45 protein-coding genes, 2 pseudogenes and 1 riboswitch (1 of these 48 only partly in view) are annotated in these 57671 nt (G+C 52.1%); of the genes and pseudogenes, 44 read left to right on the forward strand and 3 right to left on the reverse strand.

What is annotated here, in order from left to right; all coding sequences use genetic code 11:
- The first annotated feature begins 31 nt into the window (after positions 1–31).
- The 9 genes from FE782_RS09005 (at position 32) to FE782_RS09045 (ending at position 13230) form a co-directional block, all read left to right on the forward strand.
- The gene (locus tag FE782_RS09005; protein WP_202914500.1) at positions 32–2518 is read left to right on the forward strand and encodes a glycosyl hydrolase family 28-related protein; all 2487 of its coding nucleotides are present in this window, start codon (positions 32–34) and stop codon (positions 2516–2518) included.
- 215 nt (positions 2519–2733) lie between these two features.
- A complete protein-coding gene (locus FE782_RS09010; protein ID WP_238392395.1) occupies positions 2734–3639 on the forward strand; it encodes an ABC transporter permease in 906 nt (301 codons plus the stop codon).
- A 16-nt stretch (positions 3640–3655) separates the two neighbouring features.
- The gene (locus FE782_RS09015) at positions 3656–4546 is read left to right on the forward strand and encodes a carbohydrate ABC transporter permease (RefSeq protein WP_138193745.1); all 891 of its coding nucleotides are present in this window, start codon (positions 3656–3658) and stop codon (positions 4544–4546) included.
- Positions 4547–4637: 91 nt separating this feature from the next.
- Positions 4638–6311 (forward strand): extracellular solute-binding protein, encoded by a 1674-nt coding sequence (locus tag FE782_RS09020; RefSeq protein ID WP_138193746.1) that lies wholly within the window; start codon positions 4638–4640, stop codon positions 6309–6311.
- A gap of 70 nt (positions 6312–6381) precedes the next feature.
- Entirely contained in the window at positions 6382–7245 is an 864-nt protein-coding gene (locus FE782_RS09025; protein WP_138193747.1) for a zinc-dependent alcohol dehydrogenase, read from the forward strand.
- A 115-nt stretch (positions 7246–7360) separates the two neighbouring features.
- On the forward strand, positions 7361–8836 hold the full coding sequence (locus FE782_RS09030; protein ID WP_138193748.1) for a hypothetical protein: 1476 nt from the start codon (positions 7361–7363) through the stop codon (positions 8834–8836).
- 165 nt (positions 8837–9001) lie between these two features.
- Entirely contained in the window at positions 9002–10357 is a 1356-nt protein-coding gene (locus FE782_RS09035) for a DJ-1/PfpI family protein (RefSeq protein ID WP_138193749.1), read from the forward strand.
- 550 nt (positions 10358–10907) lie between these two features.
- Positions 10908–11615, forward strand: a complete 708-nt coding sequence (locus tag FE782_RS09040) for a DNA alkylation repair protein (RefSeq protein WP_138193750.1) — start codon at positions 10908–10910, stop codon at positions 11613–11615.
- A 148-nt stretch (positions 11616–11763) separates the two neighbouring features.
- Positions 11764–13230, forward strand: a complete 1467-nt coding sequence (locus FE782_RS09045) for a glycoside hydrolase family 32 protein (protein WP_138193751.1) — start codon at positions 11764–11766, stop codon at positions 13228–13230.
- A gap of 340 nt (positions 13231–13570) precedes the next feature.
- Here FE782_RS09045 and FE782_RS09050 read toward each other — a convergent pair whose 3' ends face one another.
- On the reverse strand, positions 13571–14026 hold the full coding sequence (locus tag FE782_RS09050) for a hypothetical protein (RefSeq protein WP_138193752.1): 456 nt from the start codon (positions 14024–14026) through the stop codon (positions 13571–13573).
- A 252-nt stretch (positions 14027–14278) separates the two neighbouring features.
- On the opposite strand from FE782_RS09050, the gene FE782_RS09055 reads away from it, so the two are divergent.
- From FE782_RS09055 to FE782_RS32255, 22 genes and pseudogenes are all read left to right on the forward strand, one after another.
- A complete protein-coding gene (locus tag FE782_RS09055; protein WP_138193753.1) occupies positions 14279–14662 on the forward strand; it encodes a DoxX family protein in 384 nt (127 codons plus the stop codon).
- Positions 14663–14785: 123 nt separating this feature from the next.
- On the forward strand, positions 14786–15973 hold the full coding sequence (locus FE782_RS09060; RefSeq protein WP_138193754.1) for an NAD(P)/FAD-dependent oxidoreductase: 1188 nt from the start codon (positions 14786–14788) through the stop codon (positions 15971–15973).
- A gap of 57 nt (positions 15974–16030) precedes the next feature.
- The gene (locus FE782_RS09065) at positions 16031–16894 is read left to right on the forward strand and encodes a sigma-70 family RNA polymerase sigma factor (RefSeq protein ID WP_138193755.1); all 864 of its coding nucleotides are present in this window, start codon (positions 16031–16033) and stop codon (positions 16892–16894) included.
- A 400-nt stretch (positions 16895–17294) separates the two neighbouring features.
- Positions 17295–19040 (forward strand): cache domain-containing sensor histidine kinase, encoded by a 1746-nt coding sequence (locus FE782_RS09070; protein ID WP_158299313.1) that lies wholly within the window; start codon positions 17295–17297, stop codon positions 19038–19040.
- 15 nt (positions 19041–19055) lie between these two features.
- A complete protein-coding gene (locus FE782_RS09075; RefSeq protein WP_138193757.1) occupies positions 19056–19799 on the forward strand; it encodes a response regulator transcription factor in 744 nt (247 codons plus the stop codon).
- Between the two features lie 117 nt (positions 19800–19916).
- Complete coding sequence (locus tag FE782_RS09080) at positions 19917–21260, forward strand: ABC transporter substrate-binding protein (protein WP_158299314.1); 1344 nt, start codon at positions 19917–19919, stop codon at positions 21258–21260.
- 70 nt (positions 21261–21330) lie between these two features.
- Positions 21331–22275, forward strand: a complete 945-nt coding sequence (locus FE782_RS09085) for a carbohydrate ABC transporter permease (RefSeq protein ID WP_238392396.1) — start codon at positions 21331–21333, stop codon at positions 22273–22275.
- Positions 22265–23107, forward strand: a complete 843-nt coding sequence (locus tag FE782_RS09090; protein WP_238392397.1) for a carbohydrate ABC transporter permease — start codon at positions 22265–22267, stop codon at positions 23105–23107. The genes FE782_RS09085 and FE782_RS09090 overlap by 11 nt, the downstream gene beginning before the upstream one ends.
- A gap of 24 nt (positions 23108–23131) precedes the next feature.
- Positions 23132–24208: an amidohydrolase family protein gene (locus tag FE782_RS09095; RefSeq protein WP_138193760.1), complete on the forward strand. Its 1077-nt coding sequence runs from the start codon at positions 23132–23134 to the stop codon at positions 24206–24208.
- Between the two features lie 5 nt (positions 24209–24213).
- Positions 24214–24588 carry a Rieske (2Fe-2S) protein gene (locus FE782_RS09100; protein ID WP_138193761.1) on the forward strand — a complete coding sequence of 125 codons (375 nt, stop codon included), beginning with the start codon at positions 24214–24216 and terminating at the stop codon, positions 24586–24588.
- Between the two features lie 385 nt (positions 24589–24973).
- Positions 24974–25078, forward strand: a pseudogene (locus FE782_RS32760) (carbohydrate ABC transporter permease); the annotation flags it as partial.
- Positions 25079–25096: 18 nt separating this feature from the next.
- The gene (locus FE782_RS09110) at positions 25097–25681 is read left to right on the forward strand and encodes a hypothetical protein (protein WP_138193762.1); all 585 of its coding nucleotides are present in this window, start codon (positions 25097–25099) and stop codon (positions 25679–25681) included.
- Positions 25682–26037: 356 nt separating this feature from the next.
- Complete coding sequence (locus FE782_RS09115; RefSeq protein WP_158299315.1) at positions 26038–27192, forward strand: phosphodiester glycosidase family protein; 1155 nt, start codon at positions 26038–26040, stop codon at positions 27190–27192.
- A gap of 187 nt (positions 27193–27379) precedes the next feature.
- Entirely contained in the window at positions 27380–28495 is a 1116-nt protein-coding gene (locus FE782_RS09120) for a hypothetical protein (RefSeq protein WP_138193764.1), read from the forward strand.
- 263 nt (positions 28496–28758) lie between these two features.
- Positions 28759–28914, forward strand: coding sequence for a hypothetical protein (locus FE782_RS32250; RefSeq protein WP_158299316.1), 156 nt, complete (start codon positions 28759–28761; stop codon positions 28912–28914).
- Positions 28915–29287: 373 nt separating this feature from the next.
- Entirely contained in the window at positions 29288–31105 is a 1818-nt protein-coding gene (locus FE782_RS09125) for a sensor histidine kinase (RefSeq protein WP_158299317.1), read from the forward strand.
- Positions 31098–32657: a response regulator transcription factor gene (locus FE782_RS09130; RefSeq protein ID WP_158299318.1), complete on the forward strand. Its 1560-nt coding sequence runs from the start codon at positions 31098–31100 to the stop codon at positions 32655–32657. The genes FE782_RS09125 and FE782_RS09130 overlap by 8 nt, the downstream gene beginning before the upstream one ends.
- 109 nt (positions 32658–32766) lie before the next feature.
- Positions 32767–34077: an ABC transporter substrate-binding protein gene (locus FE782_RS09135; RefSeq protein WP_138193767.1), complete on the forward strand. Its 1311-nt coding sequence runs from the start codon at positions 32767–32769 to the stop codon at positions 34075–34077.
- Positions 34078–34162: 85 nt separating this feature from the next.
- Positions 34163–35050 (forward strand): carbohydrate ABC transporter permease, encoded by an 888-nt coding sequence (locus FE782_RS09140; protein WP_138193768.1) that lies wholly within the window; start codon positions 34163–34165, stop codon positions 35048–35050.
- Positions 35047–35895 carry a carbohydrate ABC transporter permease gene (locus tag FE782_RS09145; protein ID WP_138193769.1) on the forward strand — a complete coding sequence of 283 codons (849 nt, stop codon included), beginning with the start codon at positions 35047–35049 and terminating at the stop codon, positions 35893–35895. The genes FE782_RS09140 and FE782_RS09145 overlap by 4 nt, the downstream gene beginning before the upstream one ends.
- 30 nt (positions 35896–35925) lie before the next feature.
- A complete protein-coding gene (locus FE782_RS09150; protein ID WP_138193770.1) occupies positions 35926–36711 on the forward strand; it encodes a creatininase family protein in 786 nt (261 codons plus the stop codon).
- 35 nt (positions 36712–36746) lie between these two features.
- Positions 36747–36884, forward strand: a complete 138-nt coding sequence (locus FE782_RS32255; protein ID WP_158299319.1) for a hypothetical protein — start codon at positions 36747–36749, stop codon at positions 36882–36884.
- A gap of 88 nt (positions 36885–36972) precedes the next feature.
- Here FE782_RS32255 and FE782_RS09155 read toward each other — a convergent pair whose 3' ends face one another.
- On the reverse strand, positions 36973–37698 hold the full coding sequence (locus FE782_RS09155) for an alpha/beta fold hydrolase (RefSeq protein WP_138193771.1): 726 nt from the start codon (positions 37696–37698) through the stop codon (positions 36973–36975).
- A gap of 124 nt (positions 37699–37822) precedes the next feature.
- Between FE782_RS09155 and FE782_RS09160 the strand changes: the two genes are divergently transcribed.
- The 10 genes and pseudogenes from FE782_RS09160 (at position 37823) to FE782_RS09205 (ending at position 55153) form a co-directional block, all read left to right on the forward strand.
- Positions 37823–38767, forward strand: a complete 945-nt coding sequence (locus FE782_RS09160) for a helix-turn-helix transcriptional regulator (protein WP_138193772.1) — start codon at positions 37823–37825, stop codon at positions 38765–38767.
- A gap of 164 nt (positions 38768–38931) precedes the next feature.
- Positions 38932–39096 (forward strand): annotated as a pseudogene (locus FE782_RS09165) (winged helix-turn-helix transcriptional regulator); the annotation flags it as partial.
- Between the two features lie 596 nt (positions 39097–39692).
- The gene (locus FE782_RS09170) at positions 39693–41927 is read left to right on the forward strand and encodes a helix-turn-helix transcriptional regulator (RefSeq protein WP_138193773.1); all 2235 of its coding nucleotides are present in this window, start codon (positions 39693–39695) and stop codon (positions 41925–41927) included.
- 265 nt (positions 41928–42192) lie between these two features.
- Positions 42193–43140 (forward strand): ABC transporter permease, encoded by a 948-nt coding sequence (locus tag FE782_RS09175; protein WP_138193774.1) that lies wholly within the window; start codon positions 42193–42195, stop codon positions 43138–43140.
- Between the two features lie 13 nt (positions 43141–43153).
- Complete coding sequence (locus FE782_RS09180) at positions 43154–44029, forward strand: carbohydrate ABC transporter permease (protein WP_138193775.1); 876 nt, start codon at positions 43154–43156, stop codon at positions 44027–44029.
- A 114-nt stretch (positions 44030–44143) separates the two neighbouring features.
- Complete coding sequence (locus tag FE782_RS09185; RefSeq protein ID WP_138193776.1) at positions 44144–45778, forward strand: extracellular solute-binding protein; 1635 nt, start codon at positions 44144–44146, stop codon at positions 45776–45778.
- Between the two features lie 83 nt (positions 45779–45861).
- The gene (locus FE782_RS09190; protein ID WP_138193777.1) at positions 45862–50811 is read left to right on the forward strand and encodes a right-handed parallel beta-helix repeat-containing protein; all 4950 of its coding nucleotides are present in this window, start codon (positions 45862–45864) and stop codon (positions 50809–50811) included.
- Between the two features lie 229 nt (positions 50812–51040).
- Positions 51041–53287 carry a heparinase II/III domain-containing protein gene (locus FE782_RS09195; protein ID WP_138193778.1) on the forward strand — a complete coding sequence of 749 codons (2247 nt, stop codon included), beginning with the start codon at positions 51041–51043 and terminating at the stop codon, positions 53285–53287.
- Positions 53288–53326: 39 nt separating this feature from the next.
- Positions 53327–54463: a glycoside hydrolase family 88 protein gene (locus FE782_RS09200; protein WP_138193779.1), complete on the forward strand. Its 1137-nt coding sequence runs from the start codon at positions 53327–53329 to the stop codon at positions 54461–54463.
- Between the two features lie 444 nt (positions 54464–54907).
- Complete coding sequence (locus FE782_RS09205) at positions 54908–55153, forward strand: alpha/beta hydrolase (protein ID WP_138193780.1); 246 nt, start codon at positions 54908–54910, stop codon at positions 55151–55153.
- 255 nt (positions 55154–55408) lie between these two features.
- On the opposite strand, the gene FE782_RS09210 is transcribed toward FE782_RS09205, so the two are convergent.
- Positions 55409–56080: a GDSL-type esterase/lipase family protein gene (locus FE782_RS09210; protein ID WP_138193781.1), complete on the reverse strand. Its 672-nt coding sequence runs from the start codon at positions 56078–56080 to the stop codon at positions 55409–55411.
- A 599-nt stretch (positions 56081–56679) separates the two neighbouring features.
- A riboswitch (cyclic di-GMP riboswitch) is annotated at positions 56680–56773 on the forward strand.
- A gap of 138 nt (positions 56774–56911) precedes the next feature.
- Here FE782_RS09210 and FE782_RS32765 point away from each other — a divergent pair.
- The 3 genes in view from FE782_RS32765 to FE782_RS09220 are tightly spaced (at most 24 nt apart) and all read left to right on the forward strand, a layout consistent with a single transcriptional unit that may run on beyond the window.
- Positions 56912–57412, forward strand: a complete 501-nt coding sequence (locus FE782_RS32765) for a hypothetical protein (RefSeq protein WP_238392398.1) — start codon at positions 56912–56914, stop codon at positions 57410–57412.
- Positions 57316–57546, forward strand: coding sequence for an SDR family oxidoreductase (locus FE782_RS33270; protein ID WP_369127156.1), 231 nt, complete (start codon positions 57316–57318; stop codon positions 57544–57546). The genes FE782_RS32765 and FE782_RS33270 overlap by 97 nt, the downstream gene beginning before the upstream one ends.
- Positions 57547–57570: 24 nt before the next feature.
- On the forward strand, positions 57571–57671 hold the 5' portion of the coding sequence (locus FE782_RS09220) for an NAD(P)/FAD-dependent oxidoreductase (protein WP_138193782.1). Its footprint extends 1141 nt past the window's final position; the window shows 101 of its 1242 coding nt (coding positions 1–101); the start codon lies at positions 57571–57573; its stop codon lies beyond the right edge, outside the window.

Below are 57671 nucleotides of genomic sequence, written 5' to 3' on the forward strand. Positions count from 1 at the left end.
ACTACTCTATCCGAATGGGAGGCAAGCTTACATGAACAATCGGGTTTGGAGAAAAATCGTTACCTTCAGTATCGCGGGATGTATGTTGTCGGTTACCGGAATCAGTACGCTATTATCCCACGGGACAACCGTCGCCCAGGCCGAAACCGCCTTTGTCATCGACGAGGATTTCAGCGCGGACGCAACGAATTTCACAGTCGTCCGCGGAGGCGATTGGTCCGTCGCTGACGGTCGATATGTGTTGTCTTCGGCGGCCAACGCTACCCCTCTCGGGAATATCAGCGTGCACAACGTCGCGGTGGACGGAGATTTTACCCTAACCGCGCTCGGAAGCGTGAAGGATCGATCCGCTTACGACGACTTTGCGTTCGTATTCGACTATCAGGATGAGAGCAATTATTATTATGCTTCGTTCAATGAATACAATGACGCCTCTACGCACGGGATCTTCAAGGTGGAGAACGGAACGAAGACGGAGCTTGCGGACTTCGGCACCTTAATCCATGGAAACACGGATTACAACATCGTAATTACGCGTTCCGCAGGCACGATCTCCGTCGTCGTTGATGCCGCGGTATGGGCTTCCGTACCGGACGAAAGCGTCTTGCCGCCGGGCAAGGTCGGGTTCGGTTCGATCAATAACGACAGCGCTTTCGATACCTTGCAAGTCGCGGCATTGACCTCTTCGAATGGGAATGGGAATAGCCCGAACAAGCCGGATCCGGAAGACCGATACCCCGGGTTTGCGACTCCGGAAGGCCATTTCCTACACTATCAGTCCTATCCGGGGTATCCGCATCGATGCCTGGGCCATACGCCGATGAAGACGAACTCGAGCCCCGACAGCGAATCCGAACCTGCACAGCCTCATGAAGAAGCAGCGTCGACCGGAGAAACCTGGAGAAGCTCGCTGTATCCGGAGAACTGGTACCCCGGCTACAAGAATGCCGACGGGCACTTCGTCCACGACTGGTCCTACGCGGGTTATCGGCAGGGGGAGCAGGACATCCCCGACACCGTGCCCGGCTGCGTATTCGATGTAACCCATCCGCATTACGGCGCGGATCCCGCCGGCGAGAACGACAGCACCGCATCCATTCAACGAGCCATCTCCGATGCGGGCCACGCCGGCGGCGGCACCGTGTATCTTCCTGCCGGCACGTATAAGATCTCACTGGAACGATCGAAAGACCCTTCGGACGCGGTGCTGTTCATCGAGCATAGCGGGGTTGTGCTGCGCGGCGCGGGCGTAGGGGAAACCCGCCTGCTTAATACGACGAGCGCGGGCATGAGGTTTAAAGATGTCATTCAAGTCGCCCCCGAGAGCGGACCTCATTGGGCCGTTACGGACCGCAACCAGCGAAATAACGCGATCTATTGGGAAACCAAGAGGCTCTTGACGCAAGACGTGCCCGAGATGTCGACCGTGATTCACGTCGACGACGTTAGCGGGTATCAGGTAGGCGATGATATCTTTATCGGGTTCGAGTTGACCGACGCTTGGATCGCCGAGCACGGTCTGACGGGCGTATGGGATTCCGCGAACATGACGACTTACGGCGTGGCTGACGAGACGGGCGGCATGTTCAGCAGAACGATTACGGCGATCGATCCCGCGAATGATACGATCGCGATCGATATTCCGACCCGTTACTGGCTGAAGTCGAGAGACAAGGCGATGGTATGGAAGCATCAGCTTCCGTTCATTCGCGAGGTGGGCATCGAAGACATCAGCATGGGGAGCGCGATCGAGGGCGGAACGACGACCTCGATCGGATCGGGCACGTACGGTTACAATATCATGAATGCTCACAATATTACCTTCCAATATGTAAAGGACGGCTGGGTCAGGAGAGTGGAATCCTACAACGCCGGCAACCCGCATGGGCTCGAGCTGCTGTCTAACGGCATAAAACTCAACATGAGCCGGAACGTTACGGTTCAGGACACGACCTTCCGAAACGCACAGCATCTAGGCGATGGCGGGAACGGCTATTTGTATACTCTCTCGGGCAACGATAATTTGCTGGAACGAGCGACCGCGATCGGCGGAAGACATAATTATACGTTCGGGCGATTCTTTAGCACCGGCAACGTCATCTTTAACAGCGTCGGCCAGGATAGCGCGCACGGCCCTTCGGATTTCCACATGTTCTTAAGCGCCGCGAACTTGATCGACAGTATGAGGTTCGACGGCGATTATTTCGAAGCCATGTACAGACCTTGGGGAGACCCGATACACGGACATACTTCGAGCCAGACCACCTTCTGGAATACGTATGGGGAATCGTATTTCCGGGATCGGCCATTCATTATCGACTCTAGACAGTACGGGTACGGTTATGTCGTTGGAACCAGCGGTCCCGCCAGCGCGATTCAGACGACGCCGACGGTCGGATGGTGGGAGTGGCATACGGATACGGCGCCGGAAGACATCGCCGAAGGGGAAGGCTTGGGCGAGACGCTCGCCCCGCAATCCCTGTACCTGGATCAGAAAGCAAGAAGACTAGGAAATTAATGGGGTGAAAATGGCTGAGCGGAGGGGGACGCTCAGCCATTTTCCGTCTCCGACGCCTCGTCTATGATCCGAATATCGATTCACCGGCCGAATCGCCTCCCTATCTATGATCGAAATTCATGCATATTGCCGCTCCGAGGAGGGCGGGATTATACTCGGCTCAAACGGAAGGAGAGATCAACGTGCAGACGGTCGCCAAAGCGGCAAAGTTTCCATTGTCAAAGGAGAAGAGAAAGCGGATTCGAAGAAACATCCCTCTCTATTTGATGTTCATTCCCGTATTGCTCTTCTTCGCGGTGTTCAAATACGGACCCATGGGCGGATTGATCATCGCCTTCAAAGATTTTAATTTATTCGACGGCGTCTTCGGCAGTCCATGGGTAGGGTTCGCGAATTTCGAGACGGTCTTTAGTAATCCGCAGACGAGTCAAATTATCCGCAACACGCTGGTGCTCAGCTTGCTTAAGATCGTTGCGGGCTTCCCGTTCCCGATCTTGATTGCGCTCATGCTGAACGAGGTTCGACGGCTAACCGTTAAGAAAATTGTACAAACGGCCGTCTTTCTGCCGTATTTCTTGAATTGGGTCATCGTCGGCGGCATCGTCGTCACGATGTTCGCGACCGACACCGGAATGGTGAACCGCTTGCTTGAAATGACGTTCGGCGTATCGTATTCCTTCTTATACGAACAGAACACTTGGGTATCCATCTTTCTGCTTTCGGATGTGTGGAAGAATGCCGGCTTCGGCGCCATTATCTACCTTGCGGCGTTAGCCGCGATCGATCCCGCCTTGTACGAAGCAGCCGCCATGGACGGGGCCGGGAAATTCAGGCAAGCGTGGCATATCTCGCTGCCGGGTATTCGCTCCATCATGATTTTGATTTTCATCTTGTCGATGGGGAGCGTCATGGAAGTCGGGTTCGATCATGTCTGGGTGCTGCGAAATCCTGTGGTGTCCGATATCGCCCAGGTCATTAGTACGTACGTCTACGAATTCGGACTGCGCGGCGGATATTTGGGACTATCGACGGCGATCGGATTATTCGAATCGCTTGTCGGCTTCATGCTGGTGCTTATGGCGAATTGGATCGCCAAGCGATTCGGAGAAGAAATTTGGTAGGGAGGAGAGGCGTCGCATGAGAACTTCCATGCAAGACAAGGCATTCTATTTTTTGAATTACTCGCTCTTATTCGTGGCGGCCTTGACCAGCGTCCTTCCGGTCATTCACATTGCCGCAATATCCCTAAGCGGCGAAAGCGCGATCATGTCCGGCTTCGTCGGGTTATGGCCCGTAGATATCAATTGGCAATCCTATGCCTACTTGATGAAAGGCACCAAGATTATGTCTTCCTTCTGGAACAGCGTACAAATAACGTTGATCGGGACGGGGTTAAGCCTGATTTTCACGATCTTGGGCGCTTATCCGTTAACACGCGCCTATATGATCGGACGCCGATTCTTTATGCTGGCGATCATGTTTACGATGATCTTCGGGGGAGGACTCATCCCTACGTATCTTGTGGTTAAGAGCGTTGGTTTAATAGACTCCTACTGGGCGTTGTGGGCGCTGTCGTTAATCAGTCCATGGAATCTGTTGATCATGGTCGGATTCCTGCGTCAGATCCCTACGGAGCTTGAGGACGCCGCCCACATTGACGGCTGCGGCGATATGCGATTGCTCTTCTCGGTCATTCTGCCGCTCTCCTTGCCGGTCATGGCGACCTTGGCCGTATTTTACGGCGTGTCCTACTGGAACAGCTTCATGAGCGTGCTGATTTATATTAACGACCCGGCCAAATTCAATCTCTCCGTATTCGTCAATGAAATCGTACGTCAGTTGGACGTATCCGTAGCGTCTTCCACGGATGCCATCCTGCAGTTGAATTCCATGCAATCTACATTGCTTACCGCCGAATCGGTGAAAGCGGCCAGCATCTTCATTATGATCGTACCGATGCTCGTCGTATATCCTTTCCTGCAGAAGTATTTCGTGAAGGGCGCATTGGTCGGTTCGATTAAAGGGTAATCGGAAAGCTTGAGAGGGGGAATGCGGAGCTCGAAGGATTGTCAACTTCAGCCAGTCGGTTCATCGTATAATAAATCCATGGAGGGATTACATGAACACGTTACGCAGGATCAAATTTTCGCTTGCATTCTTGTCGGCTCTATTGACCTTCTCTGTCGTATTGGCCGCTTGCAGCCAGGGAACCGGCGGGAGCGGCACGGAGCCGCAGAACGAATCGGAACCCTCGGGCAACGACACGAAAAATGAAAGCGCATCCGAGGAGAAGCGGGGCAGCATCTCCATCCTGACGCGGGACATCCCGGACCTCGATCCTTCGGTCGGCACGATCACGTCGAATCAATGGACGAAATGGATCGACGAAAACAGCCCCGTAGACGTGAAATACGTGCCTGTCGTCGGAAGCGAGCAGGAAGATAAGCTGAATGTCATGCTGGCTTCGGGAAGCGCCCCGGATTTACTCAGCAACTTGTTTAATCCGGCGCATCGGAACGATCTCTACGCTCAAAAACAGCTGCTTCCGATCGGTTCGCTCATCGAAGAGCATAGCACGACCTACAAGAAGATGCTGGAGGAATACCCTGTCCTTCGCAAGCTGGGAACCAAGGACGACGGAGATCTGTACGAAGTGGGTCGGATTCAACAATTGTTCCCGGAGCTGTATTTGTTGGTTCGCGAGGACTGGTTGACGAAGCTGAATCTCCAAGTTCCGAAGACGACGGACGAACTGCTCGACGCGATGAGAGCTTTCGTCCGGCAGGATCCCGACGGGAACAATACGGACGACACACTCGGCATCAATATCGGCGGGATCGCGAACATCAATATCGAGCATATGTTCGAAAGCAAGCCCGACGATTTCAATTTCATTATCGAGAACGGTAAGATGGTTCACGGTTGGGACCGCAGGAAGGCGGCGCTCGAATTCAAGAAGACGCTGTTCGACGAGGGACTGGTGGATCGAGACTACTTGTTGGATAAAGGCGGGAATAAAGCGAAGGAAGCTTGGGTTACCGGTAAAATGGGCTTCTACGGAACCTGGCAAGGAAATCTGAACAAGGAAATCGAATCGCTGCTGCAGAATGTGCCGGAGGCCAAAGTGATCGCCATCCCGCTTCCCGGCTCTCAGTTCGGCAATTTCGCTCCCGCGCTTAGCGCGCCGGCGCAGATGGTCGCCGCCGTAAACCGCGGTGCCAAGGACCCGGAAGCCGTTATCAAGTTTATCGACTTCGTCAGCGAGGAGAGCACGCAGGCCGTGTTGAGCTCGGGATTCGAGGGCGTCCACTACAACCTTGAGAACGGTTGCCCGATTCCGACCGACGCGGAGAAAAATAACAAAGAAATCGTAGGCAAAGTATTCAGTACGTTCGTAAGCTCCGGCATCCTGTTCGGCGGCGAATGCGCGGCCGAAGACAAGCTCGATCTTACGGTGCCCGCCAATAAGATGATCTACGATATTCGGAAGACAGCGAAATCGATCTATGTGAATCCGGATATTCATCCGGCCGAATTCACGCACAACGAGTGGAGACCGCAGGTTCCCGCGGATATTAACTTGATCATTAACAATACCAAGCAACAAATCAACGACATGCTCTCCAAGGCGGTCGTGAGCGGAAGCGACTACACCGCCGACCAAGCGATGAAGGACGCCATGGCGCTGTGGGAGAGCTCCGGCGGCAAGAAGGTTGACGAGTGGTATCGAAACTGGTACGAGGCCAACAAAGACTCTTGGCCGTTTAACAAGGATCTCTATACAGGGTTGTGACCGAAGGAAAGAGTCACCTGGCGTTGTCGGGTGACTCTTCTGCCGAATCGAATCAAGGAGGACACGCATTATGACGAAAATGAAAGCGCTCGCCGTAACGAAACTCGGCCAAAAGGCAGAGCTCATGGAGATTGAGCGTCCCAAGATCGATGAAAACTCGGTCATCATTAAGACTGCTTATTCCGGAGTGAGCATCGGTACGGAAATGTGGATCGCCGAGGGAAGAAGATCGGACTACGGGCAGCCCCCTTTCGTAAATGGCTATCAAGCGAGCGGGACGATCGTAGAAGTAGGGGAGAAAGGAGAGGGACAATTCGAGGAGGGGGATCTCGTCACAGTTTTCTGCAGAGGGGCTCATTCCGAGTATGTGAAGGCAGAGGTTGGGCTGGTTCATAAAGTCGCGAAGAAAGAATCTTTGAAAGCTTGCGCGATGTTCGTGCAGCCGTCCGTAGCAGCCAATGCCTGGAACATGGCGGGCGTCAAGACGGGCGATGTCGTCTACATCGCAGGGCAAGGCTTGACCGGACAATGCGCGGCGCAGCTTGCAAGGCTTCGCGGCGCTTATGTGGCGGCGAGCGATATTTCTGCGGATCGGATCGAACGTTCCCGCGCCTACTGCGCGGATTGGACGATCGATGCCTCGAAAGAACAAGCCGTGGCGGCCTTCAAGGAACGGTTCCCGGACGGAGCGGACGTCTCCGCGGAGTCGACCGGTTTCGAGAAGCTGTTGGACGATGCCATGACCGCTTGTAAGAATAGAGGCACCTTCGTCTTCTTGGGCTGGTATCCGGACCGAACGAGCTTCTACTTCAACACGCCGCATATGAAGCAGCTGAATGCGCTGTTTCCCTGCTTTATCGGGGAGCGTCCGGGAAGGCGTGATCCGACTCGTCGAGTCGGGTTCGCTGAACATCCTGCCGCTGATCTCTCATGAAGTGCATTGGAGCGATTCGGAAGCCGTGTACAATTCGTTGTTTACCAAGCAGCGGAACGATTACAACGGCATTGTTTTCCATTGGGAAGCGTGAGCGAGAAGGAGGACTACCAGGATGAAATCATATGTTCAATATGAGGATTTCGGCGCTGTCGGCGATGGCGTTACAGACGATATGGCGGCGATTCGCGAAGCTCATCAGTATGCGAACGCCCGTCGTCTTCCGGTCAGAAGCCGACCGAATGCGGAGTACTATATCGGCGCGAAAGCGATAACGGCAATCATAGAAACCGATACGGACTGGAGTACGAGCCGATTCGTCGTCGACGACAGAACCGTGGAAAACTGTAAGACCCCATGCTTCGAAGTCAGGTCTGCTCTGCAGCCATTTTCGCTCCCGATTCAGCAATTGAACAGAGACCAGAAAAAACTGGACTTCTACCCGGAACGGGAATGTTATGTGAAAGTGACCGACGCGAACCGGAAGAAGTTCATTCGGTTCGGATTAAATCAAAACAAGGGAACCGACCAGACGGATTGCTTTATCTTAGGAAAGGACGGCCGGATCGCATCGCCGATCGACTGGAACTATGAGCAGATTACCGAAGCCGTCGCCTGGCCGATCGATGAAACGCTTCTTACCGTTCAAGGCGGCATATTTACGACGATCGCGAATCAAGCTCAATTCGGTATCGAGTACTACGGGCGCGGCATCCTCATTTCACGTTCCAATACAATTATCGATGGTATGACTCATTACGTCGTAGGGGAAGGGAAACTGGGCTCGCCGTACAGAGGCTTCTTGAACGCGCTGAACTGCGCGAACGTCACCTTTCAGAACTGCTTTCTCACAGGTCATAAGATATACTGGAAAATCGGTAACGCCAATCTTCCCGTCGCGATGGGGTCCTACGATATGCACGCGAACAGCGTGGTGAACCTCGCCCTTAGGAACTGCCGGATGAACCATATTACGGATAAAACGCGGTGGGGCGTCATCGCAACGAATTTTTGTAAAAACATCTCCGTGGAACATTGCAAGTTATCCAGATTGGATGCTCATATGGGAGTTTCGGGTTCCTTCCAGGTTCGAAACAGCGAGTTGGGCTGGCAAGGCATAAACGCGATCGGGCGCGGAACGCTTACGTTACGTCAAGTAACCTTCTATGGCGGACGGATCCTAGCCCTGCGCGAGGATTACGGCAGCACGTGGGAAGGGAATGTTACCGTTGCGGACTGCAAATGGGTCATAAGCGACGATGGACAGGAGGCATCGTATCTGATCCGAATGCAAAATAACGGGATGCATGAATACGGATATCCGTGCACGATGCCGGAAACGATCGAGATCACTAATGTATCGATAGACGACTCGGCTCTTCCGGATCGACACGAGATCTTTATATTTGAAGACCCGAGCGCCAACGACGACAGTATGCTGCTTCCCGAATATCATGAGCGCCCTTATCCTTATATCATTTGTAAGAAAGTGACCTGCAGCCATTTGACGATTTCGAGCCGGAAGGGAGTGCGGATCTCGAAAAACGACACGTTGTTCCGGCATGCGCACATCGAATTTTCGGATTGTTGACAAAGGATGATGTCTACTACGACATCAATCCCGGCTCATACGGAGCGCTTTGCGCGTAACGCGCAATAATTTGCGGGAATTCACTTTATTTTTGCGCGTTCTGATTCTTACTGAAACGATAACATGAATACATAAGTCATTTCCGTTTGAATCAGGAGGAGTAAAGTGAAAAAAAATATTCTGAGATTCATTGTTTACCTATCCATTTTCGTTTTATTGGTAGGGGGAATTGGAACAATTGGGGCTAATCGCTCTCGCGCTGATTGGCTATCCGTACGCGACGCCCCGACACCCGCTTTAGAGGAAGTCAAAATACCTACCTATGACCCCGATAAACCAACAGTGGCTGTGTTGCTTGGAAACCCTCTTACCGAAGTGTTCGATTTTATGGTACCTTACGAAATGTTTGCTATGACGGAACTATACAATGTATTTGCAGTTGCACCGGATAACAACGTAAAATCTTTAACCGGCGGTTTAGAAATAGTCCCTCATTATTCCTTCGAAGAGATGGATGATTTACTTGGAAGAAGTCCCGACCTTATCGTAGTCCCATACATGCCCATGTCGAACCAAGAAAAATATCGGCCTGTTCGGGAATGGCTCCAACGGCATGCCAAAACGAACATAGTAAGCATTTGTTCCGGTTCAAGGAATCTTGCCGATGCTGGTTTATTACATGGAAAAACTTCAACTGCCCATTGGCGCATGTTTGGCCATTCCGAAAGCACGTATCCGGAGACAAATTGGGTTAGAGATCAACGCTTCGTTCAAGATGGAAACATTGTTTCCTCAGCCGGTTTGACGTCGGGCATTGATGCAGTTCTCTACGTTATTTCGAAACAATTTGGTGAAACAGCAGCGGAAAACGTAGCGAGAGAAATGAACTACCCGTCTTATCATTTCGTTAAAAATCCGACTGTCAAACCTTATTATATTGATTTAACAGAAGGCATCTATTATTTAAATCTAGCATTTCAGGTAAGTAAGGAAAAAATAGGTGTTTTATTGTATGACGGTATGGAGGAAGGAGCACTTGCTTCGGTATTTGACACGTTTTCTCCGTTAGGGACAGCAAAGGTAATTACCATCTCGGATTCAACGAGACCCATTCGTACAAAATATAAATTGAATTTGATCGCTAGGCATCAATCTTTCGATGCCCCGTCGATAGATCAATTATTTGTAACGGGTAAGCAAGCACCAACCATTTCAAATAAGGATATAACGCGATGGAAAGAAATGAATAACGCAGCGGAACCTGAATTCATCCACAGCGAAATACCTGATAGATTTGTCTTTGACTCCACGCTCGAAGAGTTAGCAAGGCAGGAGGGCTACTTAACCGCAAGGTGGGTAGCTAAACGACTAGAATACCGGGCGGACCATCTAAAACTTGAAGGTACCCCATTAGCGGCAGAGCCTTTTCTTTATTTAATGTTTCTTGGAACGATCGCTCTCCTGTTAGCTATGTTTATTGATAGGCGGTTCATAATTAAAAAAGGGAAAGTAATTACCTAAAAACCGAGTCCAGCCTGTAGACAAAGTTCCGCAAGGAACAGAGCCTGCAGGCTTTTTGCGCTTCATTTAAACAATGGATATGGCGCCTTTATGAGCAAAGATCACTTTACAGAAAATTTCGGTCTAAAATACGAACGGAATGCTCTGGTGATAAAAACTGAGGGCACCAGCCCCTTCAACTAAGAGAGAGCATTTGACCAATTCGGTGAGAGAGTTGAGGAGAAGTGGGGAACGGAAGATTGGGTTACTGTGCTTGGCATGATGCGGGCAGTGGGGGTTAATGGACGATTCTTCTGGCTAGTGGATTATTCGGGGTTTTAATCAGTTGGATCTCCAGTTCTAATTGTGCGAAAGGCTTTCCTTAATATGTTTCGTGGAATAATGTGGAGGCAATTCAGATAGAACTATGATATAAAACGTATATAGAGATTAGGATTTTTGCAGGAGCTCAGTGCGGTGATGAACGCATCGGACTTGAGCATCCAGCCGTTATAATTTGTGATCATTCTATGTACTACTACACAGTCATGTTTTGGAGCGTGAACAATAGATGACCTATGGAGAAATCATACAGGCATTGGCTGACATGGGCAGTGAACAAACGAAAAGCACTTATATTCGCCATGGTGCGAAAGAACCGTTCTTTGGCGTCAAAATCGGGGACATGAAGAAGCTCGTTAAGCATGTAAAAAAAGACCAAGCTCTCGCTCTGCAGCTGTATGAATCCGGAAACTATGATGCGATGTACCTGGCGGGGCTTAGCATCAATCCGAAGACGATCACCAAAGAACAGTTGCAGCATTGGGTGGCGGGAGCCAAATGGCATGCGCCTGCCGAATATACGGTAGCGAGAGTGGCCGCGGAAAGTCCGTACGCGCATGAACTGGCGGTGGAGTGGATTGAATCGCCGGAGGAACTGGTCGCTGTAAGCGGATGGAGCACATATGCCAATTATGTATCGGTTGCGCCAGACGAAGCGCTCGACATGGAGGAGATACGCAGTTATTTGACAAGAGTGCGCGACACCATCCGCGGCGAGCGCAACTGGGTCCGCTATGTTATGAATACTTTCGTTATTTCGGTCGGCACATACGTTAGTCCATTAACGGAGGAAGCGAAGGCAGTCGCGGAGGCGGTCGGCGTAGTGCATGTGAATGTCGGCAATACGGCATGCAAAGTACCGCTTGCAACGGAATATATCGGCAAGATCGAGGCAATGGGACGAATCGGCAGCAAGAAAAAGACCTGCATCTGTTAACCGGTAGGTCCCAACGTCAGCCGCTCGCATCCTCTCAGTATCGAATCCCAGTATCGAATCGGAAACATCGTATACGAGACCAGGCAGGGAGGGGCGAACAGTATGACAAAGCCTGTTCAGGGACGAAGGAAAGGATGAACGAAATCCCATGTCAAACCATGAAGAACAGCTCCGCCGGGCGAACGACAGCGTTGCCGCCGAAGCTCCGCGCGCGGCAGCCTCCAAGCACCGGCTTGCGTATCATATTATGGCGCCGGCATACTGGATGAACGATCCCAACGGACTCGTTCAATTTAACGGGCAGTATCACGTCTTTTTCCAACATCACCCTTACGGCTCATCTCATGGCCCGATGCACTGGGGGCATGTCCGAAGCGACGACCTCGTGCATTGGGAGCATCTCCCGATCGCGATCGCGCCTACGGACGAGTACGACCGCGGCGGCTGCTACTCGGGCTCGGCCGTCGTCGACGACAACGGAGAGCTCGTGTTAATTTACAGCGGGCACGCGAACGATCGAGACCCGAAGGAGGTCCAATGTATCGCGCGAAGCAAGGACGGCATCCGCTTCGAAAAGTCGGCGAACAATCCGGTCGTGCCGGTCGCGCCGCGGGAAGGCTCCGCGGATTTCCGCGACCCCAAAGTATGGAAGCATGAAGACGCATGGTATATGGTCGTCGGGACCCGCAAAGGGGACATCGGGAAAGTCGTTCTCTACGAATCGCCGGATCTCGAGAGGTGGCGTTACGTCGGCGTACTCGCCGAGAGCGACGGCACGCAGGGCTTTATGTGGGAATGTCCGGACTTGTTCCCGCTCGGGGATAAGCATGTAATGATCTTATCCCCGATGGGAATGGGCGGCAAAAATAACAGCAACGTGTACATCGTCGGGGAGATGGATTATATTTCCGGACGCTTCAAGCAGGAGTATGTCGCCGACCTGGACGCGGGGGTTGATTTCTACGCAGCCCAGACGTTCCATGACGATCGAGGGCGTCGCATTTTGATCGCTTGGATGGATATGTGGGGAATGGAGATGCCTACGCAGCGAGACAACTGGGCGGGAGCGCTGACGCTGCCGCGCGAGCTGAGCCTCTTACCCTCCGGTCGCCTTGCGCAAAGGCCCGTGCGTGAGCTCGAATCGTTGCGCGGTCGTACGTTCGACGCGGGCCGTCTTACGATCGGGGAAGGTTCGGCTTATCGCTGCGAAGAGCTGCAGAGCGATCGGTTAGAGGTCGTATGCGCGATCGATCTTAGCGCATCGACGGCTGCCCATTGGTCGCTTGAGGTGCGCGGGGCGGACGGGGAGGAAGTGTGTACGTCGATTCGGTACGATGCTTCGAGAAATACGCTTGTCATGGATCGATGGAACAAGGGCGAGAACGTCGGTTTGACGCGCGAGTGCCCGGTTCCGTCCTGCGACGGGAACGAGCTCCGGTTGCATCTCTTCCTGGACCGTTCGTCCGCCGAACTGTTCGCCGGGGCGGGCGACGCGGTCATGACGAACCGCATGTACCCTGCGGCGGATCGGTTCCAAGTGCGCCTCGTGCCGGAGGACGGGGATCTCGTAGTATCCGAGCTTCGATTGTGGGAGCTTGAGGCGGTGTGGAAGTAGCGGGAGTGAAACACGACGAAGCGGTCTGGGACCTCCGGACCGCTTTTTTTAACATATTCAGTAGGTATGGAGTTTTGAGACCATTATGAAGGCAAGGTATATCTGCAAATTTTGGAACGGGGATAACAGCGGAGTCCATCTCATTGGAGCGATACGTGAAGGATTATAAGCATTACTGGATTTAGGGGCTCCCTCGATAAAATCGGCATCTCACTTGGTTACCGTCGGGAAAGAAGCGTTATGGAAATGCGGCGCGGTCGGGAGACTCGTATACACCTGATCATTGTTGTGATCTGAAGGGAATGCAACGCCTCGCCGCGATCGGAATGATCGACTCGGGTTACAAGATTTTCGATCTTTGAATAAAATGCAATGATTTCACAACAGCCGGCACTTCGGAGACTAGTTTCTTTAAGATGCGAATCGGACGACCGTACTTCGCGTAATCATATTCCATCTTATCCGGTCGTAAAAACTCGCTCGGCAGCTCTCCAGCCAGCAAAAATCCGTACGTTACGCCTTTATGTTGCGCTAAAAAGGACACCGGCGATCCCCCGTAATAACGCCTCCATGCCTTGCCTGTCAGAGGGGAAATGACGATGGTAACGATCGGGTCGTAAATTTTGCCTTTATAGCGGAAATGAAACGACAAAAATGTTTCTTGATGGTTTCCATTTCCGTAAGTCTGCCGGTCCACGACTGCATATTGCTTCCACCAACGCGGAAACAAAATAGCAAAACCGTGTTTCGGATTTTGGTACAGAATCGTTTTGATCATTTTCGGCTTATTTTTCACGATTCCTCACCTTCTTTTATGGGTTTAACCCCACTATATGTTAAATAGGCGAAGGGGTGCTTTCTAACGAAAATAGCAATCGTAAACAGGCAGCGCCTCGTTCCTCATTCGGAATCAAGGCGCTGCTTACTATGTGTTCCACTCAACCTACAAATCGGGACTCGACCATGAGGCCCCAAAGAGAATAGACGTGATGTCACAATTCAGAGCCTTACATTGTTCTATGTGCAAAACGTAAAGGAGCTGGGGAATATGAATCTCGCGCTATGGATCGCAACAGGACTGCTCGCCATAGTAGCCCTGGCCAGCGGTATTAACAAGACATTCCTCCCCAAGGAGAAACTGGCCAAGTACCCTGGCGGGGAATGGGTCGAAGACGTTAGCGTCGGCTTCCTCAAGACTTTGGGTATTCTCGAGATCCTGGCTGCGGTAGGCCTGATCCTGCCCGCCGTAATCGACATCGCGCCGGTCCTGGTTCCGGTGACTGCTGTCTGCTGGGTACTGGTGATGATCGGCGCGATCATCACCCACCTCCGCCACGGCGACAACAAATCAGTGGTGGCGAACCTGATCTATCTCGCGCTGGCAGTATTCATAGCGTGGGGCCGCTTCGGACCCGAGTCTTTCACCGGCTGATCGATCGCAAGGCACGATGCTCCGTGACGCTCCAGGTATGCTTTGGTTATGCGTTCGTTTCCGATGTCACAAATCAAAGCCGTACATTGTTATATGTGCAAAACATATAGGAGCTGAGGAAAAATGAACGACTTGACATGCATCATCGTCGGAGGCGGCCATGCAGGGCTTCAAGCCCTCAAAGCAATAAAGGAAACGACCCAGGGCATGGTGAACGGACGGCGGATTCGGTTTGTTCTGATCGACAATCAGCCCGGTCATGTGCGCAAAATTCTGTTGTTCCGGCCGGCTGTTGGTGAGGAAGAGATTATGATTCCCTGGATGCATTGGTTTCCTGAAGGGGTCGAATTCGTGCAAGGCACGGTTACGTCCGTAGATAGTGGGGGAAAACGGATTCGTTATATGGATACGCAAGGAAATGATGCCCGAATTCAATATGACCTTTTGGTCGTGGCGGTCGGCAGCATCGTTCGGCGACCGAATCCCGATCAGGGCGGCATCGCCTTGACCGACCCGGGTACCGCGGCAGAAATCCGGGAACGTTGGCGTGGCAATCTGCGTAAGGCTGCTGGCGAGACGAACCCTGAAGAACGAAAGCGACTAATGACAATCGCGGTTGGGGGAGCGGGCATCAGCGGCATCGAGACGTCCGCCGAGTTGGCACTCGCCATGCGGAAGGAAGCAGCGGCACTTGGACTGAATTCGCCTGATATCTCCGTTTATTTGCTGAATACGCAGGATCGTCTGTTCCCGGAAGGACCGGAGATTATTGGACGGAAGTTAGAACTGACGCTCAGCGGATGTGGAGTGTCCGTGCTTCACAATCGTAAGGCGGTGCGGGAGGAAGCAGGAGTAGTGACGCTCTCTAATGGCGATCGTCTGCCTGTTAGCCTATGTATATGGACGATTGGCTTGATACCGAATCCGGCCCTTCGAAGCATGGGCTTGCCTCTTACTCCTGAAGGTCAAGTACTGGTGGATGAATGCTATCGCGTCCAAGGGGCTCCGGGCGTATACAGTATTGGCGACTGTGCGAGAATCTTCGATCCGAGAAACGGTAAGGCGGATCAGATGACGTGCAAAGAAGGTGGGATACAGGCGGATCGGTTGGGGAAAATCGTGATGGCCGATTTGGAGAGCCGCCCCGCCCCGGTTCACAAAAAGGTCCCATTGGATTTCTACTGCATTGGCCTAGGGGAAAATCGCGGATTGGTGTGGGGACGCAAGTGGGGACTTAATATGATTATAACGGGGAAGCCTGCGTGGAAACTCAGGAATATTGCATGGAAAGCGGGTAGTAAGCTACTGTAGAAACAAAGAGATCAAGTTTGCTGTGCGTTTAACAGACCGGAGAAGGTGAAGCGGCGAATGGAAGAACTGTACGATCAATATAGAGCGCTGTTGTTCACGCTGGCTTATCAGCTGACAGGATCTGTAGAAGATGCGGAAGACGCGGTGCAGGACGTGTTTTTTAAGGCGTTCGACGTACATCCCGAACGTTTGGAGAAACCGAAGGCGTATTTGTGCAAAATGGTAACCAATCACTGCTTTAATCTGCAAAAATCGGCACGGAAGAGGCGGTCAGTGTACGTTGGTCCGTGGCTTCCCGAACCGATTCGGACGCCTGATGCGGATACGCTCGAGACGTTGGTCGTCCGCCGCGATCTGCTGTCTTACGGCATGCTCGCACTACTCGAGCGGCTGACGCCGACAGAGCGGACGGTTTTCGTCCTACGTGAGGCGCTGAGCTTTGATTATCCCGAAATAGCAGAATTGCTCGGCAAGCGAGAGGCGAATTGCCGCAAGCTGATGAGCCGGGCAAGAAGCAAGATGGGTATATCCGAAGGGGAGACCATAAGGGCCGATGCGGCCCAAATGGAATGGATAAGCTGCTTCCTCATATCCCTCGAGCAAGGTAATGTCGATCAATTGCTGTCTCTGCTGACCGAAGATGTCATGTTCATCGCCGACGGAGGCGGCAAAGCACTCGCGTTCAAGCATCCGGTACAAACGCGCGATCACGTGGCCCGAATCCTGCTCGACGGATTCCAGAGTATAGCCCGCGACTATCAAGGAAATTTTCTCATCGAGGTTGCCCCTCTGAACGGTGAGACCGGTATAGTAATCCGTTCGAAGGACGAAACTCTGGCTGCTATATTTATACAACTCCGACGCGGAAAGCTTGCCAGAATGCATGCCGTACGAAATCCGGATAAGCTTGCCCGAGTTTAGGTAGTCGAATCTAGCTTTGAGATACCTGGATATTGATATGGTTTTCTTTTCGGCTATGGCGTCCCATAACTAAAATTATGGGACGTTTTTTTTGTTATATCAAACGGAACGTCATTCCAAATGTCGGTACGATAATCACGAATGATAGAGGCTATAACTCACAGTACCGCCCGAATCAAATCACTGTCCCACTCCTTAGCATATTTCCTCCTCTCGAAATATCTTGGCCGATACTACAGAGGAGATATATTCTACAGAGGTGGGTCATTTTCATTCCGGCGCTGTGGGTCAATTAGTGGATACAACATAGTAATTTCAAGCGAAATATGGAAGAATGGGAGAATCATCACATCAACTGCGATTTCTAGCGGCTATTTGCTGCGAGGAGGCACTCAGGACCATGGGGAAACAACCTTATTTTTTCCCTTTACGCGGAAAATTCCTTGTTTTATTCGTATTATTGATTACCGTCCCTTTCGTCATCAGCGGCATATTCACATACCGCAAGTATGCAGCGGATGTGGATCGCAATACCCGCGAGTCCACATTAACGATTATGGAGCAAATGAATTTAAATTTAGACAGGTATGTGAAAGACATCGACCGCTTGACGCAGGCTCCTCTATATGATCAGGAAATGTTAAACATTCTGACGCGATACAGTGGAACGTATGAACCGGATCTATATTTGCCCTTAGAAGTTACCGGTGACATCAATTTATTCTTATCCTCTTTCACTAGCGAGAGAACAGAAATCAAGGGGATCCTGATATTCACGAATAACGGCGGCATATTCAGCAGTTCGGCAAACACGGTTTTTAGAAATTGGGAACCTGGCGGCAATGAGTGGATGGCCGACGTTAGGGCTAGGGAGGGAGGACTGGTGATTGTTCCGCCGCATAAAGCAAATTACTATGATTTCCCGCTTGAAGTTATCTCCATTGCAAGGGAAATCGTTCATCCCCGGACCAGGACTTCGTTAGGAATAATGAAGGTTGATCTGTCGGCGGAAGGATTTGAGCGAGTGCTGTCCGTCGTCGACTTTACCCCGAATAGCCGATTTTTTATTTTCAATCAGGATCAGTTGATGGTGTATCCCTTCCATCTGATAGGGGATGAGAAGTGGTCGTTCAAGAGTGTGACACGTGACACGCCGGACCATATCGTCTCGACAGTTTCCTCGCAGTACAGCAAATTATCGCTTGTCGGCCATATTCCGCTCGAAGATCTGAGGCAGGATGCTCAGGAGTTGACGACTTTTACCGTTATCATTTCCGTTATTTCCTTATTCGTTGCTTACGGAATTGCTGTATTTATATCCAATCGTTTGGTCACACCCATTCGTCACTTGAAGGGACGGATGTCGTTGGTGCAGAATGGTTCTTTCCAAGCGAAGGCATCGATCATTCCGAATGATGAGATTGGCCAGCTTGCAATCGCTTTCAATACGATGGTGGATGAGTTGAATCGATTGGTGCGGGAAGTCTATGAAACTCGAATCAGGGAACGTGAAGCAGAGTTATCTGCATTGCAGAGCCAGATCAATCCGCATTTTCTATACAATACTCTGGAATCCATTAATATGCTCGCCATGCATAACAATCAATTGCAAATATCGGATATCGTCACGAGCTTGGGCAAACTGTTGCGGTATACGGTGGAGAAATCTGAGCGGCCGGTTACTTTGAAGGATGAGTTGCTGTTCGTCGATCATTATCTGCAGATTCAATCGTTTCGCCTGAAGAATCGGCTGCACACCGTAATCGACGTCGACCCCTCCTGCGAAGATTGCCTGGTACCCAAGTTGATCTTGCATCCATTAATAGAGAACGTCATCGAGCACGCATTGCATCAGAAGACGGTAACGCTTCGGGTAACGGCACACTTTGAGGAGGATGATCTGTTCATTCAGGTGATCGACGATGGGGTTGGTATGACAGCTAATCAGGTCGAGGAGATCAACCGCCGGATCAATAGCAGACTTCCGTCCCAGCTGGAACAAGATCAATTCGATAAAGTGAGGAAAGGATTCGGACTGAAAAATGTACACCAACGGCTTCGAATTTTGTATGGCGACCGATATGGTCTGTTTATCGAAAGCCTTGTGGCCGAGGGTTCATCGTTCGTCATTAAAATACCGGTGTAATGCGGGGGACTGGGAATGTACAGCGTTATGATTGCAGAGGACGAGGAACAAATCCGACTGGGCTTGCGGCATACGATCGAAAACGTCATTGGCGGTTACAGGGTCGTATCGGAAGCCGCGAATGGAAGAGAAGCGTTGGAACAACTGCATGGGACGCTTCCGGACATCCTCATCACAGATATACGAATGCCGGAAATGGGCGGTATTGAGTTGATTCGAAAAATTCGCGCGAGCTTCCCCGGCTTGTTTATCGTTATTGTGAGCGGCTACAGCGATTTCGAATATGCCAAGCAAGCGATCAAATATCAGGTAGCGGAATATCTATTGAAGCCGGTGAGTCGTGTGGAACTCGCCGAGGTGCTGTTAAGAATCAACGATCAACTAAGCAGGCAATTCCATGGGAAAACGACGGAGGAGGGTAAAGCAATAAGCAAAGAAGACCACCATGTGATCAGGAAAGTCAAAGAGTTCGTTCTGCAAAATTTATCCGACGACATCACACTGCAGAAAGTCGCAGAACAAGTCAATTTAACTCAGCATTATTTATCGGCGTTGTTCAAGACGGAGACCGGCCAGAACTATTCGGATTTCGTAACAGAGAGCAGGATGGCTAAGGCTAAGCTGCTGCTCAGGGAGTCTAATTTGAAAATTCATGAGATCGCTCAATTAACAGGCTATCTCAGCGCCAAACATTTCATGAACGTATTTAAGACGAGAGTAGGAACCACTCCTTCGGAATATCGGAATCAAGAATCATAAATATTCGCACCTTATCGCAATTCAGCGCCATTTTTTAATCGAGGCGAACCCAGTATACTTTGTAATTGAAAGCGCTTTATCGGCGCTTCACTAATGATTAGAGAGGGGATTGAATCTATGAGAAGGGCGTGGACCGCACTTCTAAGTTTGCTGTTGATCATCTCTGTTGCAGCAGCATGTTCGACAGGATCGAATGGGGGGAGTACTGCCCCTGAAACAACTGAACCGAGCAATACCGGGGCTGTCAAGAACGCACCGGCTCCTGGAGAGGGCAAGGACATTACGCTCAAGATGAGTATTTGGGGAGATGACAACCGCAAGCGAATGTTCGAGGAGGTCGTGAAAGAATTCACCGACGCTCACCCTGGGATCAATGTGGAAGTAATGCTGATTCCATACCAGGAATATCCGCAGAAGATCTCCATCATGGCAGCCAGTAAGACAGCGCCTGACGTGATTTGGCTGTATGACGCGATCATTCCTCAGATTCGTGATGCCAACCTACTGATGGATTTATCGGAGCTTGCGGACGATCCGGAGTATGACCTGAATGATGTGTATGCATCAAGTATGGATATTTACCGCGGGAAAGACAGCGGGTTGTACGGGATCCCGTTCTCGGCAGGTCCTAAGGTATTGTTTTACAATAAAAAGCTGTTTGCGGAGAAAGGTCTTAAGACCCCGAATGAGCTCGTAAAAGAAGGCAATTGGACGTACGAGGAATTTCTCAAGACGGCAAAAGCACTGACTGACCCCTCGCAAGGCGTGTATGGTGTGAAGATCGCAGGGGGAAGCAACTGGAAGGATGCATACACAGACACGTTCTGGTCCTTCGGAGCCGATATATTCAATGAAGACGCCACGGAATTTCTGTTAAATTCGCCGGAGTCGGCACAAGTTCTTCAGATGTTCGACGATATGATGTTCAAGGATTTCACGAACCCGAAGCCGGGAGATCAGATTTCATTCGAATCCGGCAAGATCGGGATGTTCCGAGGCAACTACAGCTACTCAGCCAGTGCCCGCAAAGCGGAAGGGCTGGAGTTCGATATCGCTCCGATGCCGAAAGGTCCCGTAGCCGACGCCCCGTTCTACGATGGCGTATCCGGATACTCCGTGATGAAAGATACGGAGTATCCGGCCGAAGCGCTTGAACTGCTCAAATTTTTCACAAGCAAGGAAGGGATGGCTAAGTTTCAAGCGACATTCCCGCCTCCGAGGAAATCGGTGCTTGAATCCGAGGCATTCGCGAACATGAACGACCAACCGTCCGCCGAAGGGATCAAATTGGCGATGTCTGAGCCGATGTCTGCCGGAGGGCGCGTAATCCCGACCCCGGAGAACTGGCAGCAAATTAATACAAAGATTCAGAACCTGCTCGATATTTTGTATACGCAAAGCGCAACGGTGGAAGAAGTGCTGGAGCGCATGGATCAAGAGGTCGCCCCGCTGTTGAAATAAGAAGTATAACTAGTGCCCTTATCGCCGAATGGATAGAAATTCGGCGATAAGGATGAAAGGAGGGAAGAACGTGCTCGGACCTAATACAGGTCAACCTACTATCGGCGGAAGACGGACGTCCAAGGGACGGCGGAAGCTATTGAACCGGGAAGAGAAATGGTATGGGTACGCGTTCGTTATGCCAATGCTGCTTGGATATTTCTTCTTCTTGTTCGGTCCGATCGTCGCTTCCTTCGCCATGAGCTTCACGAACTGGAATTTACTTGATGAGTTAAAATTTATTGGGCTGGATAACTACCGGAATGCATTCTTTGGGGATCCTGTGTTGCTAGATACGCTGAGCAACACCTTATATTTTACGATACTTTTTGTTCCGTTGAATATAATGCTTACCTTGGGACTTGCTTTGCTGATGCAGGCCTCGATTCCGGGAATGGGTTTTTTTCGCACAGCCGCTTTCGCCCCCGTCGTCACATCCATTGTCGTATGGGCGATCATTTGGAAGTATATTTTCCAGACGGATAACGGATTAATTAATGCGGTGTTGAAGACGTTCGGCGTGACCGGTCCGGCCTGGCTGTATAGTATGGAGCTGGCGATTCCGGTCGTTGTTGTCGTCTCTTTACTGAAGAGCCTTGGGATTAATATGGCCATCTTCCTAGCCGCGTTGAAGGACGTCCCCATGATGTATTACGAGGCCGCGAGAATCGACGGCGCTTCAAGATGGCGTGCCTTCTGGCATGTTACTTTGCCGCTCATCTCTCCGTCGATGTTCCTGGTGACGATGATTACGATCATCGGATCGATGAAGGTCTTCGGTCAGATTTACATTATGACAGGCGGCGGGCCCGGAACGAGTACGTATGTAATGGTGTACTATATTTACGAGCAAGCGTTCAAATACTACGAGTTCGGTTACGGGACAGCCATTGCGTTCATCCTGTTCGTTATTATCCTTCTATTAACGTTGGTTCAATGGTACGGCAGAAAGAGGTGGATCCATTTTGAACAGTAAACTTAGGATCCTGACCTTAGGACGGTTGCTGCATTATGCGGTGCTGTCGGTTGTCGCTTTCATCAGTCTGATCCCGATCTACTGGATGGCCATCACATCGGTGAAGGATTTTTCCCAGGTGTTCGTCACCCCGCCGCAATGGATTCCCAACCCGTTCAAGTGGGTCAATTATGTGGAATTGTTCGAGCGGTATCCGTACCATCTTTATTTTTTTAATAGTTTATATATCGCTGTGCTGGTAACGGCGGGAACCTGCATCGTCGCGTCTATGGCAGGCTATGCCATCGCGAAGCTGTCCTTTCCGCTGAAGAATGGAATCTTTCTGCTTTTGCTGAGCAGTATGATGATCCCGAATGAATCGACAGCCATTCCGCTATTTGTCTGGTTTGGCAATTTGGGAGTCGTCGATACACATTTCCCGCTAATTGTACCGGCGATTCTTGGAGCGGGCGGCACCTTCGGCGTATTTCTCATGAGGCAATTTTTCCTTACGATTCCGAATGAATTAGGCGAAGCGGCAAGGATCGACGGGTGTTCTCCTCTGAGATTGTACTGGAACATTATGTTGCCCTTGGCGACGCCTGCGATTGCAACCTTATCCATCTTAACGTTCCTTGGCAGCTGGAATGAATTCTTCGATCCTCTCATTTATCTGCATTCCAGCGAACTGTATACGATTCCGCTGGCGCTCGCGATGTTTACCGACGAAGGCGGAGTGAAGGGACATCTGATGATGGCGGCTTCGATGGTTGCGACGGTTCCGATCTTGACCGTGTTCTTCGTCGCGCAGCGGCATTTTATCGAAGGGATCTCTATGAGCGGTGTAAAATAACGTAATTTGGGGTGGAAAACATTTATGACGAACCTTGGTGTGATCGACTGCGACATTCATCACAATATCCCCGATATCAAGGCGATCTTTCCCTACTTACCCAGAAGGTATAAGGAGCAGATTGAAACCTGGGGGCCGCTGCATGGAGGCTTCGGTCACAATGGCGGTCGGCATGGACGGCGGTTTGATGCGTTCCCGGACGGGGAACAGGCGGGATCGAATCTGGATTTTATGATCAAGCAGCATTTCGAGGAATACAACGTCAAATACGGCATCTTGACAGGCGAGTTTAGCAGTGCTGCGATGGTAGGCGATCCTTATTATGCGGCGGCATTATGCTCCGCTTACAATGACTACACAATTGAGCACTGGCTGGAGAAGGATCAGCGCCTGCGCGGGTCTATTGTGATTCCTTATCACGATATTGCGGCTTCCGTGAAAGAAATCGAACGGGTCGGGAGCCACCCGCAGATGGTGCAAGCCTATGTTCTGGGTGGAGCGGCGCATCCGTATGGACAGAGAAACTATCATCCGATATACGAAGCTTGCCTGAAGCATGGACTGCACTTCGCCATTCACGTAGGTGCAGAAGGCGCATCCCGCAACGCAACGACAACGGGAGCGGGTTATCCATCTTATTATATCGAGGGCCGCGCGGCTCGTCCCCAAGTATTTATGGCGCATATGGCAAGTTTTGTGTTCGAAGGCGTTTTCGAGCTGTACCCGGAATTGAAGGTGATCTTCATTGAAGCAGGCGTGTTCTGGATTGCGCCTTACTTCTGGAGATTGGATCAGGATTGGAAGGCGCTCCGCCCCCAAACCCCTTGGGTGGAGAAGAAACCGAGCGAATATTTGCAAACCAATATGTACTACGGCTCGCAGCCGCTTGAAGAAGTGCCGAATAAGGCATTGTTCGATCAAATGTTGGAGGCTTCTTTCGCCAAAGACCGAATGCTGTTCTGCAGCGATTATCCGCACTGGGATTTCGATTCGCCGAAGCTCACTTTTCCGAAGATGGAGAAGTCATTATTGGACAACGTCTTGTATAATAACGCAGCCAAACTGTACGGTTTGCCGCTGCAAAACGGTACGGAGGAATAAACGAGATGGCGCGACATTATATTGGGACGACCGATCAATTTCCTGTAGGGGAGGCGACCTTAGTTCAGGTCGGCGGCCGTAAACTCGGGATTTATCGCTTCGATGACGACCAGTTCCACGCATTGTTGAATTATTGTCCGCATCAGGGGGCCGAGCTTTGCAGGGGACCGGTCACATCTTGGCTCCGATCCCCGAAGCCGGGGGAATTCCAGTACGAGAAGGAAGGGGAAATCGTCCGCTGCCCTTGGCATGGCTGGGAATTCGACATCCGCAGCGGCTGCATGGTGGTGGACCATAAAGTGCGGACGTTGACCTATGATGTAACGGTAGAGAGATTCGACGTGTCCGTCGATGAAGGCAAGGTTTACGTTAAAATATAGCGTGTCGTGAGTATCGCCCAACGTCTCGTACTGCCCTGCGCATGTCACTCGGTTTCATTCGAGCGGCATGCGCTGGTTTTATTGCATTAATATGATGTTTAATCAATATCCGAGACCGCTGTAGTACCGTGATCATGCAGAGCAGAAACTCTCAGCTATAATTCACCCGATGATTGACTTGCTTCGGTCAAAGGATCTCGTGCATAAGTACGGAGGAGAAGCGTGGAAGATACGATAGAAGCAATGATGAATGCAGATCCACGAGCACTTGCCGACGCGATCCTGCAATTGTGAATAAATTCACAATCATTATGTTCCGAAGTGAAAAGCGAGATACCCTATGAATTGTTCTAGCCTTGGAAACGCCCGTAAGGCGGGCGATATCCTCCATTTCGCGGGCGTCCTGATTTCGGTGCTGCCCATCCTCGGAGTGTATCTGGCGTTCCAAAAATATTTCGTCGAAGGTCTCGCCGGCTCCGTGAAAGGATAAGAACAGGGAGGAAATCACATGAAGTTTGCGTTCGACGTTCCGAAAAGCAAAAAAATGCGGCTGATCGTCAATACCGACTCGAAAAACGAGGCGGACGACCAGTTCGCGATCGTACATGCGCTGCTGACGCCGCGGTTCGACATCCGGGGCATCATCGCGGCCCAATTCGAGCATAACGCGATATTGCAGGGGCGACCGCCCGGCACGATGCAGCAGAGCTACGACGAAGTCGAGAAGCTGCTCGAGCTGATGGATTGCCGGACGAGCATCGCTGAACTGAAGGCGCGGGTGCAGCCGTGCGGAGCGATCGGCGATTACTTGTATCAGCAGCTGATCGACTTCAACGACTGGGTAGCCGAGCGGAATCCGAACGCACCGTGGCCGAAAGGCGAGATGTGGGCGCTCGGCGATTCGCCCGCCGTCAGCCTGCTGCTCGACGATCACGAGTACGGGTACGAATGGAAGCCTGCTCCGAGGATCGATGCGGATACGCTGCATTATATACATCATCAGAAGGATCGTCTGATCCGGGTGTACCATTACGTCGACCCGAGATTTACGCTGGAAGACATGTTCGCGAAGCTGGCCCTGCATTTCGGGTGAGCCGGAATAACGCCTAATGGCGGCACAATTACGCCGTGATCGCAGAATGCCCTTGACGCTCCGAGAGGAGGATCGAGGGCATTCCTTGTTTATGGCGACGTATCCTGTATTACGTAAAGAGAAACGAGGGACTTAATCCCAGTTACAACGGAATTGCTCTTCCGTAACACATGCTATTATTACTATTTAGTAAACTATCCTCGTGAGAGCATTTCGCTAAAGGCATTAAGAAAACAATAACAATATGGCATAAATTTTGGTAGTATTAATTTGGTTAACATTTGATCCAGGAGAAAACTAGAAATCAGTACAGGATAATGATTATGATGCTATTTAGTATTATAGGAAAGGACGAAATGATGAAAAGATGTAGGTGGATTGTTGTAAGTCTTACCTTTGTACTTTTCCTTTTTCTGACCGGAGGACCGTCAGCACTTGCCGTCAGTGTCGGTGTACTCAAGGATACCGACAGAATATATGTACCTGTCCGATATTTAAGCGAACAGTTCGGGTATGAAGCGACATGGAATCCACATGATCAAAGGATAACACTTTCGAACCAGCAAAACACGGTTATATTGCAAGTCAATTCCAGGACCGTTCATTTGAATGGAGAAGCCGTTACTACAGACGCTAGCCCTTTCATTAAGAGTGGGATTACTTTTATTCCACTTCGTTTGGTTTCGGATGCGATGGGTATAGCCGTCACTTGGGACGATCAACGTTTCCAAGTCGAGCTTATGAAAGACGGCACCAAAGTGGTTTTGCCAGTCATGACGGAACAACGCTGGAATGAAACCGTAGAGCGATCGCCAATCCAAAACAAAGCCCATACAATTCTCGTTCAAAAAAAGAAAATTAGCGCAAACGTAGTGACTGTCGATCTGCTCCACCCGAAGGTTTCTCTTAAAGTCGCTGTCGCCGAAGGGAAGGTCGGTAATGTTTCTGAGCTAAAAGAGATCGCGGCCGATAACGGAGCCGCTGTCGCAATAAACGGAACTTTTTTTGACGCTTATACTGAATCCTCCATAAAATCTCCATACGGGTATATTGTGGCTGAGGGGGAAATTGTCAATAGTGCTTCCTGGGATAAGAGGACCGTCTTTTCATTTGATCGCCAAAACACCCCAGGGATGTTTTCAGGGGAACAGTTTCTAGAGATACTAATCTCAAGTGAGGAAGAGGTGTATGGCGCACTGCAGGTCGGACCAAGACTCCTAATGGATGGCGAGGTATCCGTCGATCCGGAGAGTGAAGGATTTCGCGACCCTAAAATCTTAACCATGTCCGGCGCAAGGAGTGCACTTGGCATTACCAAAGATTACAAACTGTTGATTGTCACAACGAACGGGGCTACCATCCCGGAGTTGGCGGAAGTGATGCGGCAAACAGGGGCTTATCAAGCGATGAATATGGATGGCGGTGCATCCAGCGGGCTATGGTTGAACGAGAAATACATTACGAAACCCGGTAGAGCTATAAGTAATGCACTGCTTGTCGTTTTGAACTAAGCAAGGGAAGACGCGGAATAACATTGGGTAAACCAGACCGTTATGGAATTCCTCTTCGCTAGTTCTTGCTTAAAGACTATGATAACGTGATTGTTACCGGCACTTCCGAGAATAATGCCAATAGTTTCACCGGCTAATATGGTTATGCTCAATCATTTCTGATTGGCGGACTAAGGAAGGTTGTATTATGAACAAGGTTCTATTGTGGTTGAAAAGGTTATGGCCATTTATATTGGTGTTCTTTGGATCGCTAGTTGTGTTCATCATTGACTTTTGGGTAGAGAAATCTGACAATGCCACTGAATTCTATTCAAGATGGCTAGCCCCAACAATGGACGGTAGTAAGATCCCTCTCTTTGGATTTATCTTAGGCTTGGCAGTAGTAGGAATGCTCTGGCGTGTTTACTCTGAGTTTAAAAACGAAGAGATAAAAGAACTTCGAACCAAAATGCAACGGCAAATAGAAATGTTAATTATGGCCCATGAACAACTAAGCCCATATATGCGGCGTGAAATTCTCATGGATCTATTTCAAACCTTCGTGACGTTACACCCCTTTGTGCTTGGCGTCCAACTTTACGAATACACCAAACAGCACTTAAAAGGAAAAACGATTATCAAACTGAATTTAATTGATGGATACGTCCAGGAGCAAACGGATGCAAATGCCGTTCACCAAACGTACTTCAAATTAGACATTGGCTTATATAGGGAGTTCCAAGACGTATACAAGCGTTCATTTAAGAGGATTGACTCTGATGAAGAGGCTGTAGTTTCCGGGAGTAATTCACCCGAAGGATCTGTTGAGGTTGATGATATACCCCTTATTCAATTTATACAAAAATATAATCATCGACTTTCTGTTAAGCCGGATCTTGACCAAAATGATACTATGGAATATGCACTTGTCGAGTTAGGAATAAAGTTACTCTCCGAAATAGTTGGAATGCATGTGGAGTTATTTCTGGATCCAACTAAGAAAGACAAGCTATTATCATTAAAAAAGCGAACTGGATTTTTACAAGCGATTCTTGCCGAGATTCCGTTAACATTCGAGCACGATAAAAGCAATGAAAAGGCGGACCGGCAATATGTTGCTTGTCCGATTCACATCGACGATAAACAGTATGTTTATATGATCTTATTGGATCCAGAAATTCGAAATGAAGACGAATGGCTGGACGAAGTAGATGCATTAACGGTTGATTTTGAGTCGCGACTGGAAAATTGTCTGAAAAGGGGCTATACTGATAATAATTCGAAGAAGGGTGAGGGTAACAATGGCGAAAGCATTTCAGAATAGGATCCACCTCTCAAAATCCCGGGAAGAAGTTATCCGGGAATTAGAACGGGCCGGTATGAATGTTCGCAGAGACGATGTTACCCACAATAACTCGTATTCTTCTATTGTCGGAAATCGAACAAGGCCTTTAGTGATTCGGACAAAGCCTATTGTAGTTAAATAGAGGCATGACAAGAAAGGGCAACTTACCGTTGCCCTTTTTTTATTTCCCTTCGTACTAATGTGTTCCTTATCTGGTTACACATGAATGTAGGGGTGATGAAATGAGAAGGAAGAAAAACGAAAAATTAGCGGAAGCCGTCGTTAATGAATTAAAAAAGGGCGGTGTAGAAGCTAAAATTATTGAAAGTCACGAAACCACTAAGGCAATTGTTGGAAATCGATTAAAAAGGCTTCACATTCGAACACAGGAAAATTAGTTTAAAGGCGGACCAAAAGCAGATGGGTAAAAAGATTTACAAATGAACATATAACAAATGCTCCCGATGTTATGTTGTTACGGAGGCAATAGTTAGTCGATTTAGAGCTGCTGCAGCTCCGCAGGCTTCATGTAAGTTTGAATGACAATAAGACATCCAAGACAAGATCCGTATGGATGTTGTCTTTTGTCGTTGCCATGCAGCATCTGCAATATTGAGTTGTTGCTTTCCCCTGGTAAATATGCATAGCGGGAAAAGGGATTATAGTATATTCTGAAAGCGGATTCAGTGCCGGACTTCGTTAGGGGTTCTGCAAACTACATACGGAATCTGATAGCAACGACGGACGATGACGGAGGAGGGCATCCAAATATTGAAACCTAGGAATGGACGAACATCGCGTTTACGAAATATGAATATTTTCAGCCGTTTGCTCATTTTGTTTATATTCGCAACCATGTTGCCGATCGCTATTTACGGGATATTGCTCTACAACAAGAGTAGCAACGTCATCCAAGAGGGGATCAGTAATTCTCTGGAGTCGATGTTGATTCAAATATGTTCCAATATCGACGAGAAGATCGAGAAGGTTAGAAACGACAGTATCGAGATCAGTTACATGGACGAGATTCAAGATATATTGATCCATTATCAAGAGTATACCGAAAGAATGAAAAACAACACGAAGATCCTCATTACAGAAAGAATGAGCAGTAAATACGTATTCGACAATATCGTCTCGGAAATTACATTGTACACATTGGACGGACATGCGGTCAATGTGTACGGCAGCGATGCGTTTCGCCTGAACATGAAGGAAGATCACTTGAAATATTTCTTGCAGGAATCTTACGAGAATAAAGGAAGATTCATTGTAAAGGCGATGAATGAAGACTATGAAGAGAGAATTGCCGCCGGAGTCAACGTCGTAAGGAAAAATATTGTACTGGGGAAGGCGATCAAGAAAAAAGAGGACGGAAATGTTATCGGATACATGCTAATGACAGTCGAGGAAGAAAAAATTCGAAGTATCTATCAAGAGTTGGCAACGAATATGTCTGCAGAGATGTTCGTCTTAGATAAAAATAACGTCGTGATCTCGTCCGCCGAGGAAACCGTCAGAGTCGGCAGCAGGTTTGAAAATAAAGAAATTATCGATGGCATCGAAATCGACCGCTACTATCGGAAGACCGGAAACGAGGGAAGCATGGTCTATAATCAAACGATTAACGAAAACTGGGTATTGGTGAGCGTGATCCCTTCCACCTACTTGCATTCGGATTCTGCACCGGTGCTGCAAAATTTTATTTACGTCGGTCTCTTCAGCATCGCCTTCGGGGTTCTAATAACTGCCCTTGTCTCCTACAGCATAATATCTCCGATTAATCGGACGATAGCCGGAATTAAAGCGTTCGAAACCGGACAGATGGATGCCCGCGTCACGGTGGATGGAAATGACGAGATTACGATTTTGGCGAAGCAATTCAATAAAATGGCTAAAGAAATCAACAGATTACTTGTGAACATTCGTGAGGCGGAGAGGCAAAAGAGAAGACTGGAGATCAAAGCGCTACAAGCTCAAATCAATCCGCATTTTCTAGCCAATACGCTGAATATGATCGCTTTCATCGCGAAAATGAAGAACGAAAACTCCATCGTCACCCTCGTCAATGCGATCATTGATTTATTGAGAGGCAGCATGAAAAATGACGATAACCTGCAGACCGTCTCGGATGAAATCGAACTATTGAAAAATTACATCACGATACAAAATTATCGATTGATGAATAAGTTTGACGTTGCTTTCCACATTGACCCGGAAATAGAATCCTGTCTCATGCCGAAGTTCGTATTACAGCCGATTGTGGAAAATGCCATTATTCACGGGATCGAACCGTCGAATCGGCGAGGAATGATATCCATTACCGGTTATCGGGAGAACCGAGACATGATATTCGAAATTACGGATAATGGAGTAGGGATCGAACCGTCTGAATTCCCGAATATATTACATAATCAAAAGAACGAGGGGAAAGAGAGATTCACGGGGATCGGCATCGGAAATGTAAATCACAGAATTAAGCTAATGTTCGGAAATCAATACGGGCTGGACGCGAGAAGCGTGAAGCTCGAATACACGACATTAAGAATTAAATTACCCATAAAGAAGCAGGATGAAAAACATGATTAAGCTCATGCTTGTAGACGACGATCCGACGGTTTTGGTGGAATTGAAAAAAATGATCGAATGGGATGCGCTGGGTTGTACTTTAGCCGCGGAGGCTACCAACGGGAAGTCCGCCATGGAATTACTCCAGGAGAATAAACCGGATATCGTGTTTACCGATATGAGTATGCCGAACATCTCCGGCGTGGAGTTTATCAATTATATCCATGAACTGAACGCAGAGATTAAAGTCGTGGCTTTAAGCGCATATGAGGATTTCGATTACGTACGAGGAAGCTTGAAGAATGGCGCCAAGGATTATTTATTAAAACATCGGATTACGAAAGAGAACATTAATGATTTGATTCGATCTATGATACGGGAAATTCATGAAGCGGGCCAAGGCAAGACGTCGGCGGCGACGGGAGAGAGCAAAGAGGACCTGTTATATAAAATCGTTAACGAATATGCGGAGATCGATAATCCGGACGTCTTGCTAAAGGGTCTTAAGTTGTCGTGGTTATCGGAGGATTTGATCTTGGCCGTCGGCGGAATGGATGTCCGCTTCGAAGAGATGGACGGAGAGTACACCGATGAACTGACCATGCGAATCATGATTGACGAGACGATCAAGTACTATCGGGATTATGCAATGCTCCCGATAGAACCGGGGATCTTCCTGCTTGTATTTAGTGCGAAGGAAAAGTCAAAAAGGGAAATCGAGGAGGTCTTGCGGCAGATCCAAATCACGTTGTTTCGGTTTTGCAGTCTGGAAATATCGTTCGCCGTATCCGACCTGTTCGCCGGTATCGAAAATATTAAAATGCAACGCCAGCTTAATAGAAGTATCCTGCTCGAAAATTATTTTCAGGGGAATCGGAAGTTTATCGTGCAACGGGAGGGGATCGGAGAGCCCGATAAAATTCTTGATAACCAACTGTTAACCCAACTGGATGAAACGTTGTACTTGAAGGATCAGAACATTAGCGAGTATTTCGAGGCTTTCTTTACGGAATTAATGAACAGGCACTTATCAAGGGAGTGGGTACAAGTCCTGTTTATGGAGATCATTATGTTCCTTAAAAGAAAAATCAATCAATTGCAACTCGAGGAGGAGGCTATCTTTCGTAACGAACCACCCTATGAAGCGTGGAGCTCCTTCGGCACGTACGAGGAAATCAAAAATTATTTGATAAGGGTCTGCATCGGGCTGAAAAACGAATTGAAGAAGAAAAGATATACGTACTCGAAATACTCGATTTCGGATAAAGCCATGAAGTACGTGGAAGAAAACTATAAAGAAAAGCTTACGTTGCGCGAGATCGCGGATGCATTGCTCGTCAGCACCTCGTACCTTAGCAGAACGTTCAAAAAAAGCACAGGCATCAACCTAGTCACTTATATTAACAGAACGAAGATGAGGCATGCGAGAGAGATGATATTGCAAGGAAAACTTTCGTTACAGGAAATCGCTTACGAGATTGGTATTCAAAATTATAATTATTTTTACATTTTGTTTAAAGAGACATACGGAATATCGCCTTCGGACTATATTCGAAGCATCGAAAGCGATTAAAGAAGACAAAATAGTAAGAAAACAGGATGGAGTTCTTAATGTTCAAGATCCCCCATCGAAAATTACAATGAACTTGTAAAATCATTGCATACCATAAGGGGAGGTTCCTATGAACAGAAGAGCATTATCGTTACTCCTACTAAGCGTGATCGTCGTAACGATCGCGGCATGCAATTCCGCGGCTCCTTCAAACTCGAATAATGAAAGCGCAAACAAGACGCAATTGACGTTCTGGACGTACGTGGAACAACACTCGGAGTTTTTTCAAGATGCGGCGCAAACTTGGAACGAGAAGCATCCAAACGAACAAATCGAGTTAACCACCGAAACGTATCCGTTCGCGGATATGCATAGTAAGTTGCTGATTACATTGCAATCCGGCGACGGCGCGCCCGACATCGTGGACGTTAACGTATCCAGATTCAGCGACTTCATGCAGGGCAACGAAGAAGTGTTCGTTCCGCTAAATAACGTAATTGAACCGGAGAAGAGCAGTTTCCTTGAGCCTGTGCTAGATATTTATAAATATAACGGGAATTATTATGGGATCGAATATCACGTCGGCGCTCCCATGATGTTTTACAACACGGAAATTCTGGGTCAAGCCGGCGTAAAGGTAGAGGACATTGTGACTTGGAACGACCTGCATGAAGCGGGCAAGAAAGTCCTTGCCGCGACCGGCAAGCCGATCATTACCTTCGAGGTGAAAGATTCCTGGAGCTATTACATCATGACCGGCCAACAAGGCGGCGATTACTTCGACACAGAAGGCAATGTTATTATCGACAGCGATATCAATGCGAAGACGCTTGACTTTATGCTGAATATGCTCGCGGACGGAACCGCGGTCACCACGCCCGGCGGCGGATTTCATACAGAAGAGTACTATGGATTTATGGCGAAGAACGGCGCGGCTTCGATGTTGGAATGCATGTGGTATATGGGGCGATTCACGGACTATATGCCGGAATTGGCAGGGAAAATCCAAATGGCGGCCCCGCCGGTGTGGGACGAAAACAGCGTATATCCGGTGTTCGGCGGAACGGCGACGAGCGTCACCACCCTGTCGAAGAATCAGGATCTCGCAGTGCGGTTTTTGGCGGAAGCGAAAATCAGCGAGGAAGGTGCCGGGAAAATCTGGAACGTCTTAGGCTTCGACCCGCTGCGATGGGACATATGGGAGACTGACGTCATGAAGCAGGATAACAAATTTACCGCGTATTACGGCAAGGACATCTTCGATATCGTTCTCGGGATGAAGGATAAGTTCCAAACGTCCAACATTACGGCGTCGCCGAAGTTTTCTTTAGCCAACTCATTAGTTTCCGGGGACATTTTATTCAAGGTACTTAGCGAGAAGAGCGCAACGCCGGAAGAAGCGCTGAAGAGCGCAGCGGACCAGATTAAGAATTCCAAGTAAACCGTTCGGTTCAAGCTGCCGCAATATGAGTGTTGTGGCAGCTTGTTTCCGATTGTTCGAGAGAAATCGAAGAAGGTGATTCTTAGTGTTGACCAAACGAACAGCTCCTTATTTTTTTTGCGCCCCTTTCATCATTACCTTCCTAGTTTTTATGCTGTATCCGATGTACGACATGGTGTACCGGAGCTTCTATAAGTTGGAAGGCATTCGAACGTATCGGTTTGTAGGATTCGATAATTACCAGAGGATATTGACGGATCCTCATATCCCTAACGCGATGGTAACCACATTGGGATTTACGCTGGGTATCGTGATCGTAAACTTGGTCGTGCCTTTGTTGTTGGCGATTGTATTGCATCACAATTTAACGCCGTTTAAAAATATATTCAGGTCCGCCTTCTACATTCCGGCATTAACTTCGATCGTCGTCGCGGGCATCTTCTTTCGTTTATTCTTGGCCGGGAACGCGGATACACCGCTTAACGCATTAATGACTCTTTTGGGTAACGAACCCAGGAACTGGCTATTCGATACGAAGATCACAGGAATCATCGCTTTAGTGTTTACTTCGACTTGGCGATGGTTAGGATTAAATATATTATATTTTCTAGCTGCTTTGCAGACGATTTCGCAAGAGATATACGATGCCGCGCACGTGGATGGGGCCAGCGCAATTCAACGATTTACGCATGTCACTCTGCCTGGCATCCGTCCGATTCTCATTTTCGTGATGACGATCTTAACCTACGGCGGCTTGCGTATGTTCGGCGAAAGTTATGTATTGTGGGCAGGAGGCACAACTCCTGGGGATATCGGCTTAACCATTGTATTGTATATTTACCGTACGGCATTCGGTCATTTCGACATGGGCTATGCGTCTGCGATGTCTGTCGTATTTTTCGCGATATTGATGATTCTGAACTTCATCTATATATCAACCATGGGGATCGGGAAGAGGGGAGAGGAACGATGACCGGCACCCGAACGAGAAAGGCGTACCAAATCAGCGTCTTCCTGCTTCTGTTTCTACTGGCCGCAATCTCATTAGGGCCGTTCATATACTTGCTGGTCACTTCCTTCGTGACCGACATGAGCCAGGTATTCAAGAACGGAGTTGCATTGAAAATCAGCGTTGATATGTTAAGTCTGGAAAGCTACAAACTCCTGTTGGAGGACAATGGGGGGATGTACTTCGCATGGTTCAAGAACAGTGTAGTCTTGACGATTCTCTACACGTCGCTTTCGATCCTGTTTTGTTCCATGGTAGGCTACGGAATATCGATGTATGAATTTAGAGGAAAGAGAATCTTCGTTCTTCTCGTGTTGAGCACGATGATGATTCCGGTGGAGACGCTAATGATTCCGCTTTACAATGAAATCAGCAGCATGAAGTTGACGAATAACTACTTTGGCGTAGTGCTGCCTTTCATGGTGGCACCGTTTACGGTTTTCTTCTTCATGCAATACGCGCGGACCCTCTCGAAAGACTTCATGGAAGCGGCCAGAATCGATGGTTGCGGGGAACTCGGAATTTTCATTAAGATCATGGCTCCTTTGATGAAGCCGGCGATAACGTCAATGGCCATTTTGCAAGCTACCAACTCCTGGAATGACTTTCTATGGCCGCTTATCGTGATGTCGAAGAGCGAACAGTTTACGTTGACGGTCGGAATCCAAACCTATTTATCCCCGTATGGGAATAACTATAATTTACTTTTTGCAGGCGGCGTCATATCCGTAATCCCCGTCATCCTCTTGTTCTTTGCGTGTCAGCGTCTATTTATGGAGGGTATGATTCAAGGCGGGATTAAAGGATAAGAATAACCGATTGCGAAGGGGAAGGATCGTATGGAGCTAAGATTTCATTATTTGCGACCGAATCAAATTACAGCGAGGAGAACCGAATTCCCGGTCGCCTATGTTCCGCTAGGGACTTTGGAATGGCATGGATTGCATAGTCCGATGGGAGCGGACGGGCTACAAGCGGAGGAGATGGCGCTCCGCTGCGCCCGAAAAGGCGGGGGCATCGTATTCCCTACAGTGTATTACGGGGAGAGCCGGGTGAATTCTTTGCTCGAATCGGATACGAAGTACCAAGAAGGAATCTGCGACAGAATGAAATTGCAAAAGGACACTTTCGCCGAGGAAAAATTCCCGTATACGGGAATCCAACAAGTAGAGCATTGCAATCATCATCTGATCCACATCATCTCGGAAGTCGCCTCCTACGGATTTCAGCTCGTCGTCTTCGTGATCGGGCATTATCCTCTAATCGAAAATGCAAGATGCGCGGCCATCACCTATAACCAATGGGCGTATGATAAGAGGTGGCATAGGATTGGAACCATGGCTGTAGCGGATTTTCTACTGTTGCGGGATCGCATACCGAACGCAGGCGACCATGCCGGAGGCTGGGAAACCTCTCATCTGTTGGCATCGCACCCGGACACGGTAGACTTACGTTTGGCGGAGGACGACCTACAATTCGGGATCATGAGTAGAAGAAATCCTACAGAATCGTCGGCTGCTTTCGGGAATGAAATCTATGATCTTGCGGCGGACTCGATTGTCGAACGGGTTCGCCTGTGGATGGCCGCCCCCGATAAGCAGATGGGACACGGTATGAATTTATAAGGCAAATACCGGATTACTCGGCATAAGCCCGCTAGATGGACACTTTGCAGGCGGCGGACTACGCGGCCACCGTTGCGACAGCCGAGCGGCTGCTTGAGGAAGCCGGGCTGAGCGAGGCGGAGAAGGCGGCAGTGTTCGGCGGCAACGCCGTGCGGGTGTATAAGCTGGCGTAGATGAGGAAGGCTGCAGTTCATCGGAAGATGAGTTTGCAGCCTTTGCGTTCGGAACCGCAGGCTCCTTCTTCTACGCCATAATGTAAGGTTACCGCAGTTCTTCCGATAAGAAATTTTCCAGTATCGCTCTCAAGCCTTCCGGATTACTCAACATTGGTAAATGTCCGGTCTCCAAGGTTTGTACGAATTGCGGGGAAAAGTTTGAAATCATTTTATCTTGTAGAGAAAGAGGGAACTCTTTATCGTTGGCTAGCTTCACGTATAGCTTTCGTACATCAGGGACAGTCACGTTGATTCGATCTGTATACACACGAACTGCCTCGGGAATGAAGCCTCCCACGATATCCGTTGCTTGTTCCGGTGAGAGATCGCTGCATAATCCCTTACGGATGGCCGACTCTGGCGGTTTTGTACCCAACGTTCGCAGGATAACAGACATGATAAGTTTTTGGGGCAACGGTAAAATGGATAAGAATGAACCGCCATTCTTCGGGATGGCTGCCCCAACAGCGACAATTCCCGCCAGTCGATCCGTCAGTTCGGATGCCAGTCTGTGAGCAAGGACACCGCCTAGCGAATGCGCGACAATGACAATTTTGCGCGGCCCCCATTCATCCACTTGTCTTTTCGCATGCGTCACATAATCCTCCAAAGAAAGACCGCGCCTTGAATCAAACGAGCTTTTCCTCAAAGGAAACTCAACAAGTAAATAAGGATGTTCGAATCCCTCCACAACCTTACTCCATACGCGGGCTTCCAAGCCTGCTCCATTGACGAACACAAAACCTATTTTTTCTTGAGAATGCTTTAACATATTGATCAACCCCCTATTGATTGTCTATTCCGATTACGAATAAGATAATGGTATCACAAAAATAAGACAGATTATGTCTTGTTTATTCGGTAAAATGAAAAAAAACGGGGAATGAGGTGGGCCATTGCAAAAATCACAGCGTCTTATCCAATTGATGATGAGGATCAACGCCAAGCGATCCTTTACGGTTAGGGAGCTGGCCGATGAATTCGGCCTGTCCACTCGAACGATTACAAGGGATCTGCAAGAGCTTAGCGAACTCGGTGTCCCGGTTTACTCCATTCAGGGAAGAGGAGGAGGCTACAAGCTTCTCCAGGAGAGACTTCTGCCGCCGATCAGCTTTACCGAAAACGAAGCACTCGCGATGTTTTTTGCATGTCAGTCGATGGATTATTTCAGCTCTTTACCTTTCGGCGAGGGGGCCGATGCAGCGCTTCACAAGTTTTATCATTACTTACCTGCTGATGTAAGAGAACAGATTGATCGTCTAAAAAGCAGGGTCATGTTCTGGAGCCCTTATCGATCGATGTCTGCGGAGGTTCTCCAAACGCTCCTGCAAGCAATAATGATCCGCAGTGTAGTGACCATCCAGTATAAATCTAGCAGAGGCGTATCGGAGCGGAATATTCAGCCTATCGGTCTTTATGCCAGTTCCGGTTATTGGTATTGTCCTGCATATTGCTTCACAAGAGAGGATATTAGGCAGTTCAGGGCCGATCGGATCCTCTCCGCCGAGCTCAACGGAACCGTTCCTTGCCGGTCGGATATAAGCCAGAAGACTTTGTTGGATAAACCCAATAAGGACGATCTGGAACAGACTACACTTGAACTTGAGATGACGAAGAAAGGGGTGTGGCTGCTGGAATCCAACCCTCGTTTTGGTCCATTCATACGGCGCAACGAGGATGGCAGCGGAGCACTAACGATGGAGATTGCGGTGCAGGACTTGAATTTCTACGTGGATATGATCTGGCAATGGGGGGATGAAGTCAAAATCGTGGGGCCGGCGGAGGCCAAGGCGTACATGCATCAAAAAATTGAGGATATGCGCTTACTTTATGTTCGCTGAGCTTTACTGGGGAGTGCAATGCATGTAAGAAGTGACGGCGAATCATGGTAACATCAGTGTTTTTCATGGCCCGAAATCGAGGAGACGCCGGCGCAGGATTAACCCCGTGTTAGAAAGTATTCGAACGCAGGTAAAAAATGAACATAGAGAGGCGATGCTACGTTATGCAGGAAACCGATAAAATATACAACACCGCGGTTGAAGCCACTCTTGAAGTGATCGGCGGAAAGTGGAAGCCTGTCATTCTGTTCCATCTCACGTTCGGGAAAAAGCGCAATGGGGAACTGAAGCGCCTGATGCCCGCCATAACTCAAAAAGTGCTAACTCAGTAGCTGGGGGAGCTAGTGGATGATGGAATCGTGTTCCGTATTTTTCTTATAACCAAATTGCAAAATATAGATGGTTTGTTGCACCAGATGATAAAATCTCGAATTCACTGAAAGAGAAACTGTATACTTTTTTGGAAGAGAACCATTACAAATTTCAGTTAAAATCCAACACCCGTTTCTTTACTACGACTGATTAGAGTTACATAAGTACCCATAATCGTTATTATGGGAACAAATGCTCCATGACAATATGCTGTCAGGAGCATTTGTTATTTTATATTCAGGAAATATAAACGGAGGTGTCATATGGAATACCTTGTTCTGGGAATTTCAATTATTGGTTTAATTACATCTATCCTTGCATTAGTTAAAGCGCGGGAGGCTTATTTAGAGGCAAAGAAGACACATGATGTGGTACAGGCCAAAAAGAATAGGTAAAAGCCTGGAATCCAGCGATTTGGTTTTTCCCCAGTAGGCTAAGCACGGGAAAGGGTTTCCGATAACCGCTTCTGAACGCTCGTCGGTACTTCATTGCGAACCGTTGCCGACAACCCGGTTTACGGATAGAATGAAAGCCGAAGGGAGCGATCGCGCGTATGGAGAAGAATTGGTATAATCGACTGCTGCTATCATATATTCCCATTTTCATCATCGTTTCCTTGGTGCTTATCATTATATTCCTTCTCGGCGCGGCGGAGATGACGAGGAAGGAGACGGTCCGGGCGAACGAGGTGTTCTCGGGCCAAGCGACCCAATCGTTGGAGTATTCGCTTCGCGCCATCAACGAGATGATGAATCGGGAAATTATATCCAACGGGTTTACTCCGTTCTTTACGAAATCGGGCAATCCGTATATCGCGGCGAACGAGGTATCCCGCAAGCTGAACGAAATCAAGCTGTCCAATCCGCTGATCGATTCGCTCTACCTGTACCGTCATCAGGACGGGGTCGTCCTGGGGCACCAGTCGATGCAGACGGCGGACCAGTTCGCGGATCGGGCGTTCCTGACGCAGATGCTCGAGCAGCCCGGCAGGACGGGTTGGTCCGACCCAAGAACGCTGGGGACGGAAGGGAAGGTCGTCGTCAGCTTGACGCGCACGGTACCGCTCTTGACCGGCGAGCACGGGCTGATGGTCGTGAACGTATCGCAGCGCGCGTTACGGGATTTCCTTCGAGGCATGATCGGCAACGAATTCAGCTTCATCCACCTCTACGACAGCAGTGGGACGCTATGGTTCGGCACGGAAAGCGAGGACCTCGAGGCGGTGTCCGCGAGCGTCGGCCGCGAGATCTCCGATGTCGAGTCCGGCTACACGGGCTGGAGCATCCGGAGCGGGATGCTCGGCGGGTCGCCGTTCCGGGCGTTCGCGGAGCTGTCCGATGTGTGGATCGTAGCGATCATGGCGACGCTCGCGGTCGGGCTGGCATGGCTGATCCTCGTGTCCCGGCGTCACTATCGCCCGGTCGTCAGCCTGGTGAAGCGGATTCGAGATCTATCGAGCCCGGAGACCGCCCCGGAGGAGACGCCGCCGGCCAAAGACGAGTTTACGCTCATCGAGTCCGCGCTCAGCAAGATCGTGCAGCAGTCGGCGGAATACCGGAAGCAGCAAGAGGCGGATATCGTGTACAAGCGCCGTCATTTCTTCCACGAGCTGATGGAGGGCGGCCGAACGATCGACATGGAGGAATGGCGGAAGGAGCTGCGGCGGTTCGGCATGGATCCCGCCTTCGACGAAGCGGCCGTCGGACTGCTGGAGATCGACAAATACGCCGCCTTCGAGCGGTCGTACTCCGGCAACGGCAAGGAGCTGCTTCGGTACGCGCTCACGAACGTGATCGTCGAGATCGCCGCGATGCGATCCGTGCAGGCGTGGCCGGAGTGGATATCCAGTCAGCAGCTGGGCTTGCTCTTCCGATCGAAGCGAGACGGCTCGGAGCAAGACTTCGAGGACTGGCTGCGAGAGCTGTGCGAGCATATGGTTCGATGGACGGCGGACAACCTGAAATTTTCGGTAACGCTCTCGATCGGAAGCCGGACGACATCGTTATCGGAGCTGCACCTCAGTTACGACGACGCCTTGGAAGCCATGAAATACAAATCCGTGTTGGGGAACGGGCGGGTCATCGGCCAGCAGGATATTCGTTCGAGGTCGGAGGGCGAAGTGTATAAGGGGCTTCAGATGGTTCGGGGCATCGCGCAGTCGTACCGAATGGGGGAGGAGCTCTGGGCGGAGCAGCTGAAGCAGATGTTCGACGACTTCCGCAGCCGCATCATCTCGAAGGACGACCTGATCAATGTCATGAACTACTTGATCTACCACCTGTTCCGGGAGATGATGGAGCTTCCGGGCGAGATCCAAGACATCTGGAAGGATGAAGTCGTTCCCGCGTTGAACGAGGCGTTGGAGCGGTTCGAAACGGTGGACGAGCTGTACGAAGACGTGCGCCGGCTGTTAGAGGAGAACGCTCAGAAGCTAAAGCTGCTGCGGGAGGGCAAGAGCAACCACCATGTCATTCAAGAGGTCCGAAAGTTTATCGAGGAGCAGGCGAGCAACCCGAATTTGTCGCTTTCGCTGATCGGTGAACGGTTCCAGATGAGCAACAGCTATGTCAGTCGATTGTTTAAGGACGAATTCGGGGAAAATTTCGTCGATTACGTCGCGAAGGTTCGCATCGAGCATGCGAAGCGATTGCTCCGGGACACCGGAGAATCGATTCACCATATCGCGACGACGATCGGATATACGAACTATATGACGTTCAATCGGGTATTCAAGAAGGTGACGGCGACGACGCCGAGCGAATACCGAAGTCGCCACCAAGCGACGTGAACGAAGCATCGGGCGGGGCCCGCGGACGTACAGTCCGCGGGCTTTTTTTCTGCGCGTTCCGCAAGAAATGCGGGGCGTTCAAAAACTGTTAGGCGGCCGTCGAGGCGGGCGGAGGGGCCGTTTTCGCAAAATGTGTTAGGGGGTTCAAAACTGAGAATTGTCGCCTCCGCGGCGCATCGAGTACAGTGGGGGCAGTCGAACGGAACGCGGCTCGGCGAGCGGACCGGGCGGCTTACAATCAACCAGAGGTGGACGTATGCAAAATATGGGGAAAGCTTCCGCGGACGGGGGCGCCGTACTTCGGAACGGGTCGCTGCTTCGCAGAAGAAGATGGAATCAGAATAAGCCGCTCCTCGTGATGTTCCTGCCGGTAGCCGCATTCTTCCTACTGTTCAAGTACGCGCCGATGCTGGGCCTTGCGATCGCGTTCAAGGACTACAACTTCGCGGACGGCATCTGGGGAAGTCCCTGGGTCGGCTTCGCGAATTACGAGTATCTGTTCAACAATCCGAAGACGCTCAACATTATACGCAATACCTTGGTGCTCAGCGCGCTGACGGTGTTCGTCGGCTTCCCGTTCCCGGTCGTGCTGGCGATTCTCCTGAACGAGGTGCGGAGGGCGTGGTTCAAGAAGTGGGTGCAGACGTTGGTGTTTCTGCCTCACTTCCTGAATTGGGTCATCGTCGGCGGACTGGTGCTGATGGTGTTCGCCTTGGAGAGCGGCTTCGTCAACAATGCGTTGCATGCGTTGACCGGCCAGAAGTTCCCGTTCTTGTTCCACGAGACGTCATGGATCGCGATCTTCGTCGGCTCCGGCATCTGGAAGGGGGCCGGATGGGCGGCGATCATCTACCTGGCGGCGCTGACTTCGATCGACCCGAGTCTCTACGAAGCGGCGAATATGGACGGCGCGAACAAGTGGAAGCAGCTCTGGAACATTACGATTCCGGGCATTCAGCCGACGATCGTGTTGATGTTTATTCTGAACATCGGCAACGTTATGGATGTGGGCTTCGATCAGGTATACGTACTGCAAAATCCGGTCGTCGTCAACGTCGGCGAGGTGATCAGTACGTGGAACTTCAAGGTCGGCCTCGGCGCGGGGCAATTCAGCAACGCGACGGCCATGGGGCTGTTCGAATCGCTGATCGGACTCGTCCTGGTGCTGACCGTGAACCAAATCGCACGGAAATTCGGTAGAGGCTTATGGTAAGGGGGAATTGGGCATGAAGCAGTCTTGGGGCGAAAAGGCGTTTTACGGCGTTAATTATTTTATCTTGTCCTTGGCGGCGCTCAGCTGTCTGCTCCCGTTGATCCATCTCGTCGCGCTGAGTCTCAGCAGCGGCGAAGCGATCACGCTCGGGAAGGTCGGGCTCTGGCCCGTCGATCCGACATGGGAAGCATATCGCAAGCTGATTCAAGGGACGGACATCATGAACGCGCTTCGGAACAGTCTTGTGATTACGGTCGTCGGGACGGCGTTGAATATGGCGTTCACGGTGCTGGCGGCGTATCCGCTCGCGAAGAAGCATTTCTACGCGCGGAGGGGGCTGACGCTGGCGATCGTCTTTACGATGCTGTTCACGGCCGGGCTCATTCCGAATTATATGCTCGCCAAGGAGCTGGGCCTCGTCAATACGTACGGCGCGTTGTGGCTGCCCGGTCTCGTCAGCGCCTACAATATGCTGATTTTGCGGTCGTTCTTCGAGAACATCCCGGAAGAGCTCGAGGAGGCCGCGCGCATCGACGGCTGCGGGGAATGGCGGATTATCGGGCAAATCGTGCTTCCGCTGTCGTTGCCGGCGATCGCGACCGTCTCGCTGTTCTACGGCGTCAATCACTGGAATTCGTTCTTCAACGTCTTGATGTACATCAACGATTCGACAAAATTCAACTTGTCCGTGCTCGTGCAAAACATGATTCAAAGCCAATCGCTGCTCGCGGAGATGGCGATGCTCGATCCGGAAGCGTTCACGCAGCTTACACCGGAGTCGATCAAGTCGGCGGGCGTCCTCGTGATGGTCGTTCCGATGCTGCTTGTCTATCCGTTCTTGCAGAAGTATTTCGTTAAGGGTGCGCTCATCGGCTCGATCAAGGGGTAGCGCGCGAAAAGGGCAGGGAAAGGGGGGATGCCGGCGGCTCGGCTGAAACTTCGGGATGTACATGGTAAGCTAGTTGCAACATATGCACCGGACGAAAAAAAGGGAGGCAATCGCATGGAGAAGCATCGGGGAAAGAAAACGGTCGCGTTGTCGACGGCGGCGGTCATGACGCTGTCGATCTTGGCGGCCTGCGGCAGCGCGGCGAACGAGCCGACGCCGGAAGCGCCGGCGGCCGGCGGGGACGCGGCGGAAGCGAGAGGGAAAATCACGGTCTCGATCTACGACCGCGGGCAAATTCCGAAGGAAGAAGGCACGTATACGGATAACCGCTGGACGCGCTGGATCAACGAGAACGGACCGGTCGACGTCGAGTTCGTGCCGATCCCGCGGAACGAATCGCAGCAGAAGTACAGTATGCTCTTCGCGTCCGGAGAGGCGCCGGATCTCGTTCTTGAGTATGACAACGCTTTCGTTAACACCCTGTGGGCCCAGAAGCAGCTGCTGCCGCTGGACGACTTGATCGCGGAGCACAGCACGGAATATAAGAAACTGCTCGAGAAGTTTCCGGAGTTGAAGAAACTGGCGACGAAGCCGGACGGCAAGATGTACGAGGTCGCTCGCATCATGAAGCCGGAAATTCTCGGCATGATGGTCATCCGGAAGGACTGGCTGGATAAGCTCGGCCTCGAGACGCCGAAGACGGTCGAGGAGCTGTACCAGGTCGCCGACGCGTTCGCGAACGGGGATCCGGACGGGAACGGAACGAAGGATACGTTCGGCATCAACCTGAGCCAATTCGCGACGTATTACGTGGACGCGATGTTCCAGAACGAGATGTTCATTCTCGAGAACGGCGAACTGATCCGCCAGTTCGACCGGATCAAGCCGGCGTACGAATTCAAGCGCCGCCTGTTCGAGAACAACATCGTGGATAAAGACTTCCTCACCGACACGAACGGTCAGAAGGCGGAGCAGGACTTCGCGAGCGGCAAGTTGGGTATCTACTTGGCGTACGCCTCCGTCATCAGCAAAAACTACGATACGCTGAAGAACAGCGTGCCCGAAGCCGAAATCGTAGCGATTCCGTTCCCAGCGTCGGAGTTCGGCCAGTTCGGTCCGGATTTCAACCCGCCGTTCCAGTTGACGGGCTCGGTGAACGCGAACGCGAAGGATCCGGCGTCGGTCATGAAATACATCGACTTCATGGTGTCCGAACCGACGGTCCAATACTTCGCGAACGGCGAAGAAGGCGTCCACTACACCAAGTCCGCGAACGGCTGCCCGCAGCCGATCGACCGCGATAAGAACAAGAACGAGATGGGCTATACCGGCGATTATCGGATGTTCATGCCTACGTACCTGCTGCAAACTTGCGCCGTCAACGATCGCTCCCTCGAGTCGGAAAATCCGATCGATCAGGAATGGATTGCGATTGCGGAGGAAGCGAAGAAGCTCTACTTGGATCCGAATCGCCCGCATCCGGGCTTCACGCACGCGAAGTTCCGTCCGGCGCTCGACAAGGATCTCAACACGATCTTCAACGACGGCTGGAACACGATGAACGAAATTATGGCGAAGGCGGTCGTCAGCGGCAGCGCGTACACGGTCGACCAAGGCGTCGCCGACGTCATCAGCGCGTGGGACGCATCGGGCGGCAAGAAGCTCGAGGAATGGTATAAGAACTGGTACCAGGAGAACAAGGACAGCTGGTTGTTCATGGAAGACCTGTATCAGATGGAATTCGAATAAGGCATCGCGTCGGGAGCGCGGCGGGGCATATGTTCCGCCCGCGGCCCGACGGCTTTAACACATCAAATGAAAGGGGTTACATAATGAAGAAAAGGAAACGGTCATTGGCGTTGTTACTCTCGCTTTCTCTATTGGCAGGCGTGGCGGTTCCCGGCGCCGGAGCGGCGACGGCTTCGACGGGCGGCGAGGGCCCGCCCCCCGAACCGGTGACGTATCGGGCATCCGCGGGCTTCTCGGGCACGCAGGGCGGGAACGGCTGGCATTATTGGAAGCAGCGCGGCGGCGCCCTGTCCGACCTGGTGTTCGTCGAGACGCCGACCGGCAACCCGATCGTCCCGCGATGGAAGGACGCAACGACGAATACGCCGTGGATTTCGGCGACGGCGATGCACCCGGGCGCGTCCGACGACGTCGTTCGCGCCTGGACGGCGCCGGGGCGCGGGACGGTCGCCGTCGGCGGCACCGTCCGCAAGGGCGACAACCTCGGCGACGGCGTGCTCGTCTCCGTGCGGAAGAACGGCGAGCCGCTGTGGAGCGCGCATCTTACGACGACGGAGCCGACGACGCCGACGGGCGTCGAGGCGGTGGGGGTCGCCCCCGGCGACGTCATCGCCTTCGTCGTGCAGAAGAACGTCACGCTCAACAACGATCATACGAATTGGGATCCCGTCATCGCGTATACGCCTTCCGACGTACCCGGCGGACCCGGTGAAGAACCGGGCGAAGAACCGGGCAAGGAGGAGGAGCCTGTCGTCATTCCGGTCGCCGCCGCGGTGAATACGCAGGGCGGAGCGCAAGCGGACGTTAACCAGGAGTCGCTTGTCGCGGACGGGACGGAATTCCTGATCAAGCATTTCTTGAAGAACGGCGCCACCGACGCGCCGACGCATCGGGAGGCGTACCTGAAGGCGGATTTCGGTCCGCTGTCCGGCGCTGCCGTGGACATCGGGACCGTAACGCTTAACGTCTATCTCGCGACCGCGCTGGGCAAGGACGTTCCGATTACGGTGCGCGGCCTCGAGAGCGTCGATTGGGAAGAGACGGAGATTACGTATAATAACGCGCCTGCGGAAGCGGGAGTCGTCTTGGATACGGTCGTCGCGCGCGATGCCGGCTGGTACCGTTTCGACGTCACATCCTTCGTTCAAGACCGCATCGAAGCGGGGGCGACGCTCGCGTCGTTCCGCATGACGGACGACAGCGCGGCCGATACGTTGGCGCGCTTCCGCTCCGACGATGCGCTCGAGCCGGAGCTTCGCCCGTACTTCCTCGCGGAAGTCGCCGGCGGGGGCTCGTCGGGCTCGTTGCCCCGCGGCATCGTAGCGAATCTGCCGGACAGCTTCTATGCGCGTCCGGGATTGGAGTCGATGCCGCGCATCGACTACGCGTCCATGTACGTCGCCGACGTGACGAAGTTCGGCGCGGCGGGCGACGGCGAGGCGAACGACCGCGAGGCGTTCGATCGGGCGATCGCCGCGCTCGAGGAAGTCGGTGGCGGCGTCGTCTATATGCCGGCGGGACGGTACTATTTCGCGGCGACGCCGGCGCCGGACGCGACCCCGGCGGACCGCCGATTCTGGGATCGTACGGGCGAGCGGGCGCTCGAAAATATTCATTTCGTCGGGGACGGCGAAGCGACGACGATCGTGTTCCGGAATCCGGGGCTCGCTGCGCTGCCGGAAGGGCGTCTATACCATACCGCGAACGGCGTCTACAACGGCCGCCCGTACGGCTGGCGGATCGACGGGAGGAATGTGTCGTTCCGCAGCTTCGGCACGTCCTGGTCGCCTCGGATGGATATGCGTTCGATCAACGGGCCATACAATATCGGATTAAGCGGAGAAAACCTGCAGGCGATCGACCTGAATATCGACCAAGGCGCGATCGGCATCGTCTTCTGGCAGGGTACAAGGAACGTCTGGGCCATCGATAACGAGGTTCGGAACACGGGCGCGGACGGCATCCACTTCGCCAACGTCGTGAATGCGGTAGCGGCTTACAACTATACGGAAAATATTAACGACGACGCGATCGGCTTCGTCTCCGACGCGCCGGGCGCGAACGGATGGCCCGTCTCGGAAAACAACTTCGCGCTGCATAACACGATCGTTCGCACGACGTGGGGCCGAGGCGTCAGCGCCGGCGGCATCGGCCACCGCATCGAAGGGAACTCGATCGAGAGCTCGCTGCTCGCGGGCATATTCACGAACTCGCTCGGGCAAGCCGGCGAAACCGGCGTGCCGGTGGAGCGCATCACGATTCGAGATAATACGATCGTTCGCTCCGATCAGAACAATCGAGCGGACAACAACTTCAACCAGAGCCACTTGTATCGCGGCGCCGTCGCGATGAACAACCTCGCGGACGAGGTGACGATCGAGGGGAATCGCATCTACGGCAACCCGGGCAACGGGATCCTCTTCAGCGCATGGGGGTCCGCGCTGCGGGCGACCGATCTGGCGGTGCGAGGCAACGACATCGCCGATTCCGCGGGGAGCGCGATCCGAATCAACGGCAACGCAACGATTCAAGGGCTGGAAATCGTGAACAACCGCTTATTGGGGAACGCGAACAGCGTATTGTTCGGCGGGACGTTGTCCGGCGAAGCGTACGCCGGCAACCTGGTGTCGCAGCCGACGGTTCCGGCCAAGGAAGGCTTCGAGGTCACGACGGAAGCGCCGTCCTTCGTAGACGTATATGACGCGATGGAGAACGCGCCGGAAGAGACGGCTTGGGCGACGCCGCCGAGCGTCGTCGTGCCCGAGACGATCTTCGACGTGAAGGCGTTCGGGGCGAAGGGCGACGGCACCGGCAACGATCTGCAAGCGTTCTACGACGCTCTGGAGGCGATCCCAGCGTCCGGCGGCGTGCTCTATGTGCCGGCAGGCACGTACGACCTGGAGCCGATCGCGGAACGCTCGGCGTTCCCGTTCACGGCGATTCGGCATCACCTGCTTATTTCCGGTCGCGCCGATATCGAGCTCCGGGGCGACGGGGAAGGCTCCGTCTTGCGTTTCCGGTCCGAGGATCATCAGGGAATCCGGATCGTGAATTCGGACAATGTGAAAGTAACCGGACTCCGTCTGGAGCTGGCCGATCCGCCGACTCAACGTCACAATCGGGCGCTGCTCGACGTCTCAGCCAGCGCCGGGGTCGAGATCGACCGCGTTCGCTTGGTCGACTCGGGCGGTCCGGGGCTGCTCGTGGACGCGTCGACGGGCGTCGCCGTACGGGACAGCCGCGTAGACAATGCCGGCACGGCCGGCATCGAAATCGTCGGCAGCCGGCAGGTGTTCGTGGAAGGGACGACGATCGCCGGCTCCCGGGACAGCGGAATCCACGTCAATAAGCTGGGCACGATCGCGCGCGAGCCGCAATACATCCGCTTGCAGGGCAATCGCATCGAAGGCTCCCGCGATCATGCGGGCATCTCGATCGCGAGCGGCAATCATATCGACATCGCGAACAACCATATCTCGGATACGCATATGGCGGGGGTCTTGCTCTACTACACCAGCGAAGCGTTTTATCACGAGAAGGTTCGGGTCGTCGACAATACGTTGACGAATACGAACAGCGGTCCGCTCACGTATCATTACGGAGCGATCACGGCACTGCAGAGCGCCAAGGGCGATCTGGAGGTATCCGGCAATACGATTCAGGGGACGCCGTTCTCGGGCTTCGCGGTGGACCGCAGCACGTTGACGAAGCTGCAGCTGGGAAGAAACCTATACGAGGATGTAGGCGGAGAAGCGGTGCTCTTGTGCCCGCCGAACGCGCAAAATCAAGCTTGTTCGATCGCTTCGTTCGTCGATCTCGATCGGCTCGCGAACGTGAACGCGACGACGCCGAAGCTCGTCGAGCCGAACGATTGGGAGCGGTGGGCGATCGAGGTGGAGATCGAAAACATTAGCGGAAGCGCCATCGAAGGCGAGGTCGTCGTGACGGAGCCGTTCGTCTCGGCCCCGGCGGCTTTCGCGGCGGCCGCCGGCGAAACCGTGCGGGCGATCGTCGAGGTGCCGAAGGAAGCCTTGTCGGCGACGCACGCCGTACCGCTGCGCATGGAGGCGCGGCTCGCCGACGGCTCGGCGGTTCCCGCCGAGGCGGTCGCGAACTTCTTGGCCGCGGCGAAGACGGCGGCGCCGCCGGTCCTCGACGGCAGCCTCGAGGAGTGGAACGACGCGATGACGTTCCGCCTCGAGCAGGAGAGTCAGTATAAGAAGGTAAGCGGCGGCTCGACGCCGTGGGGCGGCGTCGACGACCTGAGCGCGACCGGCGCCGTCATGTGGGACGACGATCATCTCTATCTCGCCGCGACCGTACGCGACGACGTCCATCGCCAAGGGCAGACGGACGGCGCGGCTTGGATGGGCGACGGCATTCAATTCATGATCGACCCGGCGCGGCGGGACGGCCCCGGCAGCGCGGGCTACAGCGAATTGTTGTTCGCGCTCGCCGATACGGGCGAGATCGTGAAGTGGCGTTGGGCGTCGGTATCCGGACGTCCGGTCGGTGCGCTGGCGAACAGCGAGGCGGCGATCGTGCGGGCGGGCGATACGACGACGTACGAGCTTCGCATCCCGTGGTCGGAGCTGCTCCCGGCGGGCGAAGCGGCGCCGGATTCGTTGATCGGCTTCTCGTTCCTGGTCAACGACGACGACGGCCCCGGACGACATGGCTGGCTGGAATACATGAGCGGGATCGGCAGCGGGAAGAATCCCGCGTTGTTCGGGGATCTGACGCTCGCGGCAGAGCCGCCGGCGAGCCTCGAGCGCCTGCGCACGAAGTTAGATGCTTATGCAGACGCGGGCGAGCTCGATCGACCGCTGCTGGCGGCGCTCCGGAATCGGACGGATTCGGCGGAGGGGCATGTCGAGAAGGGACGCTACGATCAAGCCGTCAAGCATCTGGAAGATTTCATGAAGCACTTGGATCGACCGTCCCAGGGCGTCTCGCTCTCCCCGCGAGCAAAGGCGGACTTGAGGCGAACGGCGGAGACGCTGGTCGCGCGATGGCGGAGTCCGGGCAAGTAAAGAAGCGACGCCCCGCGCCGGCAACGGCGGGGGGCGTCGCCTTTTCCCCCGGCAAATTCGGAGCATATTCAAGATGTGCGAGTTGCTCAAGAACTGTTAGCTCGGTACGGTGGCGCCGTTGCGGCACGGAGCCGCAATCGTTGTTACCGCCTCAAAACTTGATAGTTGTCGGGACGCCCGCGCTCCGTTAGATTGGGTCTGTGAACGATGGATACCCGGAGTAAGGGAGATGAGGACTTTGTTTTACGATACATCGGCGCTGGCCGAGATCCATGGCAAGCTCGAATCGCTTCCGGCGGTTCGGGAAGGGTGGGAGCGCTTCGCCGCGCGTATGCGGACTATCGACGAGGAAGCGATCGCGACGTACGAACGCACATTGGAGACGCTGCGCGAACGAGCGCGGGAGCTCGGCGGGAACAAGCGCTTTACGCTAGGAAATTTCGTGAGAGAGCTCTCGAGAGAGGCGCATCGCCTTGCTTTTTATTTTCGAATGACGTCGGAGCCTCGAGCGGCGGACGGCGCGCGGCGCTTGCTTCTCTCGATCTGCGGGGAGGACGCTTGGCTCTACCAAGTCGGCGGTGGTCGGAATTCGGATTTATGGACGGCGGATATCGGCGTGAACGCTTCGCTTGCCTTCGACGCGATCCGTTCCGTCCTGTCCGGGGAAGAGCGGGAGTCGATCTCCGGGTGTTTGCGGGAGAAAGCGTTCTTGCCGCTCTACGACGACTGGCTGCATCCGATCAAGCGCATTCACGCGCTGGATACGATGGGACATAACTGGTGGAGCGTGTGCGCGGCGGGAGCTGGCGTCGTCCTGCTGGCGCTCGAAGAGGACAGGCCCGAGAACGACGCCTACTTGCACGCCGTCGTCGAAGGGCTGAAGGAATGGTTCGCCTACCCGGGTAACGTGCTTCAAAACAAGAAGGGCAATTTCGGCGCCGGCGGCGATTACATCGAGACGATGAGCTATCTCGATTATGCGCTCAGCAACGTCGTCGTCTTCGAGTCGTTCTACCGTCGGCGGACCGGGGACGACGGACTGCTGCGGAGTCAGCCGGCGCTCGAGGGCGTGCCCGACGCGTATATCGCAACCGTGTATCGTGCGGAAGACGGAATGAAGACGCTGGGCTTCGGGGACGTCGGCGATCGAGAAGGATGTACGTTCGTCTGGCTGCGACTGGGCGAGCTGCTGCGGCGCGGCGAGATGATCGCGTTCTTCCATGCCTTCAAGACCGCCCCGGAAGGTCCGCTCGAGCTGCTGTATTACCCGTCGGCCTTGCCGCCGCAGCCGTTCCCCGCAGGGGACCGGACGGCGGTGCTGGAGCACTCCGGGTATGCGGTGCTTCGGTCGGAACGGGAGGGCCGCGAGACGGTGTTCGCGATCAAGACGGGGGAGAGCTGGAATCATAACCATCTCGACGTCGGCACGTTCCAGCTGATCAGCGGCGGGAAAGAGTTTATCGTCGACTCCGGGTACTGCGTCTACTCAAAGCCGTTATACAACGGCTACTACCGGCAGTCCCGGGCGCATAACGTCGTCCTGCTGGACGGCGAAGGGCAGCCGCCGGAGATGATCGAATTCGGAACGAAGTTCGAAGGAAGCATTCCCGTCGCGCTGGAGGCGCCGGGGTATCGGTACGTGTTGGCGGATTGCACCGGTCCTTATATGCATCTATACCATCGATTCTATCGACACGTGATTTACGCCGACCGATTCTTCGTCATGGTGGACGATCTGCACGCGAATCGGGACGGGGCGTTCGAGTGGCTGCTGCATTACGACGGAACGACGTCGCGCGACGGCGATACGTTCCGCATCTCGAACGGCGGGGAGACGCTCGAGCTCCGGCAGCTGTATCCCGAACGAAAAACCTATGCGACGGAACAGGGATACCTCGGCTCCTTCCATCGGAGCAGCGGCAAAGAGGACGAATTCCCCGAAGCGGAGTATTTGTCCGTTCGCGCGAGCGCCGCGGATCGGCGAATCAAGTTTATCAATCTATTCGTGCTTCCGGGGGAGGACGGCGCGCGCTTCGACGTCGAGAAGTTCGGCGACGAGCGGGTGCACGCCTTCCGCGTCCGCGAGCCGGAGGGGGGCGCGACTTCCTTCTATTGCAATACGCTGGCGGACGGTCGCGTCATGCACGAGAATTCGCACATCGCCTTCGAACGAATCGAGACGGACGCGTTCCTCGCAACGATCGCCGTCGACGAGGCGGGCCGCTTGCAACGCGTCAGTCTGCATAACGGAAGCTATGCGAAGGTGGACGGGGTATGTCTATTCAGCTCGCTGCTGAAGTGCGACGCGACGCTGGACTATCGGGACGGGCTCGAGGTGCGGACGTTCGCGACCGCGGCCGCATGGTGTTACGTCCGATACGACGGCGAAGCGACGGCGGACGACGTGCGGTACGACCCGAACGTCGGAATGTATAAGAAGCGGGTCGAGGCGGGCGGCCATCGGTTCCGGCTGTAAAGGAATTTGCGAATAGCGGAGAGGGAGGCGCGCGGCGCAATGGATGAGTTGGTCATGAATGCGCTTCGGGATGCCGTCGCGAAGACGAAACGGAATGCGCTCCGGCACGGCGAACGGTTTCCGTATATTACGGAGGAAAAGCGGTACGACTGGCGCGACGCCAACAACGAATGGATCGAGGGCTTCTATGCCGGCTTGGCGTGGCTCGGCCACGAGTTCGAAGGGGACGCGGCGCTCGGCGACGCGGCTCGGCGCTTGACCGCGCGGCTCGTCGTCCGCATGGAAGCGCGTCAGGCGATGGGGCACCACGATATCGGGTTCCTGTATTCGCTGTCGACGAAGGCGGAATGGATTGTCGACGGCGCGGAAGCGGCGCGCGACCGTACCGTACAGGCCGCGGACGTGCTGATGGAGCGTTGGCGTCCGGCAGGGCGGTATTTGCAGGCTTGGGGCGAGGAGGGGCATGCGGAGCACGGCGGCCGCATCATTATCGATTGCCTGATGAATTTGCCGTTGCTCTTCTGGGCCTCGGAGACGACGGGGAAGCCGGCGTATCGGGAGGCGGCCGAAGTGCAGGCGGCTCGCTCGCTGAAGTATCTGATGCGCGGCGACGGCTCCTCGTATCACACATTCCGCTTCGAGCCGGCTACGGGCGAACCGGTCCGCGGCGAGACGCATCAGGGCTATCGCGACGGATCGACGTGGGCGCGCGGGCAAGCCTGGGCGGTCTACGGCTTCGCGCTCGTCTATCGCTACACGGGCGAGCGGCGGTACTTGGATGCGGCTCTGCGGGCGGCGGCGTATTTCCTCTCGCGGCTGCCGGAGGACGGGGTCGCGCATTGGGACTTCGACGCCCCGAAGGACGGACTGGACAACCGCGACAGCTCCGCCTCGGCGATTGCGCTCTGCGGGATTCTCGAAATCGGGCTTCTGCTCGAGGAAGGCGCTCCGGAGCGGGACGCGCTTCTCCAATCGAGCGGGCGAATGCTGCGCTCGCTGATCGAATCGTATTCGACGGTGGACGACCCCGATGCCGAGGGGCTACTGCGGCACGGCGCCTATAACGTCTTGGCCGGCAAAGGTCCCGACGATTACATGATCTGGGGCGACTATTATTATGTCGAGGCATTGCTGCGCGTCGCGAAGGGTGTCAACGGATACTGGTACGAGCGGTAAGCGGAAAGCGCAGAACGACGAACCGCGAACGACCCATGGTTGCTGCTTGAGGCTGTCCCGAAGTAGTTACATCTACTTCGGGACGGCCTCTATCTTTTACGGCATGCGCACGCGCAACAACGACGACTTCCGGTACTCTATAGATTTGGAGGAAAGGTGGAAGATTGATGAAATGGGTTAAGTTTCCGGTAAGCCGGGTCCGACGTCTTTATCACCCGGAACGAAACCGGCAGATTAATTGCCCCAAATAAGTTTGTTAGTCGACTAGGTAAATCTCAATGGATGCTTTCCCCTTTATATTGGATCCATTTCGAATTTCTATGTCGAAGGTATCTAGGATGGAGTTAATTACGAACAACATTAAATTGACCGAACTGATCATAAGGGATCCGCTTGCGGCAGGCACAAAGGTTCCATTTACGATTGCTTAGAACTATTATGAATATGAAACCATTGATTCAACCTGAACGCTTCGACATTTGCCCAGTATTACTTGTCCATCCTGAAGTAGATCCAATGACGCCTTTTGCATTAAGTGAACCTTTTTATAACAGATTAAAAAGAAAGAAAGACTGCGTAATCCTAGAAGGTGCTGGCCATTTTCCGATAGAACAACCGGGTTTGGACCAGATGAAAACCGCTGTTCTTTCTTTTATAAGCGAGATTGAAAATGAAACTACCAAATTATAATGGAAGAGCTAAATACTTGTACGATTGGTGGGATTGTTACGGTAACGGAGACGATAGTTCCACAAGACACAACGGCAGCTGGCACACTAACGGCTACCGTTGTTCATTGAAGTAACTGGGCAGTTTAACGGAACAAAACCTTCTAGATGCGCGACAAGAACTTGTCCCTATTGTAGACATAGCGCAATAGAGGACAGCTGCGATCACACACAGTCTGTCCCGTTTCAAGTTCAAGTATATTCATGGTTACCGCACTTATAGATAGGGCAGCAAGTTGTTCATGATGACGGCATATCCGTTCGCGTACATGTGAATTCCGTCGCTGCTGAAATCCGCGTTCAAATTTCCTTCCTCGTCCGTCAGTCCTTCGTTTACGTCAATGAAGGTATAGTTTTGCTTAGCCGCAAGCCGCTCGATCGCCCGGTTCGCTTCACGGATCGCCTCGTTAGTTCTGCGCTGGAACACCTCTTCCATGGAAGCTTTGGGCACGAAGGGAAACTCCGCCTTGGCGTTCACGGGGTAATACGCCATGACGTACACACGGCAGCCCGGTAGCCGCCGGGCAACTTGGGTCAGAATCTCATCGTAATTCGCCAGCAGATGCTCCAGTCGATAGTCGGGTGCGCTGATATCGTTGGTTCCGATGTTGATGAAAAGCTTGGAGGGCTCCAGCTCGAAGATACATGCCTCCATAGACGCGAGTAAATCTGCCGTCACATATCCGGCAATGCCGCGATTATAGATGCAATATCGGGTCTCCAGCTTCATCTGCATCTCGTTGATTGGGAAAAACTCCATCAGTGATGAACCGGCAAGCACCGTTTGACCCTTCAAAGCGAGCTGGTTGAGGATGTTGAATTTCCGTACCTTTTCCTTCTTCTCATCATGCACTTCCGGCAGAGCCGGATCCCCCTCTATATTCGTCATCCGTCATGCCCCCTTCTCGTAGCTTTCTTCCATTTTACCTGTTTCGTTCAATAAACAACATGATGTGGCTGCCGGCGCACTGATCGGCAGCCTCGCTACGTTAACTGGGCAGAATAGTTTAATGGTAAAGTATTGAAAGAGAAATCTGTATTTACGTTGTAGAACACGATATTCCAACAACCTAGCAGATTGGAGTAAATATGGTGAAGATATATGGCGATTAACGAGTAACCATAAAAAAGTTCAGTCAATCATTTAAGAACAACGATCCGAGATTTTCCCAAAGTATTTCAATAAAAATTTTAAAGGACACCCTATAACAGATAATTACCTTACAACTGGAACCCATCATTATTATGATAGCGGTATGGTTGAAGTAACTGGGCAGTATAGTTACAAATAAAGGGAATAAATCCTTCCGCGGCAAGAGGGATCGTTTGTACCGAACGAAGGGAAGTTACGGAGGACGGAACCTTACTGTTGGAAGGAGAAGGGGGGGGGGGCTATTCAACATTGAAAATAATTACACGGACCTACTTCTATTTCGACAAAAAAATTGATAGTGTGATGGTAAACGATAACAACCTAATACTCACATCGTACGACAATGGCAAACTTACTGAAAAGTGAGGACGCAAAGCTAATAGGGGCTAAGGTGGATACCTTCATCCATGACGCTCGCCAGCTGCCGAATACGACGGGAACCCACCGTCTATTCATTGATTTCGAACGGTTTTTTTGCGTTTTCAAAAAGGTGTATTCGGTTCGTGACAGCCGACTTTAACGAAGGAGGTGAGGAGCTAGCTTCATCGCGATCGCCGATATGACCTAATGACCGCCGCTTCCGCAATGAATGTATTAGAAGCGATGGCCAACCGTTTCGATCGAAAGGTAGTGCATGCCCCTGATCCGAACGGGTTGCCGGGGGGATATCCGGTCCTGATCGCAGAGAGCAGCGTTAACGTTATTCTGCCGGACAATCTAACCCTTCAAGAAGCCATACACATGAATGAAGAGGGGCAGAGGTTAGAGGAGTACAGCGTTCATGCCAATGCGGGTATTATCGACAAGCCAAATTTATTAGCGAAATTAGCTTTGCAGATTGGAATAAAATCAGTAACATTAATCTTACTGGCATGTTCCTACGGCAAAGTATGCGATTCAGCAAATGGTAAAGCAAAGCGGCGGCCCGATCGAAAGATAACATACGTATTAATGTCGTTTGGACAGGCAATATGCAAACTCCGTTGCTGGAGAGACAGCTCAGCGAGGATCCGAATACTGAAGCCGCTCTGCAAGCGATGGGGCAAATTTCTTCTCCTGAAGAAGTAGCGAATTTGGCGGCGTTTCTCGCAAGCGACGAAGCTTCGGCAATGAAAGGTTCTGCAGTGATTTATCGATCAGGGCGAAACGCTCGGCTATGGCAAAGGGTTAAGGGGGATCTAATCAGATCTAAACCCCCATAGTCGAGAATCGAATGGGGGAGCATCATGGCAAAGTTGGCAATTATCGGCGGTGGAATTATTGGCCTTGCTTGCGCATATTATTGGCGCAAACAAAATCAAGAAGTAGTCCTTATCGATAAAGGCAA

It is taken from the genome of Paenibacillus antri, from assembly GCF_005765165.1.
Classification (GTDB): Bacteria; Bacillota; Bacilli; order Paenibacillales; family YIM-B00363; genus Paenibacillus_AE; species Paenibacillus_AE antri.

Excerpts from the sequence above, each read along its gene's own strand:
- FE782_RS09005 (WP_202914500.1), top strand. The coding sequence starts at position 32 with ATGAACAATCGGGTTTGGAGAAAAATCGTTACCTTCAGTATCGCGGGA.
- FE782_RS09015 (WP_138193745.1), top strand. The coding sequence starts at position 3,656 with ATGAGAACTTCCATGCAAGACAAGGCATTCTATTTTTTGAATTACTCG.
- FE782_RS09020 (WP_138193746.1), top strand. The coding sequence starts at position 4,638 with ATGAACACGTTACGCAGGATCAAATTTTCGCTTGCATTCTTGTCGGCT.
- FE782_RS09025 (WP_138193747.1), top strand. The coding sequence starts at position 6,382 with ATGACGAAAATGAAAGCGCTCGCCGTAACGAAACTCGGCCAAAAGGCA.
- FE782_RS09030 (WP_138193748.1), top strand. The coding sequence starts at position 7,361 with ATGAAATCATATGTTCAATATGAGGATTTCGGCGCTGTCGGCGATGGC.
- FE782_RS09040 (WP_138193750.1), top strand. The coding sequence starts at position 10,908 with ATGACCTATGGAGAAATCATACAGGCATTGGCTGACATGGGCAGTGAA.
- FE782_RS09045 (WP_138193751.1), top strand. The coding sequence starts at position 11,764 with ATGTCAAACCATGAAGAACAGCTCCGCCGGGCGAACGACAGCGTTGCC.
- FE782_RS09055 (WP_138193753.1), top strand. The coding sequence starts at position 14,279 with ATGAATCTCGCGCTATGGATCGCAACAGGACTGCTCGCCATAGTAGCC.
- FE782_RS09060 (WP_138193754.1), top strand. The coding sequence starts at position 14,786 with ATGAACGACTTGACATGCATCATCGTCGGAGGCGGCCATGCAGGGCTT.
- FE782_RS09065 (WP_138193755.1), top strand. The coding sequence starts at position 16,031 with ATGGAAGAACTGTACGATCAATATAGAGCGCTGTTGTTCACGCTGGCT.
- FE782_RS09070 (WP_158299313.1), top strand. The coding sequence starts at position 17,295 with ATGGGGAAACAACCTTATTTTTTCCCTTTACGCGGAAAATTCCTTGTT.
- FE782_RS09075 (WP_138193757.1), top strand. The coding sequence starts at position 19,056 with ATGTACAGCGTTATGATTGCAGAGGACGAGGAACAAATCCGACTGGGC.
- FE782_RS09080 (WP_158299314.1), top strand. The coding sequence starts at position 19,917 with ATGAGAAGGGCGTGGACCGCACTTCTAAGTTTGCTGTTGATCATCTCT.
- FE782_RS09095 (WP_138193760.1), top strand. The coding sequence starts at position 23,132 with ATGACGAACCTTGGTGTGATCGACTGCGACATTCATCACAATATCCCC.
- FE782_RS09100 (WP_138193761.1), top strand. The coding sequence starts at position 24,214 with ATGGCGCGACATTATATTGGGACGACCGATCAATTTCCTGTAGGGGAG.
- FE782_RS09110 (WP_138193762.1), top strand. The coding sequence starts at position 25,097 with ATGAAGTTTGCGTTCGACGTTCCGAAAAGCAAAAAAATGCGGCTGATC.
- FE782_RS09115 (WP_158299315.1), top strand. The coding sequence starts at position 26,038 with ATGATGAAAAGATGTAGGTGGATTGTTGTAAGTCTTACCTTTGTACTT.
- FE782_RS09120 (WP_138193764.1), top strand. The coding sequence starts at position 27,380 with ATGAACAAGGTTCTATTGTGGTTGAAAAGGTTATGGCCATTTATATTG.
- FE782_RS32250 (WP_158299316.1), top strand. The coding sequence starts at position 28,759 with ATGAGAAGGAAGAAAAACGAAAAATTAGCGGAAGCCGTCGTTAATGAA.
- FE782_RS09130 (WP_158299318.1), top strand. The coding sequence starts at position 31,098 with ATGATTAAGCTCATGCTTGTAGACGACGATCCGACGGTTTTGGTGGAA.
- FE782_RS09135 (WP_138193767.1), top strand. The coding sequence starts at position 32,767 with ATGAACAGAAGAGCATTATCGTTACTCCTACTAAGCGTGATCGTCGTA.
- FE782_RS09145 (WP_138193769.1), top strand. The coding sequence starts at position 35,047 with ATGACCGGCACCCGAACGAGAAAGGCGTACCAAATCAGCGTCTTCCTG.
- FE782_RS09150 (WP_138193770.1), top strand. The coding sequence starts at position 35,926 with ATGGAGCTAAGATTTCATTATTTGCGACCGAATCAAATTACAGCGAGG.
- FE782_RS32255 (WP_158299319.1), top strand. The coding sequence starts at position 36,747 with ATGGACACTTTGCAGGCGGCGGACTACGCGGCCACCGTTGCGACAGCC.
- FE782_RS09155 (WP_138193771.1), bottom strand. The coding sequence starts at position 37,698 with ATGTTAAAGCATTCTCAAGAAAAAATAGGTTTTGTGTTCGTCAATGGA.
- FE782_RS09170 (WP_138193773.1), top strand. The coding sequence starts at position 39,693 with ATGGAGAAGAATTGGTATAATCGACTGCTGCTATCATATATTCCCATT.
- FE782_RS09175 (WP_138193774.1), top strand. The coding sequence starts at position 42,193 with ATGGGGAAAGCTTCCGCGGACGGGGGCGCCGTACTTCGGAACGGGTCG.
- FE782_RS09180 (WP_138193775.1), top strand. The coding sequence starts at position 43,154 with ATGAAGCAGTCTTGGGGCGAAAAGGCGTTTTACGGCGTTAATTATTTT.
- FE782_RS09185 (WP_138193776.1), top strand. The coding sequence starts at position 44,144 with ATGGAGAAGCATCGGGGAAAGAAAACGGTCGCGTTGTCGACGGCGGCG.
- FE782_RS09190 (WP_138193777.1), top strand. The coding sequence starts at position 45,862 with ATGAAGAAAAGGAAACGGTCATTGGCGTTGTTACTCTCGCTTTCTCTA.
- FE782_RS09195 (WP_138193778.1), top strand. The coding sequence starts at position 51,041 with ATGAGGACTTTGTTTTACGATACATCGGCGCTGGCCGAGATCCATGGC.
- FE782_RS09200 (WP_138193779.1), top strand. The coding sequence starts at position 53,327 with ATGGATGAGTTGGTCATGAATGCGCTTCGGGATGCCGTCGCGAAGACG.
- FE782_RS09205 (WP_138193780.1), top strand. The coding sequence starts at position 54,908 with ATGAAACCATTGATTCAACCTGAACGCTTCGACATTTGCCCAGTATTA.
- FE782_RS09210 (WP_138193781.1), bottom strand. The coding sequence starts at position 56,080 with ATGACGAATATAGAGGGGGATCCGGCTCTGCCGGAAGTGCATGATGAG.
- FE782_RS32765 (WP_238392398.1), top strand. The coding sequence starts at position 56,912 with ATGACCGCCGCTTCCGCAATGAATGTATTAGAAGCGATGGCCAACCGT.
- FE782_RS33270 (WP_369127156.1), top strand. The coding sequence starts at position 57,316 with ATGCAAACTCCGTTGCTGGAGAGACAGCTCAGCGAGGATCCGAATACT.